At 60.0% G+C, this 47,549-nt stretch carries 43 protein-coding genes; 30 read left to right on the forward strand and 13 right to left on the reverse strand.

Annotated elements, in window-relative coordinates; all coding sequences use genetic code 11:
* Positions 1–292: 292 nt before the first annotated feature.
* Together wecB and ACX80D_RS15260 are read right to left on the reverse strand one after the other, a co-directional pair.
* A complete protein-coding gene (wecB, locus tag ACX80D_RS15255) occupies positions 293–1,432 on the reverse strand; it encodes a non-hydrolyzing UDP-N-acetylglucosamine 2-epimerase (RefSeq protein WP_459323725.1) in 1,140 nt (379 codons plus the stop codon).
* A 108-nt stretch (positions 1,433–1,540) separates the two neighbouring features.
* Complete coding sequence (locus tag ACX80D_RS15260) at positions 1,541–2,137, reverse strand: YdcF family protein (protein WP_459323726.1); 597 nt, start codon at positions 2,135–2,137, stop codon at positions 1,541–1,543.
* Positions 2,138–2,290: 153 nt separating this feature from the next.
* Between ACX80D_RS15260 and ACX80D_RS15265 the strand changes: the two genes are divergently transcribed.
* Positions 2,291–4,060: a hypothetical protein gene (locus ACX80D_RS15265; protein ID WP_459323727.1), complete on the forward strand. Its 1,770-nt coding sequence runs from the start codon at positions 2,291–2,293 to the stop codon at positions 4,058–4,060.
* Positions 4,061–4,114: 54 nt separating this feature from the next.
* On the opposite strand, the gene ACX80D_RS15270 is transcribed toward ACX80D_RS15265, so the two are convergent.
* A complete protein-coding gene (locus ACX80D_RS15270; RefSeq protein WP_459323728.1) occupies positions 4,115–4,489 on the reverse strand; it encodes a hypothetical protein in 375 nt (124 codons plus the stop codon).
* A 197-nt stretch (positions 4,490–4,686) separates the two neighbouring features.
* On the opposite strand from ACX80D_RS15270, the gene ACX80D_RS15275 reads away from it, so the two are divergent.
* The 7 genes from ACX80D_RS15275 (at position 4,687) to ACX80D_RS15305 (ending at position 9,718) form a co-directional block, all read left to right on the forward strand.
* Positions 4,687–4,983 carry a hypothetical protein gene (locus ACX80D_RS15275; protein ID WP_459323729.1) on the forward strand — a complete coding sequence of 99 codons (297 nt, stop codon included), beginning with the start codon at positions 4,687–4,689 and terminating at the stop codon, positions 4,981–4,983.
* A complete protein-coding gene (locus tag ACX80D_RS15280) occupies positions 4,980–5,303 on the forward strand; it encodes a type II toxin-antitoxin system PemK/MazF family toxin (RefSeq protein ID WP_459323730.1) in 324 nt (107 codons plus the stop codon). Before ACX80D_RS15275 ends, ACX80D_RS15280 begins: the two co-directional genes overlap by 4 nt.
* Before the next feature lie 295 nt (positions 5,304–5,598).
* Positions 5,599–5,799 (forward strand): helix-turn-helix transcriptional regulator, encoded by a 201-nt coding sequence (locus ACX80D_RS15285; RefSeq protein ID WP_459323731.1) that lies wholly within the window; start codon positions 5,599–5,601, stop codon positions 5,797–5,799.
* Positions 5,796–6,992, forward strand: coding sequence for a type II toxin-antitoxin system HipA family toxin (locus ACX80D_RS15290; RefSeq protein ID WP_459323732.1), 1,197 nt, complete (start codon positions 5,796–5,798; stop codon positions 6,990–6,992). Before ACX80D_RS15285 ends, ACX80D_RS15290 begins: the two co-directional genes overlap by 4 nt.
* A gap of 236 nt (positions 6,993–7,228) precedes the next feature.
* Positions 7,229–8,908, forward strand: a complete 1,680-nt coding sequence (hutU, locus tag ACX80D_RS15295; protein ID WP_459323733.1) for a urocanate hydratase — start codon at positions 7,229–7,231, stop codon at positions 8,906–8,908.
* A gap of 162 nt (positions 8,909–9,070) precedes the next feature.
* Positions 9,071–9,292 carry a hypothetical protein gene (locus ACX80D_RS15300; protein ID WP_459323734.1) on the forward strand — a complete coding sequence of 74 codons (222 nt, stop codon included), beginning with the start codon at positions 9,071–9,073 and terminating at the stop codon, positions 9,290–9,292.
* Positions 9,293–9,718, forward strand: coding sequence for a PIN domain-containing protein (locus ACX80D_RS15305; RefSeq protein WP_459323735.1), 426 nt, complete (start codon positions 9,293–9,295; stop codon positions 9,716–9,718).
* A gap of 108 nt (positions 9,719–9,826) precedes the next feature.
* Here the strand turns inward: ACX80D_RS15305 and ACX80D_RS15310 are convergent, their stop codons facing one another.
* Positions 9,827–10,618 (reverse strand): GNAT family N-acetyltransferase, encoded by a 792-nt coding sequence (locus ACX80D_RS15310; protein ID WP_459323736.1) that lies wholly within the window; start codon positions 10,616–10,618, stop codon positions 9,827–9,829.
* A gap of 279 nt (positions 10,619–10,897) precedes the next feature.
* Between ACX80D_RS15310 and ACX80D_RS15315 the strand changes: the two genes are divergently transcribed.
* The 13 genes from ACX80D_RS15315 (at position 10,898) to ACX80D_RS15375 (ending at position 25,571) form a co-directional block, all read left to right on the forward strand.
* The gene (locus ACX80D_RS15315; RefSeq protein ID WP_459323737.1) at positions 10,898–12,115 is read left to right on the forward strand and encodes an NRAMP family divalent metal transporter; all 1,218 of its coding nucleotides are present in this window, start codon (positions 10,898–10,900) and stop codon (positions 12,113–12,115) included.
* An 83-nt stretch (positions 12,116–12,198) separates the two neighbouring features.
* Positions 12,199–13,014, forward strand: coding sequence for a putative hydro-lyase (locus tag ACX80D_RS15320; RefSeq protein ID WP_459323738.1), 816 nt, complete (start codon positions 12,199–12,201; stop codon positions 13,012–13,014).
* Positions 13,015–13,149: 135 nt separating this feature from the next.
* Positions 13,150–13,908, forward strand: coding sequence for a LamB/YcsF family protein (locus ACX80D_RS15325; protein ID WP_459323739.1), 759 nt, complete (start codon positions 13,150–13,152; stop codon positions 13,906–13,908).
* Positions 13,905–15,533: a 5-oxoprolinase subunit B/C family protein gene (locus ACX80D_RS15330; RefSeq protein ID WP_459323740.1), complete on the forward strand. Its 1,629-nt coding sequence runs from the start codon at positions 13,905–13,907 to the stop codon at positions 15,531–15,533. Before ACX80D_RS15325 ends, ACX80D_RS15330 begins: the two co-directional genes overlap by 4 nt.
* A complete protein-coding gene (locus ACX80D_RS15335) occupies positions 15,530–17,269 on the forward strand; it encodes an acetyl/propionyl/methylcrotonyl-CoA carboxylase subunit alpha (protein WP_459323741.1) in 1,740 nt (579 codons plus the stop codon). Before ACX80D_RS15330 ends, ACX80D_RS15335 begins: the two co-directional genes overlap by 4 nt.
* A gap of 47 nt (positions 17,270–17,316) precedes the next feature.
* Positions 17,317–17,997 (forward strand): GntR family transcriptional regulator, encoded by a 681-nt coding sequence (locus ACX80D_RS15340; RefSeq protein ID WP_459323742.1) that lies wholly within the window; start codon positions 17,317–17,319, stop codon positions 17,995–17,997.
* A 439-nt stretch (positions 17,998–18,436) separates the two neighbouring features.
* On the forward strand, positions 18,437–18,775 hold the full coding sequence (locus ACX80D_RS15345; protein ID WP_459323743.1) for a helix-turn-helix domain-containing protein: 339 nt from the start codon (positions 18,437–18,439) through the stop codon (positions 18,773–18,775).
* Between the two features lie 128 nt (positions 18,776–18,903).
* Complete coding sequence (locus tag ACX80D_RS15350) at positions 18,904–19,530, forward strand: ImmA/IrrE family metallo-endopeptidase (protein WP_459323744.1); 627 nt, start codon at positions 18,904–18,906, stop codon at positions 19,528–19,530.
* Between the two features lie 119 nt (positions 19,531–19,649).
* On the forward strand, positions 19,650–20,666 hold the full coding sequence (locus ACX80D_RS15355; protein WP_459323745.1) for a thiamine-phosphate kinase: 1,017 nt from the start codon (positions 19,650–19,652) through the stop codon (positions 20,664–20,666).
* A 40-nt stretch (positions 20,667–20,706) separates the two neighbouring features.
* Positions 20,707–21,645 carry a DAK2 domain-containing protein gene (locus ACX80D_RS15360; RefSeq protein ID WP_459323763.1) on the forward strand — a complete coding sequence of 313 codons (939 nt, stop codon included), beginning with the start codon at positions 20,707–20,709 and terminating at the stop codon, positions 21,643–21,645.
* Between the two features lie 49 nt (positions 21,646–21,694).
* Positions 21,695–23,860, forward strand: a complete 2,166-nt coding sequence (locus tag ACX80D_RS15365; protein ID WP_459323746.1) for an ATP-dependent DNA helicase RecG — start codon at positions 21,695–21,697, stop codon at positions 23,858–23,860.
* A 57-nt stretch (positions 23,861–23,917) separates the two neighbouring features.
* Positions 23,918–24,499, forward strand: coding sequence for a 16S rRNA (guanine(966)-N(2))-methyltransferase RsmD (rsmD, locus tag ACX80D_RS15370; RefSeq protein WP_459323747.1), 582 nt, complete (start codon positions 23,918–23,920; stop codon positions 24,497–24,499).
* 82 nt (positions 24,500–24,581) lie between these two features.
* On the forward strand, positions 24,582–25,571 hold the full coding sequence (locus ACX80D_RS15375; RefSeq protein WP_459323748.1) for a Gfo/Idh/MocA family protein: 990 nt from the start codon (positions 24,582–24,584) through the stop codon (positions 25,569–25,571).
* A 61-nt stretch (positions 25,572–25,632) separates the two neighbouring features.
* Here ACX80D_RS15375 and ACX80D_RS15380 read toward each other — a convergent pair whose 3' ends face one another.
* Entirely contained in the window at positions 25,633–25,839 is a 207-nt protein-coding gene (locus ACX80D_RS15380) for a hypothetical protein (protein ID WP_459323749.1), read from the reverse strand.
* Positions 25,840–26,076: 237 nt separating this feature from the next.
* Between ACX80D_RS15380 and ACX80D_RS15385 the strand changes: the two genes are divergently transcribed.
* Complete coding sequence (locus tag ACX80D_RS15385; protein WP_459323750.1) at positions 26,077–27,012, forward strand: hypothetical protein; 936 nt, start codon at positions 26,077–26,079, stop codon at positions 27,010–27,012.
* A gap of 122 nt (positions 27,013–27,134) precedes the next feature.
* Here ACX80D_RS15385 and ACX80D_RS15390 read toward each other — a convergent pair whose 3' ends face one another.
* Positions 27,135–27,908 carry a spermidine synthase gene (locus tag ACX80D_RS15390; protein WP_459323751.1) on the reverse strand — a complete coding sequence of 258 codons (774 nt, stop codon included), beginning with the start codon at positions 27,906–27,908 and terminating at the stop codon, positions 27,135–27,137.
* Entirely contained in the window at positions 27,908–29,104 is a 1,197-nt protein-coding gene (locus ACX80D_RS15395) for an aminotransferase class I/II-fold pyridoxal phosphate-dependent enzyme (RefSeq protein WP_459323752.1), read from the reverse strand. The genes ACX80D_RS15390 and ACX80D_RS15395 overlap by 1 nt, the downstream gene beginning before the upstream one ends.
* Positions 29,105–29,319: 215 nt before the next feature.
* On the opposite strand from ACX80D_RS15395, the gene coaD reads away from it, so the two are divergent.
* Entirely contained in the window at positions 29,320–29,835 is a 516-nt protein-coding gene (gene coaD, locus ACX80D_RS15400) for a pantetheine-phosphate adenylyltransferase (protein ID WP_459323753.1), read from the forward strand.
* A 252-nt stretch (positions 29,836–30,087) separates the two neighbouring features.
* On the opposite strand, the gene ACX80D_RS15405 is transcribed toward coaD, so the two are convergent.
* On the reverse strand, positions 30,088–31,248 hold the full coding sequence (locus ACX80D_RS15405) for a hypothetical protein (RefSeq protein WP_459323754.1): 1,161 nt from the start codon (positions 31,246–31,248) through the stop codon (positions 30,088–30,090).
* Positions 31,249–31,691: 443 nt separating this feature from the next.
* On the opposite strand from ACX80D_RS15405, the gene ACX80D_RS15410 reads away from it, so the two are divergent.
* The 5 genes from ACX80D_RS15410 to ACX80D_RS15430 all read left to right on the forward strand — a co-directional run bounded on the left by ACX80D_RS15410 (position 31,692) and on the right by ACX80D_RS15430 (position 35,408).
* On the forward strand, positions 31,692–32,171 hold the full coding sequence (locus ACX80D_RS15410) for a YceD family protein (protein ID WP_459323764.1): 480 nt from the start codon (positions 31,692–31,694) through the stop codon (positions 32,169–32,171).
* 59 nt (positions 32,172–32,230) lie between these two features.
* On the forward strand, positions 32,231–32,434 hold the full coding sequence (gene rpmF, locus ACX80D_RS15415) for a 50S ribosomal protein L32 (protein WP_054011667.1): 204 nt from the start codon (positions 32,231–32,233) through the stop codon (positions 32,432–32,434).
* A gap of 54 nt (positions 32,435–32,488) precedes the next feature.
* Positions 32,489–33,280, forward strand: a complete 792-nt coding sequence (gene rnc / locus ACX80D_RS15420; RefSeq protein ID WP_459323755.1) for a ribonuclease III — start codon at positions 32,489–32,491, stop codon at positions 33,278–33,280.
* A complete protein-coding gene (gene mutM / locus ACX80D_RS15425; RefSeq protein WP_459323756.1) occupies positions 33,280–34,227 on the forward strand; it encodes a bifunctional DNA-formamidopyrimidine glycosylase/DNA-(apurinic or apyrimidinic site) lyase in 948 nt (315 codons plus the stop codon). The genes rnc and mutM overlap by 1 nt, the downstream gene beginning before the upstream one ends.
* Before the next feature lie 242 nt (positions 34,228–34,469).
* Positions 34,470–35,408, forward strand: a complete 939-nt coding sequence (locus tag ACX80D_RS15430; protein WP_459323757.1) for a hypothetical protein — start codon at positions 34,470–34,472, stop codon at positions 35,406–35,408.
* Positions 35,409–35,513: 105 nt separating this feature from the next.
* On the opposite strand, the gene ACX80D_RS15435 is transcribed toward ACX80D_RS15430, so the two are convergent.
* The 3 genes from ACX80D_RS15435 to ACX80D_RS15445 form a co-directional block, all read right to left on the reverse strand.
* On the reverse strand, positions 35,514–36,485 hold the full coding sequence (locus ACX80D_RS15435) for an NAD-dependent epimerase/dehydratase family protein (protein ID WP_459323765.1): 972 nt from the start codon (positions 36,483–36,485) through the stop codon (positions 35,514–35,516).
* An 80-nt stretch (positions 36,486–36,565) separates the two neighbouring features.
* Complete coding sequence (locus tag ACX80D_RS15440; protein WP_459323766.1) at positions 36,566–39,232, reverse strand: alpha/beta fold hydrolase; 2,667 nt, start codon at positions 39,230–39,232, stop codon at positions 36,566–36,568.
* An 80-nt stretch (positions 39,233–39,312) separates the two neighbouring features.
* Positions 39,313–40,338, reverse strand: coding sequence for a 3-oxoacyl-ACP synthase III (locus ACX80D_RS15445; protein ID WP_459323758.1), 1,026 nt, complete (start codon positions 40,336–40,338; stop codon positions 39,313–39,315).
* A gap of 266 nt (positions 40,339–40,604) precedes the next feature.
* Between ACX80D_RS15445 and smc the strand changes: the two genes are divergently transcribed.
* A complete protein-coding gene (gene smc / locus ACX80D_RS15450) occupies positions 40,605–44,243 on the forward strand; it encodes a chromosome segregation protein SMC (protein WP_459323759.1) in 3,639 nt (1,212 codons plus the stop codon).
* A gap of 318 nt (positions 44,244–44,561) precedes the next feature.
* On the opposite strand, the gene ACX80D_RS15455 is transcribed toward smc, so the two are convergent.
* Together ACX80D_RS15455 and ACX80D_RS15460 are read right to left on the reverse strand one after the other, a co-directional pair.
* Positions 44,562–44,717, reverse strand: coding sequence for an MFS transporter (locus ACX80D_RS15455; RefSeq protein ID WP_459323760.1), 156 nt, complete (start codon positions 44,715–44,717; stop codon positions 44,562–44,564).
* A gap of 71 nt (positions 44,718–44,788) precedes the next feature.
* Positions 44,789–46,063, reverse strand: coding sequence for an MFS transporter (locus ACX80D_RS15460; protein WP_459323761.1), 1,275 nt, complete (start codon positions 46,061–46,063; stop codon positions 44,789–44,791).
* 87 nt (positions 46,064–46,150) lie between these two features.
* Here ACX80D_RS15460 and ftsY point away from each other — a divergent pair, with 87 nt between their 5' ends.
* The gene (gene ftsY / locus ACX80D_RS15465) at positions 46,151–47,359 is read left to right on the forward strand and encodes a signal recognition particle-docking protein FtsY (protein ID WP_459323762.1); all 1,209 of its coding nucleotides are present in this window, start codon (positions 46,151–46,153) and stop codon (positions 47,357–47,359) included.
* The last annotated feature ends 190 nt before the right edge of the window (positions 47,360–47,549 follow it).

Here is a 47,549-nt window from a genome sequence, read left to right on the forward strand (position 1 = left end):
GCAAGGAGAAACTAACCTTGCCAAAGCCACCCGTGGTGCCCGCAACTACCCGGATCGCGCCCTCAAACTAGCCGGCATCACTACCAGCTAAACGACTTTGCAGCCGCCCTGCCTCGCACTAGGAGCGACTCGATTTCCTGTTTCTCCAGTTTTCCAACGTCTGGCGAAATCACATGCCGCTCCCGCGCCCCGGCGAGAGGTTTCATTTCGGCAGTTTCTGACCACCGGAATACTGCCGCCGCATGGCGGGTGTCCACCTCTTTTGTAGCAGCTGTCTGGGTCTTTGTCATCGTTAGTTGAAGTCATCCATACGTTCGCCAATATTCATCATCTGAGCAATAGCAGCTAAAGTTCGTGCCGCGGCTTTACCATCCCCGTAGGGGTTTACTGCTAGGGCCATGGAGTCGAAATAGCTCTGATCGTTCTTCAGTCGGGATACTTCAGAGACAATTCGTTCTTCGTCAGTTCCAATTAGTTTGCAAGTGCCAGCAATTACAGCCTCAGGGCGTTCCGTGTTGTCACGCATAACAAGGACGGGTTTACCTAGACTGGGTGCTTCTTCTTGGACGCCGCCGGAGTCGGTGAGAACAATGTGGGCCATCGAGATCAGGCGGGTGAACTCGCCATACGCGAGGGGCTCAGTGACGAGAACGTTGGGTTTGCCTTCGATCGCGGGAAGGACGGCTTCACGAACTACAGGGTTCTTGTGGACGGGAAGAACGATCATCATATCGGGGTATTCTGCTGCAAGTCTCGCCAAAGCGCGCCCGACACCTCGCATTGCATCGCCCTGATTCTCACGTCTGTGTGTAGTGACAAGCAAGATTTTTCGGCCGCTTGCATCTAGGTCTTCCAAGGCTGGATCCGTGAAGGGCACCTTTTTGTCCACGGTGGTCAGCAACGCATCGATAACGGTGTTTCCGGTTACGACAATGTGATCCTCGTTCACGCCTTCATTTAGAAGATTCTGTTTGCTAATGCTGGTCGGAGCAAGGTGGAGGCTGGCGATCTGGGTCGTGATCTTTCTATTTGCTTCCTCAGGGAAAGGCGAGAACAGGTTGTGGCTTCGCAATCCAGCCTCGGCATGCACGACGGGAATTCCTCTGTAGAAGGCGGCAATCGCACCCGCAGTGGAAGTGGTTGTATCCCCTTGAACCACTACGACATCCGGCTTGTTTTCAGCAAAAAGCCTATCCAAGCCGCTAATCGTGCGTGTCAGAATATCTGAAAGCGACTGGCCCGGCTGAAGGATGTCGAGATCGTGATCCGGAGTGATATCGAACAATTCGTTAACCTGGTCCAGCATTTCGCGGTGCTGCCCAGTCACGGTCACAACGCAGTGGAAGTGCTCGGACGCCTTTAGCGCAGCAACAATCGGCGCCATTTTGATGGCTTCCGGGCGAGTTCCGTAAATTGGCATGACGACTGGCAATGTTCCCCCAACGGGTACTAAGGAATTAGTGATTCAATCTGGACCTTATCTGATTCGCGGGTTTTTTGGGAATTTGGTGGCATAGGTCTCACAGATATTGCGGCAGCGTCAACGAAGAGGGGAGTCGCATTCTGGACTGAGGAAGACTGTCAGCAGTCCACCGGTTTCAATGACGAACCGCCGCAGCCACTGCCATGGTGAAAATTGTGGGCCTGTACCCACCATTTGCACTCCTGATGGTGTGCACTGGTTGAGCAGTCGCTCGGAGCGGGCCACGTGATATTTGGATGTCACTACGGTGATCGAAGACCACTTGTAGTCGGTTGCAATCAAACCAATGGCATCGGCCTCACCACGTGTATTTAGTGGATCAGGAGTGAAGCAAATGATGTCCGGGTAGATCTGCTCGTTGCCGTGTGTATCGCAGTAGTCATCGGCGCTGGCATTTCCAGGGGTGTTCGTATTCGACAGCACTAAGTAGGGCGCATCAAGTTCGGCGCGGAGCATCATGGCTTCTAGAAGCCGTTCCTTGCTCGCGCCGCCCAACATCACCACGGCATCAGTCTTTGTCAGCGGGGGAGTCTGCACGTTGTAAAAGAGTTGGAACGCCACAATCAACCACAGCATCAGAGCGGCCAGCACTGCCAATGCAATTTTGACGACAGTCCTGTGCAGTTGCGGCGGCTGTGGTTTGGTGGCGGGCATCGGCTTAGTCTAACGCGCAGTACTGGGCGTGGAGGCGAGGTGGAGCCTGATGGTCCCGACCATTCTGAGATACACCTGAGTGGCTGCTGGATATTTACTGGGTGGCGAATAGGCTAACAAGTGGACTAACCGCACCACAGAATTGATTGACTCATGCGCCTTCAACGCGCCCTTGCCCTCCTTGCCGTTGCTGCTTTGTCAATGTCGGCCTGCACATCGCCTGCGGACACCGACACTATTGGCCCCTCCGCCTCCACTGCTGCAACCACCGCGGCGCCCGCGGTGGAGGTTCCGGTCTCGGCGGTATTTGGCGAGCCCACCTCACTTGACCGGACCATGTATGGCGGTTCCTTCAACGGAGGCTGCGTCGTGGGCCCGGAGAAGACCATGGTGTGCACTGATTTGTCCGGCGAAGGCGGCAACTGGCTCAACTCCGTTATTGGGATCGATCAATTGCGCAATCCACCATCATTGGAAGCCCATCCGCCGGTGCCGCTGCCCGGGTTCCCCTTGGCCAAGGGCACTGACCGGCTGGACCGTGTGCTGGCCACTCCTCAGGGCTACCTGCTGGCCATTCGGAACAACACCGGCACGCCCAGCACGAAACTGACGCACGTCACCCCTACTGGCCAGGTGCTCTGGGAGCATATTGTCTCCGGCCCGCCGCTGCGAGACGTTGCCGTCACCGCTGAAGAGGTCCTGCTCAGCACCGAGGTTGGCATCTCATCCTTGGTTCTTGCAGATGGAAAACAAGGCTCCACGGCTGCTCCCGCGGGGACATTGCTGGCTGGCACTACACCGGGGCGTGACGGATTTTCCACGTTCTCACCCGGTACCGTCGGCCTGCCGAAAAGCGCCGGGGGAACCGTTCTGACCTTGGCTGATGTGCCCGCCGCTACGGAGTTCTCCTGCATTGGATCGAGCTTTCCGGCCGCCAATTGCAGCCAGATTGAGGAACTGTACGCAGACTCGGATTACCTGGTGGTAGCGAAAACCACCACGGAAGAGCGTTTGACAGAAACTTACGACGCAGCAGGAGTTCTCCTGTGGACCGCGACGGATCCTGTCACGACCGCCGCACGGCTTGGCGATACGATTGTGCTCGGCTATGCCGGATCGAACAAGGCCAAGGATGGCAGTGCCCGCATAGCCGTGGTGGTGGCGGAGTCCGGTAAGGAAATCGGCACTACCAAGACACTAGAGGGCGGCAGCTTTTACGTTGCCGGCGCCACCGCCGAGGGCGTCCTCTACGGAGTTGATGGCGATGGCATTCCTGGTGCCTACGACATCTCTTACGGCGTCATGCCCATCATGGTGGAAACCTCCAGAGAGTCAGCTCCCGTGACCGCGGACGCTTCCGAGTCCAGCACTCAAGATCCAGCAGGCGAGCCCACCAAAGACAGGACCGCTGGCTGGAAGGATCAAGTATCTGCCGCCGGAGCATTCACGTTCCAGACGCCCGCCACCTGGACGGTCCAGCAGGAGCCGGGTGGAATGGGGGACACCACTGTGGTGACGGATCCGGCGTCGGGCATCAAGATCAGCGTAGGCGAGGGGCTCACTGGATTCGGCGGAGCCTGCGCACCGGGGTATGCAGGCATCGACGAATCCATGACCGTACTGGCAGAACCGGTGCCCGGCATGCATCTGGCATCCACTCCCATTGGCGGCCGCACGCCCACCTTGGAGGTGGAGCAGGAAGGGATGGACTTCAACTATTCCATCACTATGACCGGCGCCCAGCCGCCGTGCGGGATGTACACGGACCTGTTCGAGTGGCCCGGGGTGGGGACGGTGCGCATCGGTGCGAATGTCAGCGTCATGGAGCTGGCTCAGACCGGTATGGCACCGTCGGACTACTTGGCATCGGAGCTGCACCGGAACCTAGCGCGTGTGCTGCTCTCCATGACGGCTGCGTCCTAGGGGTGCAACTGGCTGGGCGGGCTGCTGGTGTCTAGCGCGGCGATCGCCGGTAGTTTACTTGGCGGCCTTAGTCTGGGCAGCGTATTCTTCCTGCGTCAGATCCAGGGCCACGTTGACGTAGGAAGAATCGGTCATGGTTCCGGCGGCGGGATCCGTTGAACCCACTTTAGCGTCGGCCCAGGGGCTGCCCTCAATCCAGGTGGCGCCGGTCTTATCAACCAACTGGGCAAAGAAATCATCCTTGACCAAGGTCTCGTAAGCTTCTTGGTACGTCATGCCGACAACGTTAGGAACTGCGCGCTTCTCCTGTGTTGCTGCGGAGCTGGAGCTTGCAGATTCGCTGGGGCTCGATGTGCCTGCAGCGGAGCCACATCCGGCGAGGCTGGCAACCAGGATTGCAGCGACAGACAAGTGAACTAATTTCTTCATGGGCCTATTTTCATCGTCAATGTACAGGGCGGAGTTAATGCTCTGCTCTGTGATTATTTAGCGCCTCAAGCGTAGTTGTTCAGATGTTGGATACCTTGCTCGCAGTGGGTATTTATGGGGCAGATCACAGGGGCGGGTTGCTGGTTTCGGGATGGCTGGGGCCGGCTAGGGGATGGATACTGCATCACAAGTGATGCATGTCTGCAGATATGCGGTTTCCCACCCCAAAGCGACTATCTCTTCCCCTGTCTGCGCTCGATCTGAAAGAACTCGAACTGATTCGTGGTTCCGAACAGCACCGGAGTGCGTTGCCGGGCCGTGTGAGTGCAGAAGCCTCGGAAGCCGAGCTGGTGCACGCAATCTTTGAGGCTGGATTGATGCGCGTCCGTGAGTCCATTGAACTGGTGGGCTACGGTGAGCTGGCCAACGACGTGGAATACACCAGCTATCACGCCCAGCGCAGGGCCACGGCGGGCCGACGCCGAGGTGAATGATGGTGAAATTTTTGAGGGGCCAGATCTACGCGGCACTACTTCCCGGGATGGCTGAGGAGAAGTACTACGTTGTGGTCTCCAACAATGCACGCAACCGAAGTTTGGGAACAGTTCTGGTGGCTCGAATTACGACCAGTGACAAGCCCGAACTGGCCTCGATTGTGCTGGTACCTGCCGGTGAGCTCGTTAGTGGCAGTGTCCTGTGTGATGACATCGAAGACATGTGGGAGGGCGATGTGCGCAGGCTGCTGGGGGTCTTTTCTCCGGCCTCGATGCGAAAGGTAGATACTGGGCTCGCTGCGGCGTTGGGCCTCATCTAGGCTGCAACCCCTCGGGTGCGGTGCATCGCTCAGCGTGGTTGGAAGGCGTCCGTTGGGCTTGGTGAGCATGGCGGCGCAGGTGACTCTCCGACGTCGAACATTCCACGTTGAAATTTACCGATGTGAATCTTGACTGTCCGCATTCGGCAATATTCTGCCGATTGCGACGAAAGTCGGGCCAAATTTTGCCCCTATTCCCTAATTCGGCAATATCTTGCCGAAATAGCTAAAGTCAGGCATTATGGATAGAACACTTGGTTGATTCGGCAATATTTTGCCGATTGGAGGTGGTCGTATGGAGAGCGTAGCAACCGTAGCCGCAGTCATTCGCAGGGCGAGGAAAGAAGCAGGCCTCACGCAGGAGGACTTGGCGAACCTCGCCGAAACTTCACAGCGAACCATACGGGCTATTGAGACTGGGACGGGGAACCCCTCCCTCCGTGCGGTGGCTTCCGCAGCCAACGTCTTAGGGCTCCGCTTGGCAGTGGTGCCATGACCAGCGACTTGCAAAAGCTCAAATCTGTACGAGAGGCGGACGTCTACAAAAGTGGAGTGTTGGCTGGCGCTCTTTCGCGTAGGGGTGATGGAAGCGTCCGTTTTCAATATACGGACGACTACAGGGCTGCTGCGCAAAGGCCTGTGGCGTTCTCGCTACCGTTTTCAGTGCAATCGACTGAAACGAATAATGGCGCACTGCCGGCATTCTTCGCGGGACTTCTCCCCGAGGGTCACCGCCTGACGGTGCTGAAGAATGCGGCAAAAACTAGTTTTGATGATGAGCTGACGCTACTGCTTGCTGTTGGCTCCGACGTACCTGGAGATGTACGGGTGGTTCCCGCCGGCACACTGCCCGTTGAGCCTGAATCGCTGGCTGACACCTCTCATCCCGAGGAATTGGACTTTGCGGCATTGGCTAATTCCGTGGACTTGCATGGCCTTCCTGGTGTCCAGAACAAGGCAAGCGCATCCATGCTGACCACGCCGTTGGCAGTTCGGGGAATGCGATACCTCTTGAAGCTTGATCCCGCAGAGAATCCGCATCTTGTGCTCAATGAGTCTGCTCATTTGTCTGCGGCGAAAGCTCTGAAGGTCCAAGTCGTCAAGAGCCGCGTCATCCAGGATAAGCACAATCGTGACGGTCTTCTGGTGGAGCGCTTTGATCGGATTAGTAGAAGCAACGGCGGTTGGTATCGGCTCCCTCTGGAGGACGGTACTCAGGTCATGGGTCTATCTCCAGCGTCAAAGTACTCGGTCACGTCTGAGGAAGTCAGTGAAGCATTGGCGCGCCAGTGCTTCGCGCCTCTGGTAGCAAAGCGCAATATCTACCTCCAATTTGTTTTCGCATGGGTGACCGGAAACGGGGATCTTCATGCCAAAAACCTCTCAGTTCTGGGCGATCTGGACAATAAATTCCAGATGGCACCAATGTACGACCTTCCCTGCACGCTTCTTTATGGAGATGACACTCTGGCGCTCTCCATCGCCGGCAAGACTAAGAATCTTAAAGCACGGCATTGGGCGGCCTTTGCCGATGCGCTAGGACTGCCTTGGAAAGCAGCATCCGCCGCCAATCAGCGAGCCTTGGCTGCGGCCGCCTCCATTAATTTGGACGAACTGCCATTTAGCGGATCTCCGGTGCGGGGTACACAGCGAGAATTGAGATTCCGCCGCTCGGAGCTAACGATCTGAGCAAACCGACTGAGCAAGTATGGCCCCAGCTATTCAGCTTCCCCGTGACTTCGGTGAGGGTGGCGGCGCAGGTGACTCTCCGGCGTCGAACATTCCACGCGTCTTGGTTGTCTTGGATTACAGACTGACTACCGGGTAGAGGTCTAGGAAAGCAACGCTGGCCGGGCTTTGATGGGTCTATAGGATTTTCCCCGGGAGCTGACTGCCAGTGCCGGACTACCCGCAAAGGACTCATCATGGCAACGATGCATGACCCCACCCGCACTATCCGCGCAGCACGTGGCACCGAGCTTTCGGCCAAGTCGTGGCAGACAGAGGCGCCGCTGCGCATGCTCATGAACAACCTTGATCCCGAGGTGGCCGAGCGTCCTGAGGACCTAGTTGTCTACGGTGGCACCGGGCGTGCGGCCCGCTCATGGGAGGCCTACGACGCTATTGTGGCGACGCTGAAAACGCTTGAAGATGACGAGACTTTGCTAGTGCAGTCAGGCAAGCCCGTTGGGGTGTTCCGCACCAACGTGTGGGCGCCGCGTGTGCTGCTGGCAAACTCCAACCTGGTGGGGGACTGGGCTACGTGGCCTGAGTTCCGCAAACTCGAGGCTGAGGGGCTGATGATGTACGGCCAGATGACGGCCGGATCGTGGATTTACATTGGAACGCAGGGTATTTTGCAGGGCACGTTCGAGACGTTTGCTGCTGTCGCCGAGAAGCGTTTTGGTGGCTCTCTTGCGGGGACGCTGACCCTGACAGGCGGCTGCGGCGGCATGGGTGGTGCCCAGCCGCTGGCCGTGACGCTCAACGGCGGGACCTGCCTCATTGTTGACGTTTCTGCCGAGCGTTTGCAGCGCCGTGTGGGCAAGCGCTACCTCGATGAGCTGGCACCCTCCTTGGACGCTGCGCTTTCACGGGTACTTGAGGCGAAGGCTGCTGGTACTCCGCTGTCCGTGGGCGTTGTGGGGAACGCGGCAGAGGTGTTCCCGGAGATTCTGCGCCGGCATCAGGCTGGCGAATTCACCGTAGATATTGTCACCGACCAGACCAGTGCACACGATCCTCTCTCCTACCTGCCCACCGAATACTCCGTTGAGGAGTGGGCTGCGGAGTCTTCTGCCGATCCGGAAGGTTTCACCAAGAAGTCGCAGAACGCGATGGCCCGCCACGTTGCAGCCATGGTGGACTTCCAGGATGCCGGAGCCGAGGTTTTTGACTACGGCAACTCCATCCGCGACGAAGCTCGCAAGGGTGGCTATTCGAGGGCCTTCGAGTTCCCGGGCTTCGTGCCGGCGTATATTCGTCCCCTGTTCTGTGAAGGCCTTGGCCCGTTCCGTTGGGTTGCTCTCTCCGGTGATCCCGAGGACATCCGCGTCACCGACGAGGCTTTGAAGGAACTGTTCCCTGATAACGCTCATTTGCATCGCTGGCTTTCTGCAGCTGAAGAGCATGTTGAGTTTGAGGGCCTGCCGGCGCGTATTTGCTGGCTCGGTTATGGAGAGCGTGCCAAGGCTGGCGTGCTGTTCAACGAACTCGTTGCCTCGGGCCGGGTCTCGGCCCCGATTGTGATTGGCCGCGACCACCTGGATTCTGGATCGGTAGCTTCGCCGTACCGCGAAACTGAATCCATGAAGGATGGCTCCGACGCCATTGCCGACTGGCCGCTGCTGAACGCCATGCTCAACACCGCCTCCGGTGCCACGTGGGTTTCCATTCATCACGGCGGCGGCGTGGGTATTGGCCGTTCCATCCACGCTGGCCAGGTCTCGGTTGCTGATGGGTCTGCTTTGGCGGGGGAGAAGCTGGCCCGTTTGCTGACCAACGATCCCGGCATGGGCGTGATCCGCCACGTCGACGCTGGCTACGGGCGGGCCATTGAGGTGGCTGCCGAGCGCGGGGTCCGCATTCCTATGCAGGAGCAATAGGGCTCTGTCGCCGGGTCTTCGGTGAGCCGGGCGGGGTAGGGGAGTGTCCGGCGTCGTACTCCAGCCCGGCCGTGGATTTGGTGCCGGGGCGGAGCTAGTTCTTGTGGCGAGCTTGTTATATAATTGCTTATATAAGAATGATGTTACGAACGGAGATCCGCCATGGCCATTACCTCGGTTGATGTCGACAAGGCCAAGATCGCGGAGGCGCGGGCCATCTTGTCTGCTGGCAGTGCGCGAGAAACCATCGACAAATCATTGGAAATAGTGATTGCCCTCCACAACCAGCAAGCTGTCCTGGCGGAGATGAAGGTGAACCCGATGACGGATGAACATCGGGTGGCCGCCACCATCGACTATGCCGAACAAGGTTTGGAGGCGTAAATGCCGGTGGCTCCGTCGGCTCTTCCCTTGTATCTTATTGATGCCAGTGCTTGGTCCCACTACGGGTCAAGCATGTTGGTCACGGAACGCATCGATGAGATAGCTCGGGGTGGGCTAATCATGACCTGCCCGCCTGCCTCGCTGGAATACTGTTTCATGGCTAGGAATAAGGCAGAACATGACATCTTCCGGGCCCGCATGTCCCGCTTCAAGCAGGCTGAGCGGCACCCCGAAACCGCAGACGTGCTGAGTGTCCAGTCTGCACTTTGGGGATGTGGATTAGCCGGGGCTGCGGGGTCCATGGACACACTGATTGCTGCATACGCACTCCTAAACAACGCCGTAGTGGTGAGCTGCGACAAAGACTTTGGTTATCTCTCAACGGCGCTTGATGGGCGGCTTCTGCAAATACGTCTCAAGCCCTGAGGCTAAAGTCTGTCCGCTGGGGATGCTTTGCCGCCTTGCTGCTTTGCTGCCTGACTGGGCGCGGCGTAAGGCGAGCCGGCAGCGCGAGGAGGTGTCCGGCGTCGTACTCTAACGGCTCCAGTTGTAGGGAGTTGTGGTGGAGACTTTGATGAGGCCAGCCCGTTCAAGAATGGGACGGGAAAACTCGGTGGAGTCGCTGTGGACTAGGGATTTGCCCATGGCGAGGGCGGAGCGGGCACGGGCGGCGGTCAGAGCGCGGTAGATGCCGCGGCCGCGGTAGGCCTCGAGGGTGGCTCCGCCCCAGATTCCGGCGAAATCTGTGCCCGGGACGGGCTCGAGCCGGCCGCAGCTGACGATCCTGCCGTCGGCCTCGGCGACCCAGAGCTCCATGCCGTCGTTTGTGGCTAAGCGTGCGAGCAGGGAATCGGCCATGCGAGTGCTGACGGGGTCGCCGAAGGCCTCATCAGCCATGGCACTCATGGCCCAGACATCGCCTTCGGTGCTCACTTTCCGCAGCGTCACGCCTTCGGGTTGCTGGGGGACGTTCTGAGTTAGGCCCTCAAGTGGACCAATCATGATCGATTCCTGGTCCTCAGGTACGAAACCGTGGGTGATCAGTGCTTCATGCAGGCCGGGGGCGTTGTCATGGCCGCGGGTCTTCCACTCAATCTGTTCGATTTCAGGATCGGCGAGGTAGTGGTTTAAAGCTCCGGCTACCAAGGTGGGCATGTCCGCTGCCTCGACTCCATCCAGGTCTTGGTACGTGATGAAGCCGCGGCCTCCGGCAAACGTCACCAGCCGCAACGGGCCCTGCTTGGTGACGTCTATGGCGCTGGGTGTTTCGGCGTCGGTGCGGAGCTGCTGATCGTAGGCCTGAAGGTACTTCTCTTGGATTGTCATTAGTACTAGTTTCGCAGGCCGCGGGACCGTACTGTTGCGCTACTGGATTGGATCCACTGGCTCCCGGCTATTTGCTGTTTCTCTGGCTTGGGCTCCTCATGCGCTGGTGTTCGCCAAGGCTGTCTTGAGGTGATGGCGTAGTCGACGCCCAAAATTACCTGCCAATTTTCCCAAAGATTGTTGAACAACCTATTGCCTAGATTGTTCAACAACCTGTAGTGTACTTTTCATCGCTCCTCGTTGTGACTACAGTCACCCGCACCCCCGACGGATGGAAACATGGCAACTCCTACTGCAAAACCGAAGCTCAGCGCTTCCGCAAGACGTACAGCAATGCTCGGCGCCATGTTCCTCATGGCCACCAGCGCTATTGGCCCTGGGTTTATTACTCAGACCACGGAATTCACAGTCCAGATCGGCGCCGCATTCGCCTTCGCAATTGTGGTGTCCATCTTGGTGGACATCGCCGTTCAGCTCAATGTCTGGCGCATCATTGGTGTTTCCGGAATGCGCGCCCAGGAATTGGCCAACAAGGTCTTGCCAGGAGCCGGCTGGGCGCTTGCCGCACTGGTCTTCGTCGGCGGCATGGTCTTCAATATCGGTAACATCGCCGGCACTGGTCTGGGCATGAACGCCATGATGGGCTTGGATCCTAAAATCGGCGGGCTCATTTCCGCTGTAGTCGCTATCCTCATTTTCCTCTCCAAGCGGGCAGGAATGGCACTGGATAAGATCGTGGTGATGCTCGGCGCGATCATGATTCTGCTGATGCTTTACGTGGCCATCGTTGCGGCCCCGCCCGTAGGCGAAGCACTGAAGAACGTTGTGGCACCGGATAACATCAATTTCCTCATCATCACCACATTGATCGGTGGCACCGTGGGCGGCTACATCACCTACGCCGGCGCTCACCGCATGGTCGATGCAGGCGCAGGTGGCGTGGAGAACGTCAAAGGTATTACGCGGATATCAATCTTGAGCATTATCGTCACCGGCATCATGCGTGTGCTGCTTTTCTTGGCCATCCTCGGCGTCGTTGCCGGTGGCGTGGCGCTGACCAGCGACAACAAGGCTGCAGAGGCCTTTGGTTACGCGGCCGGTGAAATCGGCACCCGTGCCTTCGGTGTGATCCTCTGGGCCGCTGCCCTAACATCGGTCATTGGTGCCGCATACACCTCGGTTTCATTCATCACCAAGTCCAGTACACCTGAGCGAACCCGTAACCTCATTACTGTCGCCTTCATTGCCGTCTGCTCGGTCATCTACCTCTTCCTGGGTCAGGCTCCGCAGACACTGCTGATCTTCGCGGGTGCCTTCAACGGTCTGATACTGCCCTTCGGTTTCGCGATCCTGCTCTGGGTTGCCTGGCGCCGCCGGGACCTCTTGCAGGGTTACGCCTACCCGAAGTGGCTGCTGGTCATCGGTGTGGTCACGTGGCTGTTGACCCTCTTCCTGGGCTGGAACTCGCTGGCCGGCCTGGCCAAACTCTGGGTCTAGGTAGCTGCGTTTCCCCGTTTCCCCTCCGGCCCGCATCTCTTTGGAACTTTTGATTTGGAACCCTTGAAAGGAATCCTCACGTCATGACCGCGATTCAACGAAACGCCTCGCTACCGGATGATCGGGCCGAACTGTCTCCTGCCCAGGCCCGCGAACTCTTTCGCAATGGCCTAGTAGGACCCACGGCAGGGTTCTCCCGGGGCTACGCGCAAGCAAATCTGATCATCGTGCCCAAGGACCAGGCCTTCGACGTGCTGCTCTTTGCTCAACGCAACCCGAAATCTTGCCCTATCTTGGGTGTGCTTGACGCGGGGGAGACCAGCGGAGAGCTGCTGGCTGGAGGGGATATCCGCACAGATGTCTCGCAATACTACGTCTACGAGAACGGCATCAAGATTGCCGAACCCACAGACCTGAGCCAGTACTGGCGTGATGACTTGGTGACGTTCATAGTGGGCTGTTCATTCACGTTTGAGACGGCGCTGATGGAGGGTGGAATCTCCATCGCCCACATCGAGCAGGGTGTGAACGTGCCGATGTTCAAATCCAACATTCGCAGCGCCTCGGCTGGCACCATGTCTGGACCCATGGTGGTCTCGATGCGCCCTATCCCCGCATCTCAAGTGGCCGACGCCGTTCGCATCACCTCACGCTATCCTGCCGTCCACGGGGCGCCGGTGCACATCGGCAACCCCGAGGAGTTGGGCATCACGGATCTTTCCAAGCCCGACTTCGGTGACGCGGTAGAGATTCCGTCTGGGCATATTCCGGTGTTTTGGGCCTGTGGCGTCACGCCTCAGGCTGCGGTGATGGAATCGCGCCCGGCGCTGGCTATTGGCCACGCTCCGGGACACATGCTCATCACTGATGCTAGGGACAGCGCCTATCTGGTGCCATAGCTGTTTTTGATCATGGGACTCTTCCCCGTAACGACCTGCGGCGACAGCCAGAAGATCCACATATAGAAATTGTTGAACAATGTGCCTTTTTGAGGCATCCTTAGTACAAGCTACTTCAAGAGACCGGGGTCACAAATGCCTTCTATAGACCTAAATTCCGATGTCGGAGAATCCTTCGGCAATTGGACCATGGGCGATGACGCAGCAATATTTGCATCTGTTTCCTCTGCAAATGTTGCCTGCGGCTTCCATGCTGGCGATCCCAGTGTCATTGCCCAAACCTGCCGCGACGCGGTCGCAGCAGGTGTCACGATCGGCGCACACGTGGGCTACCGGGACCTCGCCGGCTTCGGCCGCCGCTTCCTGGATTGTTCCCCCACTGAGCTCGCCGACGACGTGCTCTACCAGCTCGGCGCCCTCGAGGCCTTGGCGCGGGCTGCGGGAGCGGGCATCAAATACGTCAAACCACACGGGGCCCTCTACAACACGATCGTGCATCATGAAGCCCACGCTCAGGCCGTGGTGGATGCCATCCGCGCCTTCGGGTCCGAGCTTCCGGTGCTGTTGTTGCCCGGCTCGGTAGCGCTCACCAAGGCTGCGGCCGCCGGGCTGCGTCCGGTTGCCGAGGCCTTCGCTGACAGAAACTACAACCCCGATGGAACCCTTGTCTCACGCCGTGAAGCCAACGCGGTACTTCATGATCCTGCGCAGGTCACAGCGAACATGCTCCGACTGGCCACCGAGTCAACCATCGTGGCCATTGATGGCACTGTGATTGAGATGAATGCAGAGAGTATCTGCGTTCATGGAGACACCGCAGGGGCTGTGGCCATGGCTGCCGCTGTCCGAACAGGCTTGGAAGACGCGGGCGTCAGCATCAAGAGCTTCGTATGAGCATCCTAGCCACGCGGTTTGCAGGTTCCAGGGCGGTGCTCGTGGAGCTCTCAGATCTCGACTCGGTGCTGGCCTTGGCCGCGTTGCTGAGCGCTAACCCGTTGCCGGGCCAGATCGACGTGCTGGCCGCGGCAAGCACCCTGTTCATCAAGGCAGATTCCGCTGTGAACGCAGAAAAGATTGCTACCGCAGTGTTGGCTCTGGAACTAGGTACCGCCTCAGTCAACACTGGGTCACTCGTTGAAATACCTGTGCACTACGACGGCGAAGACCTTGCCGAGGTTTCATCATTGACCGGACTGAGCCTCGAAGCTGTCGTCAACGCGCATTCGCAACAAATCTGGCGGGCGGTCTTCGGTGGGTTCGCGCCGGGTTTCGCTTACCTCCGGGGTGAGAACCAGCTGCTCAACGTCCCACGCCGTTCCACCCCACGCAAGGTTGTCCCCTCCGGGGCCGTTGCTCTAGCCGGGGATTCTTCGGCTGTATACCCGCGTCAATCGCCCGGTGGCTGGCAGCTGATCGGCCATACCGATTCTGTGCTTTGGGATCTTGACCGTGACAAGCCAGCATTGATTCACCCTCAGGACCGTGTGCAGTTCGTCCCGAGCCGGGTGTCACTTCGTCTCTCTTCGGCTCCTGCTCTCACCCCCGTAGCAGCGGTCCCGGCCGGAACCACGCTGTTAGAAATCTTGGATCCGGGACCGCAATCGCTCATCCAGGACCTCGGCCGTCCTGGCCTGGGGGATCTGGGCGTCTCCGCCTCAGGAGCCGCGGATACCCGCTCCTTCGCTCAAGCCAACCGGCTGGTGGGCAATAGCCCTCAATGCGCGGTCATTGAGAACCTCATGGGATCTCTGAGCTTGAAGGCCCACGGCGATGTGGTCCTGGCGGTTTCGGGGGCCAGTGCAACCATCACCGTTGATCCTGTAGAGGGGGACGACTTTCACGGCGCACGTGAACCTTCCATGGATGCACCGTTCGCTCTACTGGCGGGCGAAACGCTCAAGCTCACTCCTGCTGGCAACGGACTGCGAAGCTATCTTGCCGTCCGCGGTGGTATCGATGTGCCACAGGTGCTTGGCTCGCGCTCCACCGATTCGATGTCTGGCATTGGCCCAGCGTCGCTGGCACGCGGCACCATGCTTGCCGTGGGAGTCATCCATGGCGCCCACGTGGTTGGCAATCCGGAACCCTCACCGCTTCCACGGCCCGATGCCGAGGGTGTCTACAGGTTACGGATCAGCCCCGGTCCGCGTGATGATTGGTTTGACGCTGCGGGGCTCGCTCGGTTGACAGGTCAAATCTGGACGGTCTCGGCAGAATCCAACCGCGTCGGTATCAGGTTGGCGCTCGGGAATGGCGCCACACCATTGGAACGAACCCGTACCGGCGAACTGGCCTCCGAAGGTGTTGCTGCCGGCGCCCTCCAAGTCCCGCCGTCGGGGCTGCCGGTACTCTTTTTGGCCGATCACCCAGTAACCGGCGGATATCCCGTCATTGCCGGTGTTATTGCCGAGGACCTGCCCGCGGCTGCACAGCTGCCGCCCGGTGCCGCTATTCGTTTTGTTTTGACAGATCCGCTCGTCCCCGTCCAGATCCTCCCCGCAGAAGGAATTCACTCATGAAAAAAGTCTTGATCGCCAACCGCGGGGAAATCGCCGTCCGCATTGCCCGCGCCTGCGCCGATGCGTCACTGGTTTCGGTGGCCATCTACGCAGATCCCGACGCCGATGCGCTGCACGTGCGCCGGGCCGATGAAGCCTACGCCTTAAACGGTTCCACGGGCGCAGATACCTATCTGAACATCCCCAAAATCCTTGACATCGCAGCACGCTCCGATGCTGACGCGGTGCACCCCGGGTACGGGTTTCTCTCCGAAAATGCCGACTTCGCGCAGGCCATCATCGACGCCGGGCTGAGCTGGATCGGCCCCACTCCTGCGTCCATACGGTTGCTGGGCAACAAGGTCACAGCCCGTGAAATTGCAGTTCGCGCCGGAGCCCCGTTGGTCCCGGGTACCGAAGGTCACGTGGCATCGGGTGCAGAAGTCCGCGCCTTCGCCGAAGAATTCGGCATGCCGGTTGCTATCAAGGCCGCCTTCGGTGGCGGCGGACGCGGAATCAAGGTGGTGCGTAACCTCGAAGAAATCGACAGCTCCTTTGAATCGGCTGTCCGTGAGGCCACGGCTGCGTTTGGCCGCGGCGAATGCTTCGTTGAACGTTTTCTTGATAAGCCGCGTCATGTTGAAGCTCAAGTATTGGCAGACACGCACGGCAATGTGGTGGTGGTGGGCACCCGTGATTGCTCACTGCAGCGCCGCAACCAAAAGTTGGTCGAGGAGGCCCCGGCCCCGTTCCTGAGCGATGAACAGCGCGCCTCCATCCACTCTTCGGCCAAGGCCATCTGCCGCGAGGCCGGTTACCACGGCGCAGGAACGGTGGAATATTTGGTGGCGCCCGATGGGTTGATCTCCTTCTTGGAGGTCAACACCCGGTTGCAGGTTGAGCACCCGATCACCGAGGAGACCACTGGAGTGGATCTGGTGGCAGAGCAATTCCGTATTGCTGCGGGGCTACCGCTTTCCTTCACCGAAGACCCTACCCCGGTGGGGCACGCCTTCGAGTTCCGTATCAACGCCGAGGACCCAGCCCGTGGCTTCTTGCCCGGCCCGGGGCGCATTACTAGCTTCGAGGCGCCCACCGGTTCAGGTATCCGCGTGGACTCCGGAGTGCGGACCGGATCGGTGATCCCGTCATACTATGACTCCCTGATGGCTAAGCTGATCGTCACCGGTGCCACCCGCGCCCAGGCGCTGCGCCGGGCCAAAGTGGCTCTGGATGAAATGGTCATCACCGGTGTCCCCAGCGTGTTGCCGTTCCACCGTGCCGTGGTGGTCAATGCGGACTTCGCTAACGAAGAGCGCTATGGGGTTTACACCACATGGATCGAAACAGAGTTTGCCCAAGAGCTGGCCTCCAGCCCGGAAATTGCCGCTGCCCAACCGGGCGCTGAACGCGAAACCCTCACCATTGAGATCGATGGCAAGGCCATGAATGTTGGTCTGCCGGCCTCGCTGGTACATTCGATCCGCCATGGCGGAGCTGGCATGTCCTTGGATGCTGCCGAAAATACTGCAGGGGCCATATCCGATGACACGTTGAGCGCGCCAATGAATGGGAACCTGATCAAGTGGGTCATCGAGGACGGTGCGGTGGTGGCCGAGGGCGATACCGTGGCCGTTCTGGAAGCCATGAAAATGGAAACAAATATTGCAGCTCATAAGGCCGGGACCTTTACCTGCGGTGGCCAGGCGCCGGGTGTTGCAATTTCCCGTGGAGACATTCTCGGAACTATCGCTTAGAGCTTGCTGGTGCGCGGTTGGGGACGGGGTTGGATTAGATTGGATGGATGCCAGTGAACGCGTTACTTTCATCCCTGCCCCTCGCGGAGGGCTCCACCCACGCGCACACAGGCGCTTGGGTGACCAGCGTGATCCGCGCCCGGATCGCAGAGGGGCAGTTACTTCCAGGTGCCAAACTTTCGGAGCTGGCTCTCTCCGAAGCGTTGGGGGTGTCGCGTAATACGTTGCGTGAGGCTTTCACCGTGCTTGCTCATGAGCTGATAGTCACCCGTATTCCCAATCGCGGTGTCTTTGTGGCCTCCCCTGACGCTGACAGCGTGAAGGAAATCTACGCGGTTCGGCGCATGATTGAGCCAGCTGCGGTTCTCTGGGGTCAACAGCTAAATGTTCAGGCGTTGGCGGAGATCGTGGTTGGTGCTCGGACCGCCCGGGCAGCGGGCGACACTGCGGCCATGGCCGATGCAAACCAGGGTTTTCATGAGGAGCTGGTGCGGGCCACCGGCAGCGAACACCTTCAGGAATTGATGACGCGCGTGTTGGCCCAAATGCGTCTGGTCTTTCATGCCATGAGCGATGCGCCTGATTTCCATTCGCACTACGTGGAGCTCAATGGCTCACTCGTGACGCTTTTGGAAGAGGATAAGCGCGAGGAGGCAGCACAAGCGCTGCGTTCATATCTGGACCGGGCCGAGGCTGAACTGCTGGAGCATTTGGAGCAGGAGAACTAAGTTCTGTCGGGTGCGTTTACTGCACTCATCCGGTGATAGCTCTCAACGCGGACTCCGCCCGGAGGTGTGATCGAATGACGGTCCCAGTCCAGCAGCAGCTCGGTCTAGTGCTCTGTGGCTTTGGGCCAGGGCTGAATGACCCGATCGAAAAAAGTGTCTACCCCAGTGTGCAATGAATCGGCCACATCCTGTCCGCCGGAGAAAAGACAATCGCTGCGGAACCATTGCCAGTTTTCAGCAGTTAAAGGCCGCAGCAGCCACGGTACCAGCGGTTGGCATGCCGGCTTCCCTAGTGCTAGCTGATGGTCTTGTAGAGACCCTGTACTGTCGCTAGGTTGTCGCATCAAAAGTGGAACATGGAATTGAATCAGGTGAGCGCATCTTGATTCAATCGGGGTGACTACTGACTTTGTTTGCCACGACCAGAAGGAGCAGGGCAATGCGCACAAGTGAGAGAATCCGGCACTATCGCGCGAATGCCGGACTAACGCAGCGTGCTCTGGAGGAACTGACGGAAATCTCGCAGTCCACCATAAACCGCATCGAATCTGGACTACGACCGTTGAAGCCTTACGAGCTGACGGCGATTGTACAGGCACTGGGCTGCCCCGAGTCGAGCCTCGTGGAGCGTCATGAAGTTCGGGATCGCATCCTGTGGGCGGCACGGACAAATAGCGGCGGAGAGCCGGATCCCGGCCCCGTGAAGGACTTCCTTTTCTATTTGCTTGAGATGGACACTTTTGTGAAGGAAGCCCTGCAACCGAGTAAGCCTTCCTGAGGGGAAATACTGTGGAGAACGAAGCGACCGCGGCCCGAGCGGCGGCTACATTCCGGAAAATGTAGGGGCTCGGTGATGCGCCCATTAGCGATCTCAATGACCTGCTTGAAAGCTATGTTGGCATCGATGTGGCACTTGTTCCCACGGAGCCGGGACTAGAAGGAATGATTGTGCACGATCCACACGCTGGTCAGCGCATCATTTCAGCAGCCTGCAGCCAGTCTCCTGAACGGCAGCGAGCAACCCTAGCCCATGAGCTCGGGCACATTGAGTTAGGGGACTACGCCGAAGCAGGGTTGATCCAGTGCCAGTCGAGAACTCCCCAGGAGATTCGTGCCGACTCCTTTGCTAGGCATCTTTTGGTCCCTAGCAAGGGCCTGGAATCCTACCTTGAGGGCCTAAAACTGATCAAGGGTGCGCTCACTGACGCCGACATTTCAAGGACTGTTAGGTACTTTGCGGTATCGCCTGCCCTGCTGCTGATCCAATTGGAACGAACCGGTTGGCTGGCTCCCGGACAAAAAGAGGCTTGGCAGACCCTGACGGTGCCCCTGTCAGCCGCACGCTACGGTTGGTCCGACGAGCACCGTGCCTCCCGAGCGAAATCAGCAACGCAACAGCCACCCATGCGCATCGTTGCTCAGGCCGTCAGGGCCTACGAAAACAATCTTGTGGGCCCAATGCGTGCAGCGGAACTTCATCAAGAACAAGTCAGAGCTCAAGAGGCTCTACGGCTATGTATGCACGCAGGATGACGGACTACTGCCATTTAGCCGGACAGACTTGGTGGAAGAATTCACCTCCCCAGACACGTAATGCCTCTGGCCCACGCACCCGGGCCAGCAATGTCCTACCCCTCGGCTACGGTTAAAGCATGAACCTGACCGTGGACCAACTCTCCGAATCCGAGCTTCTGGCCCGCATTTTCCCGCGGCTGCACGCCGGTACCACCGCGCTGCTAGGGCCCGGGGACGATTCCGCCATCATCGCCGCCCCCGACGGACGCACCGTCATCTCCATCGACACCCAAGTCCAAGACAAGGACTTCCGCCTCCGCTGGCCCAACGGCAGCATCTCCACAGGCTTCGACGTCGGCTGGAAAGCCGCCGCGCAGAACCTCAGCGACATCAATGCCATGGGTGCCGTTGCCACCGCCCTGGTTGTCAGCCTCACCCTCCCGCGGACGACGCCGGTCACCTGGGTTGAGGACTTTGCCAACGGTTTGAGTGCAGCCATAGTAGCGCTCGGCGCCCCTCAATGTTCAGTAGCGGGAGGGGATCTTTCCGGTGGTAGCGAACTGGTGGTTACCGTTGCTGTCACCGGATCATTGGAGGGGCTAGATCCCGTGCTGCGCAGTGGCGCCCAGGTAGGTGACCAAGTTGCCGTTTGCGGAAATATCGGAGTCTCCGCTGCCGGCTGGGCCTTGTATGAGAGCACCATTGCCGCCTCCAGCTTCACCCCGGCGATGGCTCACGCCGCGGCACTCTTTGCCCGCCCACTCCCGCCGCTTGCCGCAGGTCCTGCGGCCGCGCGCGCCGGGGCAACATCCATGATGGACATCTCCGATGGCCTGCTGCGAGATGCCACCCGGATCGCCACGGCGAGTTCAATCAGTGTGGATCTGGACTCCAGCGCGCTCGCCGTCATGGCACACAAACTGGAGGAAATCGCCGTCGTTCTTGGGGAAAATCCGCTCCAGTGGGTCCTGACGGGCGGAGAAGATCACGGACTGTTATCCACATTCCCGGCAGGCCGCACACTCCCGGAAGGGTTCATTGGGATAGGCTCCATAGTGTCCATGGAATCGGCCCGCGCGGCCGTGACCATTGACGGACAGAATTTTGAAGGCGTCGTTTCAGGCGCCCTGGGATGGGATCATTTTGCAGTCTAAGATCACCACAACTGCACCCGTAGTCCGCCGCTGGCTGGCCATGGCCGAACAAACGTTGGCCAACCACAGCGACAGACTCAACGCCATCAACATCTACCCGGTGGCGGATGCCGATACGGGCACCAACTTGTACTTGACGGTCCGTGCGGCCGCGCAGGAAGTGGCGGACCTGGAGCCGTCGGACGTTGGCGTCACCCTCGCTACCGCCGGTCGCGCCGCGATGGAACAGGCCAGGGGCAACTCCGGCACTCTTTTCGCCGTCTCGTTGGCCGCCATGGCTGAACCACTACTTGGCGCCCAGCGTCTGAGCGGACTCTTGCTGGTCACAGCGTTGCACCGCGCCCAGTTGCGGGCTTGGAGTGCGTTGAGCGAACCCATGCCCGGCACCATGCTTTCCGTGCTGGAAGCCGCAGCCCGGGGTGCGGCCGCTGTGGAAGCCACCCACAGCGGTGATGAATCCAACCAGGCTTTGGCGGAAACCATCGAGGGTGCCGTCAGTGCCGCCCGAGAGGCCGTGGTGCTGACCGAATCGCAGTTGGGAGTCCTTACCGATGCTCATGTGGTGGATGCCGGCGGCGTCGGCCTGTTGCTCATCTTGGACTGCTTGCGCTCGGTCATTATCGGCGAACCGTTACAGGAAGATTTGCTGGATGGCTTGTCCGGCTACAAGGTTCAGGACCCCAATATTGCCCTGACCATGCCGGAGCAAGAAGGTGTTGAGGTCATGTGCACCATCTCCTTGACACCCTTGGCCGCCGCAGGGTTGCGTCTGGAACTGGACAGCATGGGTGACTCGGTCATCATGAGTGCGGTGTCCGAGCAGGCGGATCCCACCGGCGCCTACCCGTGGCGGCTGCATGTTCATGTGCCGTCGGCCCTCGTTGCTCTCGAAGCTATCCATGCTGTGGGTGATCCCAGCAACGTGAGCATTTCAGCGCTGTCCGCCACGTCAGTGCAGGACACCCATGAGCTCCTCTGATCCCGGCCCTCGATTCCCCAACCCGGCGCAAGGGTATTCAGACCTTGCGATGAAAATCTCAGCTCTGCTGGGCACACACACAGCCGATGCGGTGGAAAGAAACCTAGGCCTCACTACTGCCGGGCAAATGCTGCACCAGTTCCCGCGCCGGTACCTCGAGCGCGGTGACCTGACCGATCTGAACCAATTGGAACTCGGTGAGGATGCCACCATTTTGGCGCGAGTGGTTTCCCAGCACACCCGCTTTATGCAAAAGCGCAAGGGCACCATCACCGACATTGTCATCACTGATAACTCCGGGCGCCCGTCCGATCTCGGCATCAGCTTTTTCAACGGCTGGACGGCCAAGAAAGAACTTGAAGAAGGCGTGTTGGCGCTCTTCTCCGGCAAAGTGGGGGAGTATGGCCGCCGCCAGGTGCTGACCAACCCCGGCTATGTCCTGCTCCCGGATGACGAGCTAGCCGAGCACGAGGCAGAGTTGCAGGCTGCCAGGCCCATCCCGGTGTATCCGGCCACGTTGAAGTTTCCCAGCTGGAAAACAGCGGATATTATCCAGGCTCTGCTGCCTGCGCTGGATCTGAATAAAGTGCCTGATCCCATCCCCAAACATATTGCGGCCCGTGAGCGGCTCATGCCGTTGCCGGAGGCCTATCAAGAGATCCATGGTCCGACCGATATGGAATCCTGGCCCCGTGCCCGCAAACGCTTCCGCTATCAAGAGGCTTTGGCGTTGCAGACTGCCTTGGCACAGCGGCGTCTAGCTGTCATGAAGCAGGACGCCACCGGACGGCACCCAGTCCAAGGCGGGCTGCTGGACGCCTTCGATGCCAAACTGCCCTACACACTCACCGCTGGCCAGCAAGAGATTGGCGCGTTGATTGCTTCCGAGGTTGCACAAGGCCACCCCATGCACCGGCTCCTGCAGGGTGAAGTGGGTTCCGGTAAGACGGTGATCGCCCTGCGTGCCATGCTCCAAGTGATCGACGCCGGTGGGCAAGCAGCATTCTTGGCTCCCACCGAAGTGCTGGCCGCCCAACATCTTCGCTCCATTTCCGCCCTGTTGGGTTCACTAGGTGAGGGTTCCTTGCTGGGTGGCGCCGCCGCCACTCAAGTGACCCTGCTGACCGGATCCATGCCCATGGCGGCCAAGAAGAAGGCGCTGCTGGCAGCCGCTTCCGGTGAAGCCGGCATTGTTATTGGCACACATGCGCTTTTATCCGATAATGTGCAGTTCGCCGATCTAGGACTCATCGTGGTTGATGAGCAGCACCGCTTCGGAGTAGAGCAGCGCGATGTTTTGCGGGCCAAAGCGCACAAGCCCCCGCACCTGCTGGTTATGACAGCCACGCCCATTCCACGCACTGTGGCCATGACCGTCTTTGGTGATCTTGAGGTTTCCGAGTTGACGGAGTTGCCGGCTGGGCGCACTCCCATCCTCACCTATGTTGCTCCCTTGACGGAGCACCCTAGTTGGGAATCTCGTGTGTGGGCCCGCACTCGTGAAGAGGTTGATTCCGGCCACCAGGTGTATGTGGTCTGCCCCAAGATCGGCGATGCTCCCGACGCCGAGGACGTTCCTGCCGACAAGGCTGATGCCCGCCCCATGACTGGAGTGTTGGAGATCGTGGAGTACCTGCGCACGGTTCCGGCCTTGGCCGGGTTGCGCCTTGAAATGCTGCACGGGCGGATGGATTCAGCCGCTAAGCAAGCCACCATGGCGGGATTTACCGCAGGTGAGATTGATGTTCTGGTGGCCACCACGGTGATCGAAGTAGGTGTGGATGTGCACAATGCCACGCTCATGGTGATCGTGGATGCCGACCGCTTTGGCATGTCACAACTGCACCAGCTCCGAGGCCGTATTGGGCGTGGCGGGCACCCCGGAACCTGCTTGTTGGTAACTTCTTTGGAACGCGATCACCCTAGCCGAAAACGGCTCGATGCCGTGGCTGCCACCATTGACGGTTTTGTGTTGGCCAAGCAGGATTTGGAAATGCGCCGAGAAGGCGACATCCTAGGTGCTCGGCAATCAGGCGGCGTCAGTGGTTTGCGGATGCTGAGTGCTGTGAAGGATGAAGAATTGATTGGCAGGGCTAGGCAGGACGCCATCAAAATTGTTGAGCTGGATCCTGAACTGGAATTCCACCCGGCCCTGAAGCTGGAAATTGAAATGTACTTGACCGAACAGAATGAGGCTTTCCTTGAGCGTGGCTAAGAATTCCGTGACTTTGACTAGCGTGGCCTTGACTGGCGTGGCAGATGGGGCGCAGGCATGACCCGCATTGTTGCCGGGGCAGCTGGCGGTAGCACCCTGGTTTCAGTTCCCGGAGAGGGCACCCGACCCACCACCGACCGAGTCAAAGAGGCACTGTTTTCTCGGCTGGAATCCATGAACATGCTCGCCGATACGCGTGTTCTGGACCTGTATGCAGGGTCAGGATCGTTAGGTGTTGAAAGCGCCAGCCGAGGAGCAAAGTACGTAGAATTGGTTGAGTTCAACGACAAAGCCGCGGCCGTCTGCCAGCGCAATGCCGAACTGGTCAACAAGGTCCTTGGCTCCAAAGTCGTCAAGGTTCAGCGCTCCAAAGTGGAGTCTTTCCTGGCACGGACTGCAGAAGCCGGCGTCGAACAGTGGGACCTGGTCTTCATGGATCCGCCGTACCCGCTGACCGAGGCAGAACTTTCACTGGTGCTGGAATTGTTGGCGCCCCAGCTGAGTTCCTTCGCCGTGGTCATTGTGGAGCGTTCAGCACGCACGCCCGAGCCCACGTGGCCGGCCGGCCTGACCGGATTGACACATAAAAAATATGGTGAGACCCGCCTCTGGTTCGCCGAGCCCGTTGGCCAGGATTAACCCACCCACACACATAAACGCTATCGCATCAAATGTGCTGTTTTCCCAATCGCTAGCGCATCAAATGTAAGGGACCTGAGTCGTGGAGCAACTGCGCATTGGCATCATCGGAGCTGGTGGCATTGCCGGCGTTCACATTGCCGGTTGGCAGCAATTGGGGGCGCAGGTGAGCGTTTACTCGCGCTCCGGGGCTGCCCACTTGGTGCGCAAATTTGGTGTTTATCAAGCCGATTCTTTGGACGAGCTGCTGGGAGAGTGCGATCTGGTCAGCATCCTCACGCCCACTACCACGCACCACGCGTACGCCATGGCTGCCATTGCTGCGGGCAAGGACGTGATCTGTGAGAAGCCGCTGGCTGAAACCGTCACCCGGGCTGCCGAGATCGTCAATGCCGCCAAAGCCGCCGGGGTGCAAGTCTTCCCAGCCCATGTGGTGCGCTTTTTCCCCGAGTATGTTCAAGCCAAGCAGCAGCTCGAGCAGGGTTTACTGGGAGCCGCGAAAGTGTTGCGGCTCAGCCGTGCCAGTGCGGCGCCGGCGGCGGGCTCCTGGTTTTTCAATGAGGAACTGGCTGGCGGCATCATCAGGGACCAGATGATCCACGATCTCGACCAGGCGCGTTGGCTGGCCGGGGAAGTGATCCACGTTGAGGCTCTGCAGGACCCTCCCACAGTCAACGGCGTAGTTCCGCGGCCCGTCGCGGCGAAGGTGTTTTTGACCCACGAGAGCGGTGCCGTCAGCTTCCTGCAAGGGGAGTGGGGACCGGACAGCATGCCGTTCCACACCTCGATCACAGTGGAGGGCGCGGACGGAACCTTTAGTTTTGCGCTTCCCGCAGCGGGTGATGACGCGGCTGAGGGCGGTCAGCTACCGGCGCAGTCACCGGCTGATAGCCCCTACACATTGCAGATCGCGGAGTTCGCTGCGGCGCTCTCTGACGCAGTGCCGTCTCGAGTCAGCCCGTTGGACGGCGTTATGGCGGTTGCGCTGGCGGAGGCAGCTTACGCTTCAATCGCCTCGGGCGGACCGGTGGAATTCTCAGCGGCTGAGGTGGCTGGACTGCTAGATCATTAGATGGTGCAGATAGTTATCTCGTGGACTTAGCTTGGTTCGGCTTGATCTAGCGCGTGAACCTCTAGCGTGTGAACAAGGGCGCCAGTGCTAGCACGAGAGCTATGGCTGCAATCAGCACGACTCCGGCGGAAATAATCGCGAAGGCGCGGCGTTTGTTGCGGTTTGAGTGGTCCACGGAGTGGTTCATGCGGCGATACGCCGGTTTGTCAGAACCGTGTTTGCTAGAGCTTCGACGGTCCGATGTGCGGACCCTTGCTGAGCGGGACATTGATCTCCATGAATAAGCGGTAATTCCTCGGGTATCAGCCCGAACCGTCTTCCATCTTACGGTCAACCGCCCCCGGAACAGGAATACGGGCCATGTAACGGTGCTCTCCCTTTCGCTGGACGGTTCCGCTGGGGCGCCTGCCGGATGGGCCGTGAAGGATTGAAAACCCAACGTTGACAGCTCTACGGGGCTGTCATAAGTTCAGGTCACTGCAGGCTTGCCGAGCCAAGGGGTTCAATGATGCGCATCCGGACTGTAATCACCTCAACCACTCTTGGAGCTGTGGCGTTCTCTGCGCTGACAGCTTGTTCTGGCGGGACAACAGGCCCGCCAGCGTCTGGGGGTGAGCCGGGAGCTTTGGGTGGGGCCGCCGTCGGCGTTGAATCAACGAGCGGGGGCTCCGTCGAATCGTCGGCCGCTTCCGTGACACCCACGGCAATGGATATCCGGTCACTGGATCTGGCCAACACCACGTGGCTGTATTCGGTCGGCGGCTTTGACGTGCCACTAGAGGTGGAGTTGGTGGGTGGGGAAGCAACTTCAGATGGTGGGGAGTTCCCTATCAGTTACGGGCTGGGCGAGGTGGTCTACGGTGATGTTGACGGGGACGGTGATGACGATGCTGTGGCTCGCATCAACCGTGCGCAGAGCATGGGTTCTGAAGGACTTTGGTATATCTGGCTTGCCGACGTCGCCGGGGCCGTGCAACTGAAATATCCCATAGCCCGGACCGGCAGATGCGCCACGTTCGTGGAGCTCCCGGTGATTGAAAATGGGGCCGTGAACCTGACCGAGTATGAGCGTGTGCCCGGCCTAGATGATGCCATTCCATGCTCCGAACCGGGCACGGGCCTGAAGAAGCGAACCATCTCCATCTCCTCCGATGGGACCGAGATGTGGCCGGTACAGACTCATCCTGCTGCTGCTTGGGGAGGCCTCTGTCCGGGAACAAAATACAATGAAACCTCACCCGGAGTCTCGGATCTGTGGGCGGCTCCGTATGAGTCTGCGGCCGTGACCGCCACCACCTCGCCCGACGGCGGTGCAATGTTTGAACTTCAGGAAGCGCCACTTCTACAGAAAAACGGTTGGTATCCCGTGGGAGTCAAGCTCGCTGGCATGGCGAACGCACAGGGCATCACCCAGCTGGAGTGCGCTTGGGCCATGGAGTGACGCCAGGTGCGGGACAGCACAGCCTTTACTGCACTAGCGTCTGGGAAAAAGCGGTTATTGCTGCGATAGCGTTTGTTTTTTTTCATCGAGTAGGTAGTTAGTGCTGGCAGTGGGTTAGTTGATCAGTTGGTTAGTTCGTCTAGCTCTACGCCGATCATCACTGTTGCTGGGTGCGGGCCTGCAGCCACCAGCACTTGCGCCCACCCTTGTGGCCACGGGCTGTTTTTACCCAGCAAAATGATGTTGCCCGGGTAGCGACGGCTAAATAGCATACTTGTGCCATAAGCGGCCACACTAGGCATGGCTTCTTGGAGAGCCTTGGTCTGGCTGGTCACCAAGGTGAAGCCGGGTTCGTCGCCAACGTTGACGGCCAGGATTCCTTCCGGCGTCAGCACCGCCGCGGCTTCGCGGTAAAAGTCTTCGCAGGCGAGGTGAGCAGGGGCATCCGGACCGCTAAAAATGTCCAGCACGACGACGTCGAACATCAGGCCTTGGGGTAGATCCGCCAGCTCTTCACGGGCATCTCCCACATGGCTGCTGAGATTTGTGCCGGCGGGTAGGGGTAGCTGCTCGAGAACAAAGTCCAGCAGTTCGCGCTCGAGCTCCACGGCATGCTGCAGCGAGCCTGGCCGGGTGGCCTGAATGTAGCGGGCCAGCGTTAGTGCCCCGGCACCCAAATGCAATGCCGTAATGGGTTCCCCAGCGGGCTTGACCAGATCAATGGCGTTGGCAATGCGACGCAGATATTCGTAGAAGACCTCTTGCGGCGCGGCAAGGTTGACGTGCGACTGCTCCGCGCCGTCGATGCTCAAAACGAAGGCATCGTTGTGCCAGGGATCAGGCTCGATCGTGGCGTGGACGCCGCTGGTGCGCAGGAAACGGCTGGGTGTGGCCATTAGATCTTGTCCTTGAGGGTTGCGAGGCGTTCGGCGGCCTGTTCCAGCAAGGGAACCTGTTTGCAGAAGGCGAACCGAAGTAGTGAACGGGTGCGTTTGGCGCCTTCGGGGTGGCAGAAGACCGGGACGGGGATGGCGGCGACTCCGATGATTTCCGGGAGTCGCCGGGCCAAGGCGGTGGCGTCGGTGATGCCCAGTTTCTGAGTGTCAGCGTTGATGAAATAGGTGCCTTGCGGCAGGTAGACATCCAGGCCGGCCGCACGTAGACCTTCGGCGAGAATATCGCGTTTGTGGGCCAATGTTGCTGCCGCATCGGTGAAGAAGCTTTCGTCCATCCGCAGGCCTGCGGCAATGGCGCCTTGGAACGGTGTGCCGGAAGAATAGCTCAGGAACTGCTTGACGGTGCGGGCTGCTGCGACGAGTTCCGCCGGGCCGGAGAGCCAGCCGATCTTCCAGCCCGTGAAGGAGAACGTCTTGCCGGCGGAGGAGATGGTGAGCGTTCGATCTGCCGCACCGGGCAGCGTGGCCACGGGTATGTGCCGGGGACCAAACGTCAGGTGCTCATAGACCTCATCGGTGAGGATGACGGCGTCGTACTTGATGGCGAGGCGGACAACTTCTCTGAGCACTTCCACGGGGAACATGGCGCCGGTGGGGTTGTGCGGATTGTTCAGGATGACCATTTTGGTGCGCTGACTGAAGCTACTCTCCAACGTGGCCAGATCCGGCATGAAGTCCGGGGCCAGCAGCGCAGCGGTGGTGTGCTTGGCGCCACTGAGGGCAATCATGGCGCCGTAGGAATCGTAGAAGGGCTCGAAGGTGAGAACCTCGTCGCCCGGGCCGGTCAACGCCAGAACGGCGGCAGCGATGGCCTCGGTGGCGCCGGTGGAGACGATGACTTCAGTCTCCGGATCCAGGGAAATGCCGTAGAAGCGGTCTTGGTGTTCGGCAACGGCGCGGCGCAGATCCAGAATTCCCTTGCCAGGAGCGTACTGGTTATTGCCGTTGGCGATGGCCTCCTGGGCGATCCTGCTGAGCTCCGCAGGGCCGTCCTCATCGGGGAAACCTTGGCCGAGATTGATGGCGTCGTGGCGGTTGGCGAGAGTGGTGATCTCCTCAAAAATGGTCACACCGAGGGAACCATCCGGGCCCAACAGATTGGCTCCTTGTGCGGTCCGGTGCCAGGGCGTGCTCATGGATGCTCCTCAATCAAGTGCTCAAAGTATGCTCGTGTAGCGCAGGCTACCTTGGCAAGGTTACCGGCCGGCGCGCGAGGGTGGAGCCGTCTGTTGGGTGATTCCTGACCGTTACTGGGTGGTAGGAGCCGGTACTAGACGGTATTGGCCGGAAGATGACGCGTTTGTGCTAAAAGCATTGGTCAGCGGGATGCAGGTGGACTAGATTCTTCTGTATGCGACGCGCTGTATGCCCCGGATCCTTTGACCCCATCCATAAGGGACACATTGAGGTGATTGCCCGCGCTTCGGCCCTGTTCGACGAAGTGATTGTGGCAGTCTCAACGAACTATGCCAAGAAGTACCGATTCACGCTCCCGGAACGCCTGGACATGGCACGGAACACCTTTGCGGCATTGTCAGGGATTGTGGTTGAACCCATGGGTGAGGGCCTGCTTTCGGACTACTGCCACGACCGGGGAGTTTCCGCCATTGTAAAGGGCCTGCGGTCCTCGTCAGACTTTGACTACGAACTGCCGATGGCCACTATGAACCGCCAGCTCTCCGGAGTAGAGACGGTGTTTTTGCCCGGCGACAGCCGCTACCTGCATCTCTCCTCGACCCTGATCAAAGAAGTGCACACACTCGGCGGAAACGTGGCTGATTTTGTGCCGCGCGCAGTGCTGCGCCGCCTGCAAGGCGATGTTGGTCCGGACACCACCCCCGTCACGGTGGTCCCGCCGAGAGGTTAAAGGCTTGGGATTTAGCTGATGCCCGAAATTTCCCTGGGCCTTAGGATTATTGGCTGATTACTTCGACTCATACGCAGTGCTGGTGGGACCTTTTACGGATAGGCAAAGTCGACTTATTTTATACGCAACGCCAACTCTTCACGCTGCGGTACTGTCACAGCACCGCAGCGTGGTCGGGTGGTGCGTGCGTATAAGCAAATTGCTGCGTTGCTGCACCGCCACCGCGCGGGGCGGGGAAACACCATGCAGCTATTAGCGCGCCGTTTCGGGGTCTTCCTGTGAGCCTGGGTCTTCCCGCAATCCGGGGTTTAGCTCATGTTCTGGATAATGGCCTCCCGGGTCAAAAACCGCTCCGGAAAGTGGCGCATAGGCGAACCACCCGATGCCATTGCCTTGATCGGCCGCGAACTGCGCCTTAAGCTCGTCCTCGGCGGTCACCATGGCCCGGAATGCTTCAGCGGCTGCGGGGTTCTGGCTGGACTGTTCCGAGCGGAACAGCTTACGGACGGATCTGGGTGCGTAAGAGTGGAAGTCCACTTCAAAACCAACACCTAGTTCGTCGGCGAGCCGCTGTGCCAATTCCTTCCCCGTGGCCGTGAACGGTGCAGCAGTCTGGGGATGCTTCCACGATTGCTGGCTATCGAGCGATTCGTAGTACGAGGCCACCCACGTTTCCATGTCCGCAGAAAGGGCAGGGGAGAGCCTCGCGTCGGCGTAGCTAACCGGGCCGTACAACCACAGCACAGTGTCTGCATAGTCGGGGTAGAGCCTGATGCGGATAAGCGATTCATCGGGCGTAGTGGCAGGAGTCTGTGTGCCCGCAGCGCTAATGTCAGCGCGAATGTCTAGGTGCAGCACCACTCCGGTGGTGACCAGATGCGTGGTGACCAGATGTGGAGAGGTGCCCTCACCTGCCGCTGGCACATAGTGAGGATAGTTGCTGATGGGGCGAAACTGCTGATCGTGACCCGGGGCGGGCACCCAGTTCATTCCGTCGCCATCCACATCGGCGTAGAACATTGCGGCTAGTTCCATGGAGACGACCACGCCGGAGGCTTCCGGGAAGCCTCCGGGCACCTTGCCATAATCTGAGGCATCGATGATTCCCGTCAGCGTCACCGGCCCCTGGGTCACGGTGGGCGCATCCCAATACAGGGAAAAGCCCTCGCAATGGATAGCTGTGGGAAAAGCGTCGGGGTCATATACAGACGGAGTGCCCAGAGGCTCGGCCACGCCGGTCACGGTGACTACCTGACCAAACTTCCCGTACCACTGGTCTTGCGTAGTACCGAGCTCCTGATGGTGATTATCCGTTTCCAGCACAAGCACGTGGCTCAGCGACATGCCAAGGTGAGGGTGCTCGATATCGCCATCACCTATTTGCCAGTCCGGGACGTACACGGGGAGGATCATGGTCTCGATTATGCCCACCCTGAGGCCGACATGTACGGAAAAAGAGGCGCATGACTGCCGCGGCGTCACTACAGCCGGGCCTAGCCACAGCCAGCAAGAGTCAGCCAGCGAGAGTCAAAGAACCCAGCCATACGGCGTCGTACTTAATAGAGAAAAGCCTGCAGATACGGCTCACAGTGGACAAAATAGGCGCTCGAGACCGCCTTGAGAGTTACATCACGCATTGCGGTTCGTCGCAAAGGCCAATGCTGTCGTAGACTGAATAAGGCCAATTTGGTCTGGTACCGCTCATTTTGATGCCCGGGAGCTTTCGGGCTAAGATGATGCGTCGGTCATATGTTCTTACAGGAGTTCTCATTAGCGAAACCACGTTGGGCAACAAGTCCAACCATGGCACGCCCCTTAACGTCAGCGTAAGGGAGCTTGGGCGCAGCCCGGGCAGTATGTGGAAGTTCGAAGAACGTATACCTGTGCCGGAAGATTTTGGCACCCCGCTCATTGGCGCGATTCCGGAATCCGTTTTGGATTTGGAACTCCGTTTTGAGGCCGTTCATGAAGGTATTCTTGTTTCGGGTAACGTACTTGTCGAAGTGACTGGTGAATGTTCCCGCTGCTTGGAGACGTTCGAGGATGACCTTGAAGTCGATGTGCAAGAACTTTTCTTCTACGAGGAGCCGTCCGCGGAATTCCTTGAACAAGAAGAAGATCAGCAACGTTGGGTCGAGCACGATTCTATCGATCTTGAACCGGTGTTGCGGGACGCAGTGGTAACCGCCCTGCCGTTCCAGCCGGTGTGCCGGGAAGACTGCGAGGGTCTGTGTTCCGAATGCGGAATACACCTTGCGGATGAGCCGGGGCACCATCACGAGATCCTAGATTCTCGGTGGGCTGCCCTACAGGGCTTAACCGGCGAAGAAAACTAGCAAAATAAGTTTTACTCATGGGCAGATGCCTATGAGTTATCGAGAGAAAAGAGTTTGCCGTGGCTGTTCCCAAGCGGAAGATGTCCCGTGCCAATACGCGCGCACGCCGTTCCCAGTGGAAGGCCACCGCGCCTGCTCTGGTAAAGACCATTGAAAACGGCGAGGTTGTTTACAGCCTGCCGCACCAGGCCAAGGTCGTCACCGACTCAGCCGGTACCGCACTGTTCTTGGAATACAAGGGCCGTAAGGTTGCTGACGTCTAAAGACGTCTGGGCCATCTGGTCTGTTCAGTTTGATTAATATTTAGCAGGAGAGTAATGTCCGCAGAAATTCCATCACCGGAACTCACGGACGGTCACATTCTGCTCTTGAAGCGTCTCGGTGTCAGTATTGATGCCGGGACGCTTCGTCTTGCCCTCACACATCGCTCTTACGCGTATGAAAACGGCGGCATCCCCACGAACGAGCGCCTCGAGTTCCTCGGCGACTCCATCCTGGGCTTCTCCGTCACCGACGCGCTCTACCGCGACAACCCCACACTTCCCGAAGGCGATCTGGCCAAGCGCCGCTCCGCCGTAGTCTCCACCCGCGCCCTAGCCTCCATTGGCCGCGATCTGGGAATTGGCGAATTCATCTACCTCGGACAGGGCGAACGGCTCACCAAGGGCCGCAACAAATCCTCCATTCTGGCCGACACGATGGAAGCGCTCATCGGCGCCACCTACCTCACCCACGGAATTGAAGTTGCCCGCCAACTGGTCATGCGCCTGATTGGCCCGCTGCTAGCAGATTCCGCCGTGCTCGGCGCCGGCACCGACTGGAAAACGAATATCCAGGAAATTGCTGCTGCCCGCCGTCTCGGCACCATTGTCTATGACATCACCGGCGTTGGTCCCGACCACGACCGTTCTTTCACCGCCAACCTGATCATTGGCGGCAAGCATTACGGCACCGGCACCGGGCCCTCCAAGAAGGAAGCCGAGCGCACCGCCGCCGCTGCCGCCTGGGTGGACCTGGAGAAGAAGTTCTCTCCTGATTCCTCTTCCAAGAACGACGCCGACACCTCCGCCGCGGGTGCATCGCCTGCTGCTTCTTCCACCGCAGAATAATGCCGGAGCTGCCCGAAGTTGAGGTAGTTCGCCGGGGCCTTGAACGTTGGGTTGCCGGGCGAAGCATCCTGGATGTTTCTGTCCCTGATCCGCGCTCGATCCGCCGGCACTCACTGGGTGTTGAAGACTTCCGCGGGAACTTGATCGGCGCCACCGTGCTGGACGTTGTTCGCCGCGGAAAGTTCCTCTGGATGCCTCTATCGGATGAGCTTTCGTCCTCTGGTGCGCCGCACACAGCACTCGTGGCCCACTTAGGTATGAGTGGACAGCTGCTGGTGGAATCACCGGAGCAGCCGCACGAGAAACACCTCAAGGTCCGCCTTTCCTTTTCCCCGCGATCTGATGCCCCTGAGGAACTGCGCTTTGTGGATCAGCGAATCTTCGGTGGGCTCTTCGTAACCTCACTGGTTCCCACCGCTGATGGACTTCCCGGTGGAGCTGGCAAGAGTGATTGGGCTCTGATCCCTGACGAGGCAGCCCATATTGCCCGCGACCCGCTTGATCCGCACTTCGACATGGAGGCACTCCACCAGAAGCTGCGTGCACGTAAGACAGGCATCAAACGGGCCCTGCTAGATCAGGCTTTTGTCTCCGGAATCGGCAATATTTACGCCGATGAGGCGCTCTGGGCTGCCAAGATGCACTACGCCCGGCCCACGGAAACGTTCCGCCGTCCGGATACTGAACGAATTGTTGATGCTGCCCGAGATGTCATGTCTCGAGCCTTGGATGCCGGCGGCACCAGCTTCGATTCGCTGTACGTCAATGTCAACGGCGCCTCAGGATATTTCTCCCGGTCACTGAATGCTTATGGCCGTGAAGGCGAACTCTGCCATCGCTGCGAAGAGCTGGGTTTGTCCAGCAGGATTCGTCGCGATACGTTCATGAACCGATCCTCGTTCAGTTGCCCAGTGTGCCAGGCGAAACCCCGCAACGCGCGGATGTAGCAGTTACCGCGGGGCTGCAACGCCCAGATGGGATGGATTCTCCAACTGATCGGTGCTTAGCCGCGTTTGAGGCTGTGTAGCTACCGATCTCGGGGCTAAGCCCAGCCCAAGTTGTGGCGTTTGTGCAGCCAGCAACCTGCGTTATCCACAGATTCGGCGCTTTCCTGACTTTGGCATTGTTTGAGCGGCTGAACTTGACCAGACTTTCTTCACTGGACAGTTCATCCACGGAAGCACGGTTTATGCAGCTCTGGCCCGACGGCAGAATTATTGCCACCACAGGGCAACTACTAGGCGCCGGGTTAACCACCAGGGATCTTGAAATTGGTGTCACAGCGGGAATTGTGTACAGGATGCGTCGTGGTGTGTACATTCCCATGCATCAGTGTCAGGGGCGTAAGCCATGGATTCAAGACAAGCTGGTGCTGTCCGGGCACATCGTCCAGTTCAACGGCCAGCACGTGTATTCGCATTTCAGTGCGGCGAGATTGCATCATCTTCATGTGTGGAACAGTTCTCCGCTCATCCACATCAGTTCTGCCTACAACTCATCACGCTCCAAAACTGCGGTGGACGTGGTGATGCATACCCAGGAAGTACCAGCGAAAGACATCGTGGAGAAGGTTATTCACGGATTAGGCCGGGTCAGGTTCACCAGATTGGAGAGGACCGTTCTCGACTGTGCAACGCTGGCACCGTTTGCCCAAGCAGTCGTGATCGGGGATTCGGCTTTGGCTGCTGGACTAGATATTCAGGAGCTGGATCGGATGCTTGATGGCGCCCTGGGCAGACGTAGTATTCGCCGGGCGAGACGGGCCATCAGATCTTTGAGCAGCACCTCGGAGTCCGCTGGTGAATCAAGAACCAGACTCATCGTTGGAGAACTGCCTGTTGAACAACCGGAGCAACAAGTATGGATCAGCACCAGCCATGGATCCTTCAGAGTGGACTTCGTGAGGCGCGGAATTCGGCTGATCTTGGAGTTTGACGGTGACACCAAGTACTTCGACTTCGGGGACAGCACAGATCAGGCACTAATCAAAGAACGCGAACGTGAAAACGCTTTGGTTGAAGAAGGCTGGCGGTTCATTCGAGTGAAGTGGAAGCACCTCGATGATCCTGAAACACTCAAAGTGAGAATCATGCGGGCCTATCTTGCAGCCGAGCAGGCCGCCGCATAGGTGTCAGATAGTGGGGGCCAGCAAACTTGAGCTGGTGTTAGCCCCGAGATCGGTAGCTACACAGCCTCAAACGTGGCTAACTACCGATCAAGCTACTAGCGGCATCTAGCGCGTGCGGTAGTAATCAGCCAACAACCCCAGGCCTTGATCCAGCGAGAGCGATGGAGCCCAAGCCAGCACTGCTTGGGTGTGGCGCTGATCGAACCAATGGGCTGTGGAGAGCTGTTCGGCGAGGAATCTGGTCATAGGGGGTTCATCCTGAACCCACCCCCGCGAACCGGCAACAGTCCACGCCTTTTCAATGAGTGATCCCGCGCCACGGGCTAGCCGTCCGGGCACCGAGTAGCCGGGGGCCTTGACGCCAGCAGCGGCGCAGATTCCAGCAATGAGCTCACCCACGGCACGAGGTTCGCCGTTGGTGACGACCAGTGCTTGCCCATGCGCGTACTCCATCCGTTCAAGGCCGCGGACAATGGCTTCTGCAGCGTTGTCTACGTAGGTGGTGTCGATCAGCGCGCGCCCGCCGTCAAGCAGGGGTAGCCGGCCGGCCCGGGCGCGTTCCACCACGCGTTCCACCAGCTGAGTATCGCCGGGACCCCACACCACATGAGGGCGGATGGCCGTGACACGGAACTCGGGGGAGTCCTCGGATAAGGCGATCACCTCGGCCGCCGCCTTGGAGCGCGCGTAGTGTCCACGGGCCAAATCGGGATTCGCTGTTCCTGCGGCCGCGCCAACAATGGAGCTGCCAAAATGGGCCACCGAGGGAGAAGAAACAAACACGAAGTCTCGCAGGCCCTCATGCTGAGAGGCCGAGATCAGCTGGCGCGTACCCACAATGTTTGTGGAGACAAAGTCAGTCCATTCGCCAGTGAAGGAAACTTTCGCGGCCAAATGCACCACGGCGTCCATCCCTGCCACGGCGCGGGCGGCAACATCGGGATCCGCAACAGAACCCTGCATAGATTCCCAGGGCGCGTCCACAGGGCGGCGCTGCAAACTTCGGACAAAATATCCACGATCGTGCAACAGCTGAGCCACGGCCCGGCCCAACATGCCGCTGGTGCCAGTGACCAGTACGCGCCGCTGGCCAGCGCTAGCGTCCGCGCTGGGTGCCGTGACAGCGCTGGGCGATGCGCCCGAGTTTGATCCTGCACTCACGGCTGGCCGGCTTTCTCCCCAGCCAGCATGCGCGCCGCCCAGCGCGACAACTTAGCCCTGTCAATCTTTGAATTGTGCCGCACATCGGTGGGCATGGCGTCAATGGTGATTACAGCTGCCAGCGGCAAACCCACCGAGAGCGATGCTTCCCGCACAGCGGCAGCAAGGTCTGCAGGCGCCAATCCAGGACGCTTGACGGCCGGAAGGGCTTCCACAATAGCCACAGCAGCCTGCGTGCCCATGGGACCCACCCCCACTACAGCAGCCCGCGAAACCTCAGTCACTAGTTCAATGGCTTGCTCGGGAGCAACCGGTGTCTTCACACCAGCAGGCGTGGTCAGGATGTGTTCCATCCGCCCCTCAACCCACAGCCGGCCTGCAGAATCCAGATGACCCACATCCCCGGTACGGTGCCAGCCAGGAATGGAAACGCTGTGCTGTTCGGTGATCCACAGGCGGTCGTAGCGTTCCTTGACGTGCGGAGCGCTGACCAAAATCTCGCCGGTGACATTCGCCGCCGTCGTCGATTCCAGCACCAGGCCCTCACCGGTGATCGGCGCGATCGACACCGTCGCGCCAGCCACCGCGGTCCCCACGCAAACGCCATTTCCCACGCCAGCGGCAAGAATGCCCGGCAGATCGATGTCGGTGATGGGCAGCGCCTCGGTCATTCCATAGGGCGTGTGAAGCTCGGCATTGGTGGCCAGCTCCTGCACCTGGGTGAGCAACGTGTGTCCCAGAGGTGCCCCGGCAGAGAGGAGAAGTTCGACGCCGGCCATCACCTTGCGCAGCTCGGGTGAGAGTTCCGCCGCGGTCTCCACCACGTTCACGAGTGCTGCGGGGGAGGCGAAAACAACCGTTGCCTCAATGGCTGCGGCCGCCTCGGCCAAGGCTTTGGCGGTTAGTGTGCGGGGGGCCGTGACATCCATGTCGGGGGTGACAGTAGTTGCACCCAAAGCCGGGCCCAGTAGTGCGAACGGTGCGAATCCAGCCACGAGGGCGGTTCCAGCCTCCAGCCGGTAAGTGGCCTTGAGGGTATCGCGCATAGCGGCCAGGCGGCGGTGTGTGTACACCACACCCTTGGCCGGGCCCGTGGAACCAGACGTGAACAGCACGGCTGCATCAGCGTCGGGATCGGGTGCGCTAAAAGTGGTGGGGTAGCCAGCAAGCCGGGTGACCCGGCCGTTGGCCATCAACTGCGGCACCGTGGCAGCAACGTTGAACAAAGACTTCTTCACAGTGGCGGAGGAGCCGGTGAAGTCTTCGGCGGCGATCCGGATACCAGGCCAGTTGTAGAGGCGCGCACCAGCCAAACCACGTTCAATGCCAATGAGGAAGTCCGGTCCGGCGCCCTTGATGGCACGGCCCAGTCCCTTGGTGCCCAGCCCAGCATCGGCCACCACAATCACGGCGCCCAAACGCAGGCAGGCGTAAATCAAGGTGGTCAGGTTAATGCCTGGCGGCACCAAGAGGTTGACTCGGTTCCCGGGCTTGACGCCGAATTCGCGCAGACCTGCAGCGAGATCATTCACATCACGGAACAACTGCGCCCATGTCAGGGCGCGGGTCCCCCCGTTCGGCAGCATGTCCACTACCGCGGTGGTGGTGTCGGTGCTGCGGCTATCCAGCTCAGCCAACATCGACACATATTCCCCGCCGGCTCCCTCGGTTCGCAAGCTCGCCGTGGGGCCCTCGCCAGCGTGGGCCCAACCGGCCGCGACGTTCTCCAGCCACGCGAACGCCGGGGTGGCAATGTCGCGGTCTTCTTGAACCAAGTGGCTGGCACCTTCAAAGCGGTGCACCTCGGCCTGCGGCAGCCGGGTCAAAAGATCGCGCAGATACCGGTCTGAGAACACGGGATCCTTGGGGCCCCACAGCATCAAGACGGGTACGTCTAAGTTGCTGATGTCCGTGGATACTGCATTGAGGGCAGCCCATGAGGGGTGCTCCGGTGTGGCCGGAATATCGGCCACGAAGTTGCCTACGCCTGCTCGCCGGGCGATGCTTTGATACGGGGCCATGAAGGCCTCCCGGACCTCATCAGCCAGGGCAGGCGTAGCGAGACCGTGTGTGATGCGCAAAAAGGCGGAAGACGTCGTCGTGCCCCACTTGTGAACAGCGGGATGAAGAGCTAATTGCAGTGCCGGGGGAAGTGAGAATCCGGCCGGGTGTACTGCGGTGTTGGTGAGAACCACGGCGGCCAGCTGGTCCTTGTGGCGGGTGGCCCAGCCGAGGGAGATGATGCCGCCCCAGTCGTGCCCCACGCTGACAATGGGGCCGGTGAGGCCCAGATTGGCGGTGAAATCGGAGAGGTCGGTGATGCGGTCCTCGAGGCGGCGGAAGGTGCCCGTGCGCTCAGAGAAGCCCATGTCCAGCTGATCCACGGCGATGACGCGCCACGGACCGCCGGTGGCCAGAGTCTCGGGGGAAGTGGCTTCGGCTAGCAGGGTGCGCCACAAATACGACCACGTGGGGTTGCCGTGCACGCACAATAACGTACCGCGGGGTTCCATTCCTGTGGCCAGCACAGCGGCCTGGTTGTCCAAATAGTGCCACTGCCGGCTGGTGCCCTCGGGATCAACTGCTGCGGTGGAGGGAACGCTGCGAACGTGACGCCACGCAGCTTCAACACCGGGCCACGGCTGAGAAAGCGGCTGTGACAGCGGCTGAGTTTCAGGCTGGGTCGCAGCAGGGGATTCCGATAGAGGGGAAAAAACTGTTCCTTCAGAAGCAGAAGCCACAGCTACCACGCAATTTCCAACATGGCGGTGTTCAAACCCGAGCCCACGCCCATGCACAGCACGCGGTCGCCACGGTTCAAGCTCTGGGATTCCTGTGCCAAGGTCATAGGCAAGGAAGCCGGGCCCACATTGCCCCATTTGGGGAACGTGATAGGGACGCGGCCCTTGATCAGATTCACGGCCTTGATGATGGCATTGGTGTAGGAGTTGGAGACCTGGTGAGTCACGTAACGGTCCATGGAGCGCCAGTTCCAGCCATCGGTATGGGCCTCATCCCAGGCGTCCGTGACCAATTTCAAACCATTATCCAGCAGGCCCTTGGTGTCAGTGAACATGCCGTCGGGGCCGCCAACACACAGTTCGTGGTGTTCGGTGCCTGCACGGGAGACGCCTCCTACAATGCGGTGGCCGTCGGGGTGTAGATCCGCCGGACCCATCACGGCAGCGGCAGCGCCGGAGCCCAGGGTTAGGGTGGCAAATTCCTTCAAGTAGTCAGCGCGCGTGGACGCCTCATCGTTGAGACGCTTGAACGTTGTTTCCTGCGTAGTTTGGGCGTCCTCTCCGGCAACGATGAGGGCGTACTTGATTTGACCGGAATCGATCATGTTGGCGGCCAAGGTCATGCCGTTGACAAATCCTAGGCAAGCGTTCGCTACGTCAAAATTCATGGCGGAGGACGGCAGGCCCAAACCGTTGTGGACCTTGACGGCAACCGAGGGTTCAAGATTGCGACGGGTCACGGAGGTGTTGATCAACAGACCAATCTGGCTGGCATCGATGCCGGCTTCGGCCATGGCTTTGGCGCCAGCCTCGATGGCGGCGTCGTCAAAGTCTGTTCCCGGGGCCCACCAGCGACGTTCTTCCACACCGGCCACGCGTTCCAGTAACCGTTTGGAGAGCCGCAAGCGTTTCAGGCTGGGGGCTAGGCGGGCGTCGAAGTCGCTGGACTTGACCACCACTGGGGCCTCAATGCTGGAAACAGCGAGCAAAGCGGTGTTGTGGTGACGAAACGTAGCGTTGCCGATCAAGTTCCAGCCTTTTTCTTGGGGTATGAGGGGTGTCAGGCGGCACCGGAAGTCCAGTGTCCGTTTCCTGATGTGTGCTGGGATTCATGCCGCAAAAGCCGTCTTTGATCCCTGAACATATCAAGACCCACCCTTAACTATGCACCTATAAGGGGTGTTCGTGCACATGCACCGTGATGCATACACGGAAGGTGGCGCCCGGGTGGGAGCAGCAAATTCACGATAGATTGGTTTGTGAGAAACAGCCCGGCGCAGGAGAAGAAAACAGTTTGCATCTAAAAAGTCTTTCCGTGCGCGGTTTCAAGTCCTTCGCCTCGGCCACCACCTTTGACTTTGAACCCGGTGTGACCGCGGTTGTGGGCCCCAACGGCTCAGGTAAATCCAATGTGGTGGATGCTCTGGCCTGGGTCATGGGCGAGCAGGGAGCCAAGACCCTGCGCGGCGGAAAAATGGAAGATGTCATCTTCGCCGGCACCTCCGGACGGCCTGCTTTGGGGCGCGCACATGTGGCATTAACCATAGACAACGCCGACGGCGCTCTGCCGATCGACTACGCCGAAGTCACCATTTCCCGAACCCTGTTCCGTGCCGGTGGCTCCGAGTACGCCATCAATGGCACCGCCTGTCGGCTCCTGGATATCCAAGAACTCCTTTCCGATTCGGGCTTGGGCCGGGAGATGCATGTCATTGTGGGTCAGGGCCAGCTGGATAAGGTCCTCCATGCCACGCCCGAGGATCGCCGCGGCTTCATTGAAGAGGCTGCCGGTATCCTCAAACACCGCCGCCGCAAGGAAAAGACCCTGCGCAAGTTGGACGCCATGGGTGCCAACTTGGCCAGGCTCACAGATCTAACGGGGGAGATCCGCCGCCAATTGACCCCGTTGGGCAAACAGGCCGCCGTGGCTAGGCGAGCCCAAACCGTGCAGTTCGATGTCCGTGATGCCAGAGCACGCCTGCTCGCGGATGACATCGTCACCCTGACCCAGACCGTGGAACGCGATGAGGCAGCGGAACGTGAACTCAAGAACCGCCGGATCCGTGTAGAGCAAGAACTGCAGGCTGCCCGCACGCGCCAAGCTGCGTTGGAGCAAGAGGCTGCCGCAGCAACCCCTGTCCTGAACGCGGCTCGCGATAACTGGTACCAGCTCTCCGCTACCCGCGATCAGCTCAAAGCCCTGGGTGTTCTAGCTGCCGAGCGCCGGCGTCACCTCGGCGCCACCGAAGCCGCTCCGGATCCCAGCCGCGACCCCGACCGTTTGGCCGAGCAGGCCGTGCGCTTACGTGCCGAGGAGGCGGAGCTGGAGCTCGCCTTGGAGGAGCGCCGCTACGGGCTGGAAACGGCTATGGAGATCAAGGAGGAGGCTGAGACTGCCGTCCGCGCCGAGGAACAGCGGGTGCGGGAGCAGTTGCGAGCCGCCGCCGATCGTCGTGAGGGGTTGGCCAAGCTGGCTGGCAAGGTTTCCGCCGCCCGCTCCCGGGTGGAGTCGGCGGAGGCTGAGATTGGGCGGCTTCACAACAGCAAGGCCGCCGGCGCGCAACGCCATACCGTGGCAGCGCAAGAATTTTCTGCTCTGGAATCCCAAGTGGCCGGTGTGGAGGAGGGCGAAGAGCGCCTCGACGCCGACTATGAAGGTGCCGCCGCCGCGCTCGCCACCGTTGATGCGCAGATTGCTGCGCTCACGCAGGAGCAGCTGGCCGCCGAACGTGAACGCGATTCCCTGACCGCCCGCCGCGATGCGCTCGCCGTGGGCCTGTTGCGCAAGGATGCCAGCGCCCAGTTGCTCGAGGCCCGCCCCGAGGGGGTGCTCGCCTCCATGGCGCAGCTCCTGGTGGTGGTGCCCAGCTACGAGACGGCCATCGCCGCCGCCCTGAACGCGGCGGCCGAAGGCGTTGGGGTCACCGATATGGACGCGGCTGTAGCTGCCCTTGAGCTCGTCAAGACGCACGACGGCGGCCGCGTCACCCTAGTCCTCGCCGACGGTGCTGGTGGTCGAGCCGGTGCGGCAGATGAGTCCGGTAGCCGGGCTGGTCGAGACCAGAACGCCGCAGCGGCAGCCGCAGCAGCCGCTGTGTCCGGAGCCGTCGTCGCCCGTTTACAGGTGAGTGGGCCGCCCGAGCTTGAGCAGACCCTCGATGCCCTGCTCAACGGTGTGGTGTTGGTTCCTGATATGAGCGCAGCGCAGGACGTTTTGGCCCAGGATGCGGCGCTGACCGCGGTGACCGCGGCCGGAGACGTGTTCACTCAGTGGGTGATTCAGGGTGGTTCGGCCACGGCGCCATCGTTGCTGGAGTTGCAGGCAGCTGTGGATGAGACAGAGGCAGCTCTGGCGAAGGCTGTGGCTCGCGGTGAACAATCGCGCTTTGCGCTCGCAGGTTTGCAGGGTCAGCGGGGTGCTTTGGCACGGGCAGAATCTGATGCTCTCGCTGCCCTGAATGAGTCGGATGCCCGGCTGGCAGCGGTCGCTGAACGGCTAGGTATGTTGGGGGCTGCTTTGCGATCGGCAGCTGGCGAAGCGCAACGTCATGACCAAGCCGTGCAGGTTGCCACCGCCAATCTGGAACGGGAACAAGAAGCGCTCCAAGAGGTTGCGGCGCGGTTGGCAACAGCACAAGTGGCCCCGGCCGAGGCTGAACCTTCCATGGATGAGCGCGATGCCCTAGCCGCGGCAGCCACGGCTGCCCGCGCCGTGGAGTTGGAAACGAGGCTGTCACTGCGCAGCACTGAGGATGCGCTGAACGCTGCGCGCAACCGGGCCGCATCGCTGGAACGGGCAGCCGCCACGGAGCGCCAAGCCCGGGAGCAGGCGGCACAGCGTGCTAAACGTCGACTGTTTCAAGCGCGGAAAGCGGCTGCTGTGGCTGCCGCAACCACGCACATTTTGGTGCATGTTCAGGAGTCGATTGAGCTGGCCGAGCATGTTCGGGATGAGGCCGAGGAGCAGCGGGCCACGCGGGAGGTGGAGCTCATGGCTGTCCGCAGTGCCACGCTGGAGGCTGAGAAGGATTTGGCACGGCTGACAGATTCTGTGCACAAGGATGAGCTGGCTCGTGCTGCACAGAAGCTGCGGATTGAGGCGTTGGAAAATAAGTCGATCGAGGAATTAGGGCTCAGCGTGGACCACCTGCTCAAGGAGTACGGTCCGGAGACGCTGGTTCCACTGGGTCCGGGCGAGGTCACCGACAAGTGGGCTGCGCTGCGCGTTGCCGTCGATGACGACGGTCAGGAAATCCGAGAAGGTACGCCGTTTGTGCGCGATGAGCAGGAGAAACGGCTCAAACGCGCCGAACGCGATCTGGCCGCTCTGGGCAAGGTCAACCCCTTGGCCTTGGAGGAATTTGCCGCCTTGGAGGAACGCCACCAGTTCCTGTCCGGCCAATTAGAGGACCTGAAATCCAGCCGCAAGGACTTGCTGGACATCATCAAGGAAGTGGATGCGCGTGTGGAGGAAGTGTTCACGGCCGCGTATGCCGACACTGCCGCCCAATTTGAGCGGGTCTTTGGCCGGCTGTTCCCCGGGGGAGAAGGGCGCCTGGTCCTGACCGATCCGGAAAACATGCTCACCACCGGCATTGAGGTCGAGGCACGGCCTGCCGGCAAGAGGATCAAGCGGCTCTCTTTGCTCTCTGGCGGGGAGCGCTCGCTGACGGCCGTGGCTTTGCTCGTGGCCATTTTCAAGGCCCGGCCCTCGCCCTTCTATGTCATGGACGAGGTGGAAGCTGCGCTCGATGACACCAATCTGGGCCGGCTCATCACCATCTTCGAAGAGCTGCGCGAGTCCAGCCAGCTCATCATCATCACGCACCAGAAGCGGACCATGGACGTTGCGGACGCGCTATACGGAGTCTCCATGAGGGGCGACGGCGTTTCCACCGTGATCAGCCAGCGCATGGACCGCGCTACCTCCTAAGGTTCAAACTAAGGCTCACCCCGTTCAAGGGTGGGCCTGGGTGCGCAGCTGGTGGAACGGCGTCGTGCTTCTGACGCTTTGCTTACCTTGGCGAGTTGGCGCTCGCGCCAGCACTGCTGGATCTTCTCGAGGGATGTGCCCGAGGTTTCCGGGACTGGTTTAATCACGTAGACAAAAATGACCGCGGACAGCACGGCGAAGAGCGGGAACACCAACGGAGCAAAACGCTCCGTGGCAGGGGGAACGCTTGGGAGAAGATGGCGTTGAACAGGTACTGGGTGAAGGTTATGACACCCATGCCGAAGTCGAAGATGGCAATCATGCCCAGGCGGTGAGTGGTCCGCGGATACGGGTGGGGGCCAGTTCGGAGAGATAAATCAGACCGAACATGTCAGCGATACCCACGGCCAGTCCCAGGAAGAATCGGGCGAACATGAGCGTGGGGATGCCGGTGGTGGCGGTCAAAGCATTCAAACCCTGCGCTCCGGCGTCGATGCCGAAGTCATTGACCGGCAGGAGTAGCGCGCCGGGCCTAATTTCGAACCTCAGCCCAGATTCTGCGGCACCGCGAGCTTAGTGTCTTTGGCGGGGATCCAGAAGAGGAAGCTGAGCAATGCCACAGCTGTCGCCATGAGGAAAGCCGGTCCAAAGGAGAACGCGTCGACCAGCATGCCTGCGGCGATAGGTCCGATGATGGCGCCCAGATCGGAACTCATTTGGAAGGTGGAGAGTACTTTTCCTCCAGAGCGTTCGTTGCCAATGACGTCCGCCACGACCGCTTGCTGAGCGGGGCCCATGAGGCCGCTGCCTAGACCAGCAATGGCGGAAACCACGAAGAACCAGAATTCGTTTCCTGTGAAGCCTAGGACTCCCATGGCGATGCCGTTGACGGCCAGTCCGGAAAGGATCATGGGTTTGCGGCCCCAGGTGTCGGCCAATTTTCCTGAGAACGTCAGTGCCGCGCCCGTCCCCACCGCAAAGACGGCCAGTGACAGTCCTGCAACTTCGGTCCCGGCGCCCAAGGCCACGGTGGCAAAGAGCGGAACCAAGGCCATCCGAATGCCGAATGCAGACCAGCCATTGGCAAACCCTGAGGTCAAAACGGCCCGGTAGGCCGGCATCCCCAGAGCTTCGCGCAGCGGAAGAGCCGCTTTTTTCACAGCTGCAGGCGCAGTGACCGCTTGAGTGGCAGCTCTTCGTGCAACGGCAGCAACAGAGGGGATTTGGGTGGCGACCAAGAGGGCTACCAATACCAGCGCAGCTGCATACACCAGGAACGGCAGCTGCATGCCCAAGCCCGCCAGTAAACCGCCGACGGCTGGGCCGGCAATATTGCCGAGCAAGAATGATCCGGCATAAAGACTTGAAATGCGTCCGCGTGCCTGTGGGGGAGCGAGCCTGATCAGCAGCCCCATGGCGGCCACCGTGAACATGGTGGAACCAATTCCACCGAGGCCTCGGTAGAGGAGTAACTGCCAATAGTTATGGGCGAAGGCGCACGCAGCAGACGATGCGGCAACAATGAGGATGCCAATAATGTACGTGCGCCGTTCCCCCATCCGCTCAACGAGCCAGCCACTCAGGGGGGCAAAGAGCAGCCGGGTGAAGGCAAAGGCGCTGACCACCACGGCGGCCGCGCTCACACTGACGTCGAAGCTCTGCGCGAATTGCGGCAGCACCGGGGCCACGATGCCAAAACCAATGGCAATCATGAAGGCAGCAGCCACCAGGACCTTAATGTCGCGGGACAGTGCCACCGGGGGAAGATCCGGAGATTTCTTCGCGGGCGGCGTATTCGAGGAGGCAGTGGAGGAAGACATCACTGATGAGTGTCCCACATGGGATGCAACGGGGTTCAATGGTGTGCTCAAAGCGAGCTCCTGCACTGCCCGTGAGAGACTGGTGGGGTGAACGAATTTCTCCCCATCATCCTGTCCATCGTGGTTGGACTCGCCGTCATTGGCGGTCTCATCCCCGTCTTCCTCAAGGCTCGCCGCAACAGGCAGAACTACGTCGGCCCGCGCGACGCCAATGATCCGGCGCCGCTGGACTCTGCTGGTCCCCAAAGTGGTGATGCCCAAGGTGGCGGCACCCTGGTGGAGGATCGCCCCGACGCCCAGGTTCCGCCGTCGGACCTTGAAACCGTAGAGCTTGAGCCGGAAATACCAGCGGCCCCGTCGCTGGACACGCCGCTGCCAGTGGAGGGCCGCCTGGTCCGCCTGCGTGCGCGATTGGCGAAGTCCAACAACGCCCTGGGCAAGGGTCTGCTGGCGCTGCTTTCCCGCGACACCATTGATGAGGACGTGTGGGAAGAGGTCGAGGAGACGCTGCTACTGGCGGACATCGGCACCGATTCCACCATGGAGTTGGTGGACACTTTGCGCGACCGTGTGAAGGTTTTGGGCGTCCGCAGCCCCGAGCATGTTCAGTCGATGCTGCGTGAAGAGCTCATTAAGCTCGTTGATCCCACCATGGACCGCACGCTGAACATCACCCGCCACGATGACCGCCCGGCCGTGCTCATGGTGGTTGGTGTCAATGGCGTGGGCAAGACCACCACGGTTGGCAAGCTGGCCCGTGTGCTGGTGGCCGAGGACAAGGACGTACTCCTTGGTGCGGCCGATACCTTCCGTGCCGCCGCCGCTGAGCAGCTGGCCACCTGGGGTGCCCGTGTGGGTGTTCCCACCGTGAAGTCCGACGTCGATGGGGCAGACCCAGCGTCCGTCGCCTTTGAGGCGGTCAAGGTGGGCATCGAGCAAGAAGTTGACGTTGTCATGATTGACACGGCCGGCCGCCTGCAGAACAAAGTTGGCCTGATGGACGAGCTCGGCAAGGTCAAGCGCGTCATTGAAAAGCAGGCAACGGTTGATGAGGTGCTGCTGGTGCTGGATGCCACCACTGGCCAGAACGGGCTGACCCAGGCGAAGGTCTTCGCCGAGGTAGTCAACATCACCGGTATTGTGCTGACCAAGCTGGACGGCACCGCTAAGGGCGGCATCGTGGTGGCAATTCAGAAGACGCTTGGTGTCCCGGTCAAGCTCGTTGGCTTAGGCGAAGGTGCCGACGATCTGGCTCCGTTTGATGCTGAAAGTTTTGTTGACGCTCTGCTGAACTGAGTGAAAAGGGTTGTTTGAAGACCTGCCAGAAAAGCTCCGGAAATGCTAAAAAGAAAGTGTCCGCCTCGGCGGATGCTTTCTTTTTTCAGTACGCCCAGCATGGGCATTTGCTTGGAGGTGAAAGTCCTCTGGTCGAGAAGGTGGTTTAAGACCTAGTCAATGGCAACTGCGTCACCGTGAGGTGGGGTGG

The organism is Arthrobacter sp. Sr24, assembly GCF_054511175.1.

Coding starts and splice junctions, on each gene's coding strand:
- ACX80D_RS15260 (WP_459323726.1), bottom strand. CDS start 2,137: ATGCCCGCCACCAAACCACAGCCGCCGCAACTGCACAGGACTGTCGTC.
- ACX80D_RS15265 (WP_459323727.1), top strand. CDS start 2,291: ATGCGCCTTCAACGCGCCCTTGCCCTCCTTGCCGTTGCTGCTTTGTCA.
- ACX80D_RS15270 (WP_459323728.1), bottom strand. CDS start 4,489: ATGAAGAAATTAGTTCACTTGTCTGTCGCTGCAATCCTGGTTGCCAGC.
- ACX80D_RS15275 (WP_459323729.1), top strand. CDS start 4,687: ATGTCTGCAGATATGCGGTTTCCCACCCCAAAGCGACTATCTCTTCCC.
- ACX80D_RS15280 (WP_459323730.1), top strand. CDS start 4,980: ATGATGGTGAAATTTTTGAGGGGCCAGATCTACGCGGCACTACTTCCC.
- ACX80D_RS15285 (WP_459323731.1), top strand. CDS start 5,599: ATGGAGAGCGTAGCAACCGTAGCCGCAGTCATTCGCAGGGCGAGGAAA.
- ACX80D_RS15290 (WP_459323732.1), top strand. CDS start 5,796: ATGACCAGCGACTTGCAAAAGCTCAAATCTGTACGAGAGGCGGACGTC.
- hutU (WP_459323733.1), top strand. CDS start 7,229: ATGGCAACGATGCATGACCCCACCCGCACTATCCGCGCAGCACGTGGC.
- ACX80D_RS15300 (WP_459323734.1), top strand. CDS start 9,071: ATGGCCATTACCTCGGTTGATGTCGACAAGGCCAAGATCGCGGAGGCG.
- ACX80D_RS15305 (WP_459323735.1), top strand. CDS start 9,293: ATGCCGGTGGCTCCGTCGGCTCTTCCCTTGTATCTTATTGATGCCAGT.
- ACX80D_RS15310 (WP_459323736.1), bottom strand. CDS start 10,618: ATGACAATCCAAGAGAAGTACCTTCAGGCCTACGATCAGCAGCTCCGC.
- ACX80D_RS15315 (WP_459323737.1), top strand. CDS start 10,898: ATGGCAACTCCTACTGCAAAACCGAAGCTCAGCGCTTCCGCAAGACGT.
- ACX80D_RS15320 (WP_459323738.1), top strand. CDS start 12,199: ATGACCGCGATTCAACGAAACGCCTCGCTACCGGATGATCGGGCCGAA.
- ACX80D_RS15325 (WP_459323739.1), top strand. CDS start 13,150: ATGCCTTCTATAGACCTAAATTCCGATGTCGGAGAATCCTTCGGCAAT.
- ACX80D_RS15330 (WP_459323740.1), top strand. CDS start 13,905: ATGAGCATCCTAGCCACGCGGTTTGCAGGTTCCAGGGCGGTGCTCGTG.
- ACX80D_RS15335 (WP_459323741.1), top strand. CDS start 15,530: ATGAAAAAAGTCTTGATCGCCAACCGCGGGGAAATCGCCGTCCGCATT.
- ACX80D_RS15340 (WP_459323742.1), top strand. CDS start 17,317: ATGCCAGTGAACGCGTTACTTTCATCCCTGCCCCTCGCGGAGGGCTCC.
- ACX80D_RS15345 (WP_459323743.1), top strand. CDS start 18,437: ATGCGCACAAGTGAGAGAATCCGGCACTATCGCGCGAATGCCGGACTA.
- ACX80D_RS15355 (WP_459323745.1), top strand. CDS start 19,650: ATGAACCTGACCGTGGACCAACTCTCCGAATCCGAGCTTCTGGCCCGC.
- ACX80D_RS15360 (WP_459323763.1), top strand. CDS start 20,707: ATGGCCGAACAAACGTTGGCCAACCACAGCGACAGACTCAACGCCATC.
- ACX80D_RS15365 (WP_459323746.1), top strand. CDS start 21,695: ATGAAAATCTCAGCTCTGCTGGGCACACACACAGCCGATGCGGTGGAA.
- rsmD (WP_459323747.1), top strand. CDS start 23,918: ATGACCCGCATTGTTGCCGGGGCAGCTGGCGGTAGCACCCTGGTTTCA.
- ACX80D_RS15380 (WP_459323749.1), bottom strand. CDS start 25,839: ATGTCCCGCTCAGCAAGGGTCCGCACATCGGACCGTCGAAGCTCTAGC.
- ACX80D_RS15385 (WP_459323750.1), top strand. CDS start 26,077: ATGATGCGCATCCGGACTGTAATCACCTCAACCACTCTTGGAGCTGTG.
- ACX80D_RS15390 (WP_459323751.1), bottom strand. CDS start 27,908: ATGGCCACACCCAGCCGTTTCCTGCGCACCAGCGGCGTCCACGCCACG.
- ACX80D_RS15395 (WP_459323752.1), bottom strand. CDS start 29,104: ATGAGCACGCCCTGGCACCGGACCGCACAAGGAGCCAATCTGTTGGGC.
- coaD (WP_459323753.1), top strand. CDS start 29,320: ATGCGACGCGCTGTATGCCCCGGATCCTTTGACCCCATCCATAAGGGA.
- ACX80D_RS15405 (WP_459323754.1), bottom strand. CDS start 31,248: ATGATCCTCCCCGTGTACGTCCCGGACTGGCAAATAGGTGATGGCGAT.
- ACX80D_RS15410 (WP_459323764.1), top strand. CDS start 31,692: ATGTGGAAGTTCGAAGAACGTATACCTGTGCCGGAAGATTTTGGCACC.
- rnc (WP_459323755.1), top strand. CDS start 32,489: ATGTCCGCAGAAATTCCATCACCGGAACTCACGGACGGTCACATTCTG.
- mutM (WP_459323756.1), top strand. CDS start 33,280: ATGCCGGAGCTGCCCGAAGTTGAGGTAGTTCGCCGGGGCCTTGAACGT.
- ACX80D_RS15430 (WP_459323757.1), top strand. CDS start 34,470: ATGCAGCTCTGGCCCGACGGCAGAATTATTGCCACCACAGGGCAACTA.
- ACX80D_RS15460 (WP_459323761.1), bottom strand. CDS start 46,063: ATGTCTTCCTCCACTGCCTCCTCGAATACGCCGCCCGCGAAGAAATCT.